This window comes from Ruegeria arenilitoris, from assembly GCF_013030265.1.
GTDB classification, from domain to species: Bacteria; Pseudomonadota; Alphaproteobacteria; order Rhodobacterales; family Rhodobacteraceae; genus Ruegeria; species Ruegeria arenilitoris_E.
In genome coordinates this window covers 288,358-346,028 of record NZ_WPZQ01000005.1, presented here as the reverse complement: position 1 = coordinate 346,028, position 57,671 = coordinate 288,358, and the positions used below count along the sequence as shown (strand labels likewise).

Below are 57,671 nucleotides of genomic sequence, written 5' to 3'. Positions count from 1 at the left end.
GCTTGATTGTGTATGGGAAGACAATATCCGGCTTGAACTCTTTGAACACCTGCACCAACGCACGCAATGTACGTAGGTCCCTCACAGGATTCATACCCGCGCGGGCCAGCGGAAACTGAACGAATTTGACCCCGATCTCCTTCAATGCGCGTTCCGTGGGTTCATGCCGCTCCGGGCCGCATGCGATCACTTCTGCCCGTTCGGACAAATCCCTCAGCAAATCATATCGGAAATTCAACAGCGACGACGTGAGGTTGGAGACAACCGCTATCTTTGGCCTCGTTTGGTTCGAAGATATCTCGTGAGATTTCAGTGTCTGCAACAAGACGAACTCCCATTGATGCCCCGCGCTCTGCGATCCGCAGGTTTATCCAGAAATCTGGTTGATTGGCGGTCACAATGCATGATGAATCTGCCTGATCGTGTTGTCTTCGATGACTTCATCCCACACCGCCAGAATGTTGTCCGGGGCAAGCCAGCTCAGGTTTTGTGCAAAGGACTGCCGCATCCTGTTCAGCGTTTCCGGTTCTTCACAAAGCCGGATCACCGCCGCTGCCAATGCATCGACATCTTCAGGTGGCACCAACAGCCCGTTGTCATCGTGCCGGATCAGCTCACGCGGACCGTAGGGGCAATCGAAGGAAACAACCGGCAACCCGGTGACGGTTGCTTCGGCAACAACGTTGGGAAAACCCTCAAATCGCGATGGGAACACCAGCAAGTCCGCACCTGCCATCCAGGCACCCGGCGATGAACTCGCACCCGGCAATGAAACCGCGTCCCCAAGGCCAAGCTGGTCGCGCAAGTCTTCCAGCGCTGTTCTTTCAGGCCCTTCGCCATAAATTGTAAGCTTGGCCGCGGGATTGGCCCGGAGTATCTGAGGCATCGCCTGCAGCAAAAGATCAAATCCCTTTTGACGATCCAGGCGACCAACGGCGACAAGCTGGCTATTTCCCTTTCCTAGCCGGTCTCGGATGCCCTCCAGCGGGGCACACGGGTTCGGAACAACTTGCGCTTTGCGCTGTAGGGATCGGGGCAAATCCTGACTGGCACGCTCGGTCTGCATCACGATGGTTCTGGCCCGATGCGCCAGAAGATTTTGCGCGTGGCGCCATATTGGATGGGCATTCTGGGCCTTGGGATTATTCCGTTCTGAAATGATGATGGGAACCCGCCACCCCAGTACTGCAGCCAACGCCAACACGTTGATCTTGGTAAGAAACGTAATCACGAGGTCCGGTTTCACTTCACGAATGACCTGACGAATATGTTGCAGCCGCGCCCACTGCCCACGGGCCTTGGGATCGTCACTGGCCACCATCAACGTCACATCGTCCGGAAAAGAAAAGTAAGATCCCCCTTCCGGCATCGTCAACCCGGCGACATAGACATCGTCGCCCATACCGGATCTGTGCGCGGCGAGAATGGAAACGATTTTTTCGGCACCACCCGCGCCGAAACCACCCTGAATAATCAGAATTTTCACTTCGCTCTCCTCGAGATCTTTTGACCCTTTTGGGATACGGGCGCTGAAGCGGCGCACAACGTGAACTGCCGGGGCTTTAACGGGTTCGGGCTGTTCATGCGTCTTTCGACAATGGCACCTTCTAATTCTTCCAACGCCGCACGGACGCGGTCATAGGGCAACCGGACCCGGGTCATTTTGTGATTTGCAGGGGTCAGGATCGATACGGCTGTCATGCGCTCTGCCCCGTCAAAACCTTTGACCTCATAACATTCCGGGACCATTCAACCGTGTCCCGCAGGCCTTCCTTCAGCGCCATCTCTGGCGCCCATGGATACCGGGATTTTATCAGCGAAAGATCGTTCACGAGCTTCATCACCTGACCGGGTGGCGAACCATATTCAATCAGTTCGGCAGGGGCCCCGGTCAGTTTGGCAAGACCCTCCACCACATCTCTGACCTTTGTCGCCATGCCAGTACCGATGTTTATAACCGGACCCGCAGCCGAAGGGTTATCTGCAAGCAACAAAAGGGCGCGGACCACATCGTTGACATGAATAAAGTCACGCACATCATCCGGTCGTTCGATTTGCACGGCTTGGCCACGCAGCAGATTGTCGACAAGGTAGGGAACAAGCTGAGTTCCGGTTTGACCCGGTCCGTATGTCAACGACAGTCGCGCTGTGACTGCAGTAAATGGCAAGCGTGACCGCAGCATTTCAAGATACTTTGTGCCTGCCAGCATCGACGCCCCGTAGCTGTCGCGCGGTTGTTCACGTTGAGCCTCAACAAAGGGCACAGGGTTATCGCCATACTCCGCATTTGTGCCCAGACGGATGAATGATCGCGGGGGGGATTTGCAAGCTGTGGCAGCTTTCAAAACACCTAACAAAGTAAGCAGGTTTTCCTGCACACTTTCAAAAGAACCCTCTAGTGCTGCATTTGCCTGCACCTTGATCTGCGCGGCTGCATGGAACACCACCTGGGGCTGACAGGTCTCAAAAATCGACTGCACATAGGCTACATCCGTCAACTCTGCGCGCACCACTTCTACAGACGAACTCACGTTCGAAAACTTCTCGAGCGAGGAGGAAGGACGTACCAATGCAGTGACGTCATCACCACGCGTCAGGCATGTTCTGACTAGGTGAGAACCAATAAAACCCGTTGCTCCGGTGATCAGAACACGCGTCATCGTTCAACTCCAGCATCCCACCTATAAAGGTCCGGGGCCATGACGCTTACTCTCAGCCATGTGCAACGTGATGCTATGTAATAAAGCGCAGCGAGCTTCTTCTGCATCTCGCGCAGATGGACCCCCATCTGGGTCGAAGTTCTTAGAACTACTAAAACGGAGTCGATCACTTCCCGATTGCCTACCGTTTGCCCATAATACACTAACAAAAACCGTCTCCTAAAACACACGAACTACTGGGCCGCGACTGTGCAGTCACTGAAATCTGCTGGTGACGTGAAATCTTCAAAAATACTAATCTGCTCAGCAGTCATTTGCATCATATCCGCCGAGGCGGCATAGGCCTTGTGCCAGTCTACGGTCATTTCAATACCCGTTTGCAAATCCAGACGCGGATGCCAGCCTAACCGGCTTTGTGCCTTGGTACTGTCCAGACGTAATGTTCGCGCCTCGTGCGGTGCATCACCATATTTGTCAGGGAAACTGAACTCGGGCGCGCCTGCCCCCCAGGCGCGCCGGACTATATCCGCCAATTCCCTAACATCCACCGTGCCTGAAACATCAGGTCCGAAATTCCAGGCGCCGGCAAACTCCGCACCGTCACTCAAAATCTTATCGGCGACCTGCAGATAACCCGATAGCGGCTCCAAAACATGCTGCCACGGGCGAATGCCTTCAGGATTGCGAACCACAACTGGCAGGTTTCGCTCCCAGGCGCAGATGATGTCAGGCACAAGGCGATCTTCGCTCCAATCCCCGCCACCAAAGACGTTACCTGCACGAACAGTCGCCAATTGCGGGCCTTCCGGATCGGCAAAGAACGAATGGGCGTAAGACTGAGCTACAAGCTCGGTTGCGCCCTTGGACGCACTGTAAGGATCCTTGCCCCCCAACGGGTCGTTCTCACGGAACCCCCAAGCCCCTTCGCGGTTGTCATAGCACTTGTCGCTGGTCACCACGACCACCGCCCTCAAGGACGGCATTCTGCGAGCTGCTTCCAGAACGTGAACTGTGCCCTGCACATTTGTCGCGAATGTCTCAACCGGATCACGATAAGATTTTCTCACCAGCGGTTGCGCGGCCATGTGAAAGATCACTTCGGCATCCACATCCTGCAACGTCATATTCAGCGCCGTAGCATCCCGGATATCGGCGAAACGGCTATCTGTAATCTGTTCGATACCGCATGCTGCATAGAATGACGGACCGGGCTCAGGCGGCAAAGCCAGACCGGTCACATGCGCACCCAGCCGGGTAAGCCAGGCAGACATCCAACCGCCTTTGAAGCCGCTATGCCCTGTCACGAGGACACGGCGACCGGAAAAGCGGCCGCCGAATATCTGATCGGAATGATCAGTCATGAATGCCTCAGATTGCTATGGCCGGGTACTCGGCGGATGGTTTTGTATTGAACTGCAGCCATGGCGGGGTCTCGCCCTCACACAGAGCGTCGAGCGCGTTGCGATCCCGAATGGTATCCATCGGACGCCAGAAACCATCGTGGCGATAGGCCATCAACTCACCATCCCGGGCCATTTGGCTTAGCGGTGATTGCTCGAGTGGCTCCATATCGTCGACCATGTAGTCCATCACACCCGGTTCAAACACAAAGAACCCGCCATTGATCCAGGTTTCGCGACTGCGCACTTTTTCTGTGAACGCATCCACGCGATCGCCTTTTAGCTCAATGCTCCCGAAACGTGCCGGAGGCTGAACCGCAGTAACGGTCGCGAGCTTGCCGTGGGATTTGTGGAAATCGATCAGGGCGTTGATATCGATGTTCCCCAGACCATCTGCGTAAGTGCACATAAAGGTCTCGTCCGGGTCCAACCATTCCTTGAGGCGGCGAATGCGCCCGCTGGTCATCGTGTGGGTCCCGGTGTCGACAACAGACACATTCCAGCCACCCGGTGCAGACGGCACAAGCTTGAGCTCACCTGTGTCTAGCGAAACAGAAATATTGTTCGCAATCAGGTGATAGTTGGCAAAAAACTGCTTTAACATCAGAGATTTATAACCGGCGGCAACAACAAAATCGCGGTGCCCGAAGTGGCTGTAGATATCCATGACACGCGCGATGATGGGGCGGCCTCCGACCTCGACCATGGGTTTCGGAATCGAGACCGTTTCCTCGGCCAGTCGAGACCCAAGTCCCCCTGCAAAAAGTACCGTTTTCATTTGTGCCACTCCCTCAAAAAACCTTTTACTAAAATCTGCACATCTGCGCCGGTGGAGCGCATATTGGTCGTACGGTAACGAGCGGGCTCAGTTGATTGGGCATGGTCGATCTACCTCACCTGCTGTTTTCAAGTATATCACACCCTGATCGTAACGGTTATCTAACCCTGAATTTCGCCCCAGGCTGCGCGCGTTTGTTTCCGCATCGCGCAACAATGACTCTTCCAGCGCTGAATCATATCCGGGCAGGAAAGCGGCGAGAAGATTGGAATCAATCAGGGCCTTCAATTCAACCGCGCCGTTCATCTTGTTCTGTTTCGCCAGATCTGGATCGGTAAACACCTGTAAACCGGGTGCCAGATAGGGCGCACCCAGAAGTCGGGCGAAATGATCTGCATGAGAACGGGTAGTAGCGATACCGCCAATATGGTTTGACCCAGGCATTTTTAGCTCGCTCCGAAGAGCTTTGGTTACTCGTAGCTTTTCCGGCCCTCGGAAGGGCCGGAACTTGCAACAACTTATACAATAATTTTAGCGACCGGCGGTGATCGTTTCCAATGCATCCGGTCGTGCAAAGCCACCGACCAGGCTTTCGCTTGGTACAGGTTTGATGTTCGGTTTACCCGGACGCGCGGTCAGTTCTTTTGCATCGATTGGCCGCAGGCCGTTAGCACCGTAACCCGGCACCAACTCTTTCAGCAGCTTCTTAACACCCAAATCGTTCCCATCATGTGCGGCCTGTTCCAGTTTCAGGATCATGGCGCGCAGACGGGCTGCCGAGACACCCTCGGGGATTGCCGAGGCTACACCAGGAATTCCGCTTTCGCGATGATCTTCGGTGACGTCGAACAGTTCTTCGAACAGTTTTTCGCCCTGACGAATACCAATGAACTTGATGTCTACATCTTCGTAAGGAACCAGACCCGCAAGGCGGATCATGCGCTCGGCCAGATCGACAATCTTGACCGGGCGACCCATGTCCAGAACAAAGATCTCACCATGGCTGTTCTCGAGGGTCAGGCCTTTGGCTGCGGCAACCAGAGTCAACTGGACCGCCTCACGAATGGTCATGAAGTACCGTTCCATTTTGGGATCGGTAACCGTCAGTGGACCACCTTCGGAGATCTGACGTTGGAACAGCGGGATCAGCGACCCGGACGACCCAAGAACGTTGCCAAAACGGACTGAAAAGAAACGCGTTTCTTCGTCAGTCTCATTCGTGACACGGTCTTGCGCCTGCACATAGAATTCAGCGACCCGCTTGGTCGCGCCCATTACACTGGTGCTGTTGACGGCCTTATCGGTCGAAACCTGAACCATCGCGATGGCACCCACGTTACGCGCTGCATCCGCGACGTTGCGGGTTCCTATCACGTTGGTCAAAACGCCTTCGCATGGGTTTAGTTCAACCATCGGAACATGCTTCAGTGCTGCGGCATTGAATACCAGCTCGGGGCGATGGCGTTCAAAGATCGCATTCACCCGTCCCGCATTCCGAATATCAGCCACGTAAATACGGCGGGCTACATCAGGGAAGTTCTGACCCAAGTCCATATCGATCGAATAGGCGTTGTATTCGGTGTTTTCGATCATCACCAACTCAGCCGGTTCGAATGATGCGATCTGACGGGTAAGTTCGCTGCCGATGGATCCACCCGCACCGGTGATGAGCACACGACGCCCCTGGAACATCTCGCGCAGCATCGAGCGCTCAACCGCCTTTTGCGGGCGATCCAGAATGTCTTCCGGATTGACTGTACGGATGCCGTTGTTTTCGGTGCCCAACTCTTCCAGTCCGGTAAGACGGGACACGGTAATGCTGTTAGCTTCTGCCCAGCGGGTCAGCTTGCGAATACCATCACTTTCAAAATGGGTTACCGGTTCAGTCAACAACAGGCGCTGCGGCAGCTCATCATAGTACTTCAGCCGTTCGATCGCCGCGTCCGCATCCAGCAAAGATCCGATGATCTTTACATCGTGGAAATACAGGCCTTGCGTATTGCGCGCATCATCGATGATGCCGACCGGCTGATACTTGGATTCCGTATTGCGCAGCGAGCGGACAAACAAGTCGCAGCTTGCACCTGTACCCACGAGGATCACAGGAATCTTGCCATCGCCATCGGTCGATTGCGATTGCGTCATACGGGTCAGTTCGGTGCTGCGGGCAAGCACGCGCAGTGTTCCGAATGCAGGCACTACAAGCAGGAACTGAATGAAGTAAACCGCCAGAGGAATTTGCGCGGTAGCCTGAACGGCAGACCCCAGCAACGCCAGTGCACCAACGGAAAGGGCCGAAGCGCGAACGATCAGGGTCACGTCACGCAGAGATGTTGAACGTGTGTGACGCTTGTAGATGCCGGACATGGGCAAAATCGCCAATGCAATAAGACATGACATCAGCACCAGCGGCACCAAAACCGATCCAAACTGCGCAGGCAAAGCACCGCCATTGGCCAGAACAACCGCCATCACAACCGAAATTGCGGATGCCGCAACATCACCAATCACAAGCCGGCGATTGGCGCTCAGTTCAGCGAGTTTCTGCTTCAGCTTCGGCCGAACGCCCGCGAACAATTGTTCGGGTTCAACCAAGTTGTCTTTTTCAAGTCCACTTTTGAGCTTAACCAATTCTTGCTCGTACATACTCAGAACTCCGGCGTAAAATTGCCCCAAACCACTCGACTCAATTGAATCGGCCCAAAACCACAGGCCCAATCCTCAAAGCCACACTACTGCACCGACGCAAACCACGCGCCGGCTGCTGATTGTTATCGTCTAAAAGTCCCCCTACGGTTCAGGCACGTTACAATCTGCACCCAGAACCAAGACCCCCTTCTCACTCGTACACACCAAAATACAAAAACAACGCAGCCAAACATGCGGCCTTGTCAATTTACTATGCGTCAACGCTATCACACCAATATGGGGATAAAAAACTATTTTTCATGCTGACGACACCGTTCAGACAAAGAAATGCCTTTTTTCCGAGCCGGTACGCCAGTTTTTCATCAAGAAGCAAGCTTTCCTTCGCGCCCGTATTTTGACTGATTCCAGCAACCTGCGCCGTTAAACACCCCCTTTGTTTCTTTATGCGCAACAGAACATGCCGCCAAAGGCCCCAAGAAATCAGACGATTCGTTGCGCTTTTTCGGCTGTGCAGCCACCCAAGGTTTGCAAGTTCCAGGATCTGTGGCCGTACAACGAGGCCATGTTTTCGTCAAAAATTAGTCTATCTCACTGACACGAACATCCTTCAGATCGGGGCATTCAACTTTTCTTGCAACGGTGTCGGGAACTGATCGATGGACCCATGTAGTTGCTCATTTTGCAGCACTCATGATGATGGGATCCACCGAACGGGCCAAATACAAGGACAGAGCGCAACTCGTAACTAAGAGTGCTCACTGTATTGATTTGAAGCCCGGGACTACACGAACCCGGCGGTTAGTTGGATGTCACGATAATCGATCTGATCACTTCGACCGTATCGCCGGGCATCAGTCGATCAGCCGCCTGGAAGCGTTGCACCTGCCCGTCTTCACCACGGGTCACGGCAAACTCAATCACCGTTTCACTGGCAACGTCGTCATCACTCAGAAACCCGGCTGCGGCCAATTCCCCATGCAGGCTGGACGCTGTCGCCAATCGGGTTTTTAACGAAGCCAGCTCACTCTCGACCCTGTTCAGTTGAACAAGTGCATCAGAACGGGCATTGTCATCCAGTTCCAATTCGTCCCGTTCAGCCCGGTTCAGTTCCTGCCGCGCGGTCATCAGCGCGATTTCTTGATCCAACCGCTTGGTTTCCAGATCGTTCAGCATATTCGTCATACTTGTGACGCGGTTCGAAACCGTCAGCCCTTTTTCCTTCAGCGCTGTCAGGTTCTCAAGCTCACGGCTGATGTTCTCAATCTGCGCATTGCGCAACTCAAGCTGGATGGTCAGGCTTGAAATCTGTTCCTTCAGCATGCTCTGCAGATCCCGAATGCGATCACCCAATCCTTCGCGGGCATTTAAGGTTGCAGCCAGAATTTCACCTTCCAATCCTTCGGGGGATTCTGGTGCGCCTTCTTCACTTTCGTTCTGCTCAAGACTGGCCAGATCGGCCAGCAGTCTTTTCTTTTCATCCTCCAGTTCCTCAATCTGGGTCGACAAGAGCCGTATCTCGCCCCCCATTCTGAGAATCTGATAGTCGTTGTTTGACGTGAACTGGATTGGCGGACGAATGGGACCACCCGCCAGAGCAAGCAATTGCTGTGCCGTCATTCCAGCCTGATAGTCGTACGCACCCGGAGAGTTCACATCACCCAAAACGTAAACCGGCAGATGACCCACAACTTCAAGCGCGATCTTTGGCGGCTCGACCATACCGATTTGGCGACGCAGCTTTAACTCGAGCGTCTCAGCCAGTTCCGCGGCGGTCTGACCTTCGGCCGCAACCTCTCCGACTAAGGGAATCATCAGTGTTCCGTCGCGCGCAACCGTATATTCGCCCGACAACCCATCCCAACGAAGATATGAGGAAGAGTTCAGATCCCAGCGCATGGCGCGTAGTGAAATTTTATCCTGATGATGCAGACGATAACTCTCTGCCGCCACAACGGTGGCAGATAACACGAGCAGAAGCCCCGCATACAATATCCTGAAACAGCTCAACAAACCCTGTCTCCCAAACTCACTACAACAAACATCACGGCCCGGATTCTAGAATAACGAAGCCGATAAACTCAAATCAAATCCAAGACACCGCCCAAGGCATTACACGCAATCGGGCGGCAACTGCTAAACGTATACACACATTCACCCGATGGGCGAACTACCTAAAGGATAGTGGTTGCCAGTGTTTCTGACAAGCAAGCGCTCAAAGTCGGTTGGTGCAGAAGCTCTGGTCAATCAATGTAACTGACGTCCGAACTATCACCTCTGAATGAACCCCAGAATGATCTGCGCCTGATCAATCTACATGACGCCACAAAAGTCGGGGGCATCATGCGGAACAATAATTGCTGTGGTTCTTTTTGGATGGATCACACGACCCGCTCACTCATTATCGCATCTGGCAGAACAATCAGAGATTCACGCAAGAATCGTTGCTGAATTCCACCCGAAATTTTCCGCAAGTTAACGTTTGCAAAACCCTTTTTGCCCGAATCTAGATTTGCGCCGCAGAATTCTTGCAAATCAAAATGAACTGGCACAAATTGAACTCATATTCTCCACCTGATCGCGAGGTATGGCCTCTGGGTGGGCGAAGTTTTTTCGACGAGCGACGCAAACGTTCGTAGTTGTTGTGTTTATAGTGAGTCGCGGGGTTCCGCGATTTGGGTTGGATTAAGTTGTGAACAGGTTTCTTGAAATCCTGATATGCCTGACACTGGGCGTGCTGACATTGCCCTTTTTTCTGATTGGCTGCGTCATCGTATTTTTCTCGGTGGGTACACCACTGATGTTCTCTCAGATCAGATCAGGCCAGAACGGCCATGATTTTCAGCTGTTCAAGCTGCGCAGCATGAAAGAGACCCGCGATCCCGAAGGGAAGCTCCTGCCAGACTCAGCGCGACAAACCCGGGCGACTGCTATCATCAGGCGCTTGCGGATCGATGAACTGCCCCAACTGGTTTTGGTACTTCAGAACAAGATGGCGTTGGTTGGGCCCCGCCCATTACTGCCGGCAACGATCAAAGATTTCGGGTCTGCAGGACAATACCGCTGTTCTGTACGGCCGGGACTGACAGGATGGGCGCAGGTTAGTGGTAACACCAATCTCAGCGACACCGAGAAACTTCAGCTTGATCTTTGGTATGTCGCCCACCGCTCACTGGGTCTGGATTTGCGCATTCTGGGTGAAACGCTCGGGGTCGCAGTGCGTGGAGAGCGTCGTCGCACCGACCGGATCGCGACGGCAAACGAATGGTTAAAGGACCATAAATTCAAGAATTTCAATCTGCAGGAGATACCCGCGTGAAGATCGTATTTGTAGGTGCAGTTGAATCTTCCCTCGGGGCTCTGGTTTCGATCTGTGCCGCAGGTCACGTTCCGAGTCTTGTGGTGACGATCCCTCCACACCTGGGCTCGCGGCACTCTGACTATGTCGATCTGTCCCCGGTTGCGCGCAAATACAATGTGCCGGTGCTGTTTACCGAGAAGACGAACTCAACCGAAACCATAGACCAGATTGCCAGCTTTGAACCTGACCTGATCCTGGTCATAGGTTGGTCTCAGATTTGCGGCCCTGAATTCCGTGCAATACCGCGTCTGGGATGTATCGGATTTCATCCTTCGGCTCTTCCGCGGCTGCGCGGGCGCGGGGTCATTCCATGGTCCATCCTGATGCAGGAAAGCAGCGTGGGGTCTTCGCTCTTCTGGCTGGGCGAAGGGGCTGATGATGGGCCTATTGCGGCGCAGGCACGATATGCAGTCGACCCTGAAACCGTGACTGCGCGTGAACTTTATGACCGCGCCTTGCGGGCAGTGTCTGGCCTGTTGCCACCGCTCCTCACGCAGATCGCCGACGGAGATATACCAGCAGAACCTCAAACGACAGCAGGTGTCAGCCTCTGTGCCAGGCGCCGGCCCGAGGATGGGTTGATCGATTGGTCACGCTCCGCCAAGGAAATTCACAGGCTGATCCGCGCCTCGGGGCCACCCTACCCCGGCGCATATTCATTTGGGTCTGACGGTCAGCGCATCGTGATGACAGCCGCAAAATACACCGAACCCGACGGATATTACATCGGCCTGCCCGGCCAGATTCAGGCTATCGACGATCAGGCCTTCACCGTGGCCTGCGGCGACGGCCGCTGTCTTGATATTCTGGAGTGGTCCGGAGCCGAAAAGCCGCCCGCATTGCATTCAAAATTAAGGAACACCTGATGATCGCCACTGACTTGTTCAACGCAGGTAAAGGACCGGTCCTTGTTGTCGCCCCTCATCCAGATGATGAGGTCCTTGGCGTCGGTGGTACCATTGCGCGCCTTGCGGATGCCGGGCGCGAGGTCCACGTTGTGGTGGTGACGCGAGGAGGGCCACCCAAGTTTCCGCTCGAACAGGTCCAGCGCATCGCAGCCGAGGCCAAACAGGCCCATGATCTGCTGGGTGTCAAACAGACCCATTGGCTGGAGTTTCCAGCCGCCGAATTGCCGGAACTGCCGCACTCGGCCCTGAATGCCAGCCTCGGAAAATTGGTGAGCGAGCTGGGCCCTGAGCTGATCTTTGCTCCGCATCCTGGCGACATCCACATGGACCATCAGCTTAGCTTTCTGTCGACACTGGTGGCCAGTCGGCCGCATCAAACAGATTATCCCGCCACAATCGCGGCCTACGAGACGTTGTCTGAAACAAACTGGAACGCGCCCTATTTGACGCCGCCCTTCGTTCCGAACGTCTTTGTCGATATATCCGAAACCATCAACCGCAAGCTTGACGCCTTTGCGCTGTTTGCAAGTCAGGTCAAACCCGCCCCGCATGAACGATCCGTCGAAAGCCTGCGCGCCCTTGCGACGTTGCGTGGAGCGACCGTGCACCGTCCCGCTGCCGAAGGTTTTGTTCTGGTCCGGTCGGTCATTTAGCAGGAGAAACGCGATGCAGAAATGGCCCGTATACGATCAGGAACAAATCGAAGCCGTTGCGCAGGTGCTCGCCTCCGGCAAGGTCAACGCTTGGACAGGCCCTGATGTTCGCGCATTCGAGGATGAATATTGCGCCTATACCGGGGCCAATCATGCAATCGCCATCGCCAATGGTACATTGACGCTGGACGCAGCTTTGCACGGTTTGAATCTGCAGCCGGGTGATGAGGTCATAGTCACTCCGCGGAGTTTCATCGCCTCAGCGAGTTCGGTCATGCTGTATGGCGCCGTTCCGATCTTTGCCGATGTCGATCCTGACACGCAGAACATCACGCCGGAAACCATCGCTCCGCTGATCACAAAACGAACAAAGGGGATCATTCCTGTCCATCTGGCCGGTTGGCCATGCGACATGCGGGGCATCATGGATCTGGCGCGAGCTCATGATCTCTGGGTCATCGAAGATTGTGCTCAGGCGCATGGGGCGATGATTGGCGAGACGCATGTTGGTACGATTGGTACCATCGGCTCATTCTCTTTTTGTCAGGACAAGATCATCACCACCGGCGGTGAGGGTGGATTGCTTGTGACCAATGATCACGACCTGTGGTCGAGGATCTGGAGCTACAAGGATCACGGCAAGGGCTATGACACCGTCTTCAATACCCCTGCCCCACCGGGATTTCGCTGGCTGCATGATTCCGGGCCAGGAACCAATCTGCGCCTGAACGGCATGGCAGCCGCCCTTGGACGCATCCAGTTACAGCGTTTGAACGACTGGCGGGCACATCGAACGGCAAACGCCCATTTGCTGCACGATGCGATGAGCACATGCCCCGCGTTTCGTGTGCCGATGCCATCAAAAGACATCACACATGCCTATTACCGGTTCTACGCCTTCGTCAGGCCCGAAGCATTGGCGACCGGGTGGGACCGTGACCGGATCATCGCCGAGATCACAGCAGCAGGTTTCCCTGCATTCTCAGGTAGTTGTTCCGAGATATATCTTGAACAGACCTTCCAAAAACACGGCATCGGACCAGAAAAGCCGCTGCCAGTTGCGCGCGAGCTTGGCGAAACCAGCCTCGCCTTTCTTGTCGACCCGGCACGATCCCAGGAGGAGGTTTCACGCATGTGCGAAGTGATCGTGGATGTGGGCAACCGTGCCCTCGCCCCGCAAATGGCAGGACAATAGAGGCGTCGATGAAACCAGTCTTAATATATCCTGCGGCGACAATTCGATACCATCTGTATCGGATGGTGGAGGTGCTGGAATGATCCTGCATGTCACCACGGATTTCTCGGGTCAGGGCGGTGCGCAGGCGATGCTTGCACGTTTGCTCTCGAAATCCCGGGAAAAAGCGGTTGTTATAGCATTGACCGAAGTGTCGGATCGCTGTCGAAACATGGCAAACAATGACCGGGTTGAATATGTCTCGCTTCGCGCGCAATCACCACTCGCGCTGCCCCGTGCGATCTGGAAAATCCGGCAGTTGATTCAGAAACATAAGCCCGATGTCGTTTTGTGCTGGATGTATCACGCAATGGTCGTGGGTCTGATAGCGGACAAATTGAGTTCCGCGCACCCTCCGGTCGTCTGGACAATCCGTCAGGCACTGGATGACCCCGATGCTTTCACCCGCAGCACACGAATTGCGGTAAACCTGTCCAAAACACTGTCCCGTTTCACAGACGGTATCATCTACAACTCGACCCGGGCGCTGGAACAGCACGAGAAGTACGGGTTCGCAGATACGCATTCCTCGGTCATTCCGAACGGGTTTATTCTGCCCAAATCGGCTCAGGACCGCTCCGGTCCTGTTCGAACATTGGGTGTTGCTGCACGCTTTCACCCGCAAAAGGACTTTGGCACGTTCTTTCGTGCCTTCGCTGACGCCCGTCGCAAGGTTCCCGATCTGAAGGCAAGACTTGCCGGTGATGGGGTCACATCAGACAATCCCGAGATTCGTGAGATGCTCTCTACCAACGGTCTGCCATCGGACAGTGTGGCGTTGTGTGGCGATCTGAGCGACATGACGGATTTCTACAACAGCATCGATGCTCTGGTTCTGTCCTCCAGAACTGAAGGGTTTCCGAACGTTATCGCCGAAGCCATGAGCTTTGGCCGCCCGGTCGTTACGACGGATGTCGGGGATTCGGCGCTGATCGTTGGCGACAATGGCTACGTCGTTCCGATGCGCGACCCAGATGCAATGGCTGATGCGATGGTACAGACCGCGAACTGGCCGGCGGAAACCTATCAGTCGAAAAGCAGGGAAGCGCAGGATCGCATCGCACGCAGATACTCACTGACGGCTATTGCGGATGCCTATGACTGCGCGCTGGCCAAGGCGATCTCAAGACGCGGGCACCCGGTTGTCCTGAAAGCCGAGTAAGGAAAGCGGATATGTGTGGCATTGCTGGATATCTTGCGTTTCAAGGCTTTGAGCCGGACAGCGCCAGACGCACGCTCAAAGCCATGTGCGACAGCATTCAGCATCGCGGACCGGATGCCGAAGGCCTGTTTGTTGATGGGGGTTCTGGTGTTGCTTTGGGCCACCGTCGGCTTTCGATCGTGGATTTGTCGGAAACTGGCGCCCAGCCCATGGATTCACCAAGTGGCCGCTTTACGATCGTCTATAACGGCGAGATTTACGGGTTTCTTGAGCTGCGCCAGCAGTTGATTGATCTCGGGGTATCTCTGCGGGGAACTTCGGATACCGAAGTTTTGCTCGCCGCGATGGATTTGTGGGGGGTGCATAAGGCACTAGAGCTTTCGCACGGCATGTTCGCCTTTGCTGTTTATGATCGCAAAGAGAACCGCGTGGTTTTTGCCCGTGACCGGCTTGGGAAAAAGCCGCTCTACATTGGCCTTAAATCTGGCAAGCTACTGTTCGGATCCGAACTGAAAGCGTTGCGCGCGCATCCCGAGTTCGGCGCACCTGCCGCCTGCCCGCGCGCACAGGCGCAATATGTCCGCTATGGCTTTGTTCCTGCGCCTCTGTCGATTTATCGCGATGTCATCAAGTTGCCTGCCGGAACCTTGGTCGAGGTGCAATTGGATGCGCCACCAACCTCAGCAGACGCTTTGTCCGAGCGTATCGAGAGTTTTTGGGATATTCGCCAATGTGCTGCCGAAGGTCTGGCAGAGCCCTACGAAGACGAAAACCATGCGTTAAAGGCAATCGAGGCCGAGCTTGGCCGTGCAGTGCAAGACCGCATGGTCGCCGATGTCCCGGTCGGTACGTTCCTGTCGGGGGGCATAGATTCCACACTGATCACTGCAATCATGCAGGAGCAAGCCCCGTCCAAGGTCACAAGCTTCACCGTCCGCTTTGAAGACAAGGATCTTAACGAAGCGGATCACGCCGCGGCGATAGCCTCATATCTGGGCACCAATCACCACGAGGTGACAGCCACTCCCCGCATGGCGTTTGATCTGCTCGACAGTTTGCCAGCGGTCTATGATGAACCTTTTGCCGATCCATCAGCGATCCCGACCTTACTGGTTTCGCAGCTTGCGCAGCGGCAACTCAAGGTCGTTCTGTCGGGCGACGGTGGCGACGAGTCATTTGGCGGTTACGAACGCTATGCCCGTATGTTGGCGATGCAGAAGCTGGCGCAAAAACTGCCCCGACCCGCCGCAGCGGCCATTGCCTCGGCACCGGGAGGCGTCAGCAAGGCGATTATGTCCGTGCTGCGCCCCGCCCTGCCCGGCTCCATGCGAGAGCAGATGACACCTGACCGCCTGTCAAAGGTGGCTGACATCGTTCGTCATCCGAATCTGCGCAGCAGATACAACTCGATGTTCAGTCTTTGGGAACCTTCTGCCGCTCTGCGTGCCCAAGTGAATGACACGGGCGTATACCAGGCCCGAGATCTTCCGAATGGGCTAAGCGATACAGACACCATGATGATGCTGGATTCCGGTATCTACCTGCCCGAAGGTATCCTGGTCAAAGTTGATCGGGCCTCCATGTCTGTTGGCCTTGAGGTGCGGGCACCGCTGTTGGATGACCGCGTTGTCGCCGCCGCCTGGCGGTCGCCGAACACACTTCGATTCAATGGCAAGGTGGGTAAAGTCGCGTTGCGCCAACTTGTCGACAAACGCATTCCCAAGAGCCTCTACGACAGGCCCAAACAGGGATTTGGCGTTCCTATGAACGAATGGCTGCGCGGACCGTTGAAAGAAGTTGCCCAAGGCGTTTTTTCAGGTGACAGCGCGGTTTGCGAGATCTTCGATCCGGCGCTTCTGCAACGGCGCTGGCGTGAACATCTTGATGGTAGCCGGAACTGGGGGCCGCATCTCTGGTTCGTTCTGGCTTACAGTTTCTGGCACCGGAGATGGATGCAATGATCCGACCTAAATCATCCGAAGTGCGACGTCTGCCTACTACCGCATGTGCCGGACATCCGGTCAAACCAACATTCGTTGTCACAAAGAAGCTGGACCCCTGCGGTTTCGACAACGTAGCCCGTAATTTGTTTGCGTGGTGACGCAAAGGTCAGAGGTAAGTTCAAAGTGCTCAAGAATTTCCTTTTAATCGCTATCAGTTGCCTGATCACATTGGCCTGTGTCGAGGTTCTTCTGCGCGTATTCGATCCTTTGAACCTGGAACCTCATTCGAGTCCAAAGATTGCAAATGTCACACTACAACATCAGGGCGTCCATTTCTGCGGGGGAGGCCCCGACCGGCTGCGTCGGCATGACACTGTCTATTCACGCGAAAACCCGCTGCAATCGTATTTCGAGTTTCGCAACGATATCGTTTCGTATCACAAATATAATGAGCATGGCTTCCGGGGAACGACCGAGCCAGAGGGCGACAAAGGGCGCATACTGGTTCTGGGCGACTCCTTCATTCGTGGCACATTGTCCGATGAAACAGAAACCATACCAGCACTCCTGACGCGCTGGTCTGAGGACGCGCATTACATCAACCTGGGCACGGGCGGCCATGGCACTTTGCAACATGATTTGACCTATCGTGAATTTAAGGATGTGTTCCCGCACGACACCGTGCTGATGTTCGTCTTCAACAGCAATGATCTGACCGACAACGTCACGTTCAGAAAATGGCAGGAAAACCCGACACCCTTCGGTCAGAAACAGACTGTCAGCCAGCAACTCAAGACCAAGATCGCGACTTTCCATGTCGGAAAGCTGGTCATACGTTTGAAATCCCTGCTGACCAACCGCGACCTCTATCCGTCTAAACCAACCGAGGATGAGACAACCCTGTTCCTGGAATCTCTGCACACGCTCAATCAGGCCGTGACCGACAAGGGCGCCCGACTGGTTGTGGTTTCCCTGCCCAGCGTCTCGGAGTTCGTGGATGAAGGCTATGTAACATTCCGCTCCGATCCAGTTGGCTACAGCGATGCGGTTCGAGCCCTGATTGAGCAATCTGCTGGCGACGAAGGCTTCATCTGGCTTGACCTGAAACCCGGACTGGAAGCCATGGCAGATCAGCTGCAGGTTCCGACCGTTGACCTGTTCGGCAGCCCGGATCATCACTTGCAGGAAGTCGGGAACTATGCGGTCGCCTCAGCGGTTGCAAAATTTCTCGAGGAAAATGGCATCGGTGCGTTTGAGATCGAAGACAGCTTTGTCAATCGCATGCAACACGCGCCCGATGCGGTGAGTTGCCCCTGAGCCTTGTCAGGCTGCAGGAGGCATGACTTGCTGTTCCAGTGTCATCGCCAACCCGGTTGGCAGTGATATCAGTGGCCCGTAGCCAAACGCATTCGCTGCTGCAGAATGGTCCAGAGCAAAGCGCGTGAAGGGTGGTTCATGATCCGGATGGATCGACAAATCCACCGGACCCGCTGGTCCAAAAGCCGCGATCACCTGACCAAGTTCAGCAAGTCGAACGGGCCCGGACCCTGCGATGTTGAAAACCCCTGTTGCGCCCGTTTCAGCTGCCATCAATGCCGCCCGGCTCAGGTCGTGGGCATGAACGAAATCTATCCTGTTCTCGGGGCCGCTGACCTCGATCCCGTGCCCGGCTCTTGCCGACTGCAACATCCGGATCAGAAACTTGTCTTCGGGCAGCCCAAATCCATAAAGCGATGACGGGCGCAAGATGGTGGCCTTCAATCCATCTGTTTCAGCACACTCCGCGATTACGCTTTCAGCCATCCGTTTGGAAGCGGCGTATGATCCACCAATCGGACCTGGGCCTATTGCAGCATCTTCGCGAATGACCCCTACGTGCGGGTCCCGGTAGACTGAACCGCTTGAGATAAATATCAGATGTACCTTCCGTCCTGCCGCCCATTGAGCCAGGTTCAGAACTGCCCTGACATTTATGTCGTAAAGGTCGCGCAAAGACGACGAGGCATCTGATTCAACACCGGTCGGTATTTTGGCCGCGCAATGGATGAAAATATCTGCCCCTTCGGTGATTGCGTCAAAGCGGGCGGTATCATTCCATTCGCTCAAATTCCATTTTTGACGGTCAATCGCAACAAACGGCACCCCGCGATCCGTAAGCAAAGCGCAGAGATGCCGACCCAGCAGACCTGTTGCACCTGTCAGTGCAACCTTCATGACCTGCGACCATAGAGGCTGAATTGCGTGCCGGGATCTGGGATCAACTCACCGGTATTTTCCAACTGGTTCAGCGCTGCAGTGGGCAACACCAGCTCGCTCCAATATCTCAAAACTGCGCTGTCCCAGGCAATCTCAGGCGAATAGGGTATCCCCTGATCGTGCTTGATGTAAAACTCGACCGGATTGAAACCGAGCTGAGAACAGAATGGTGTTGTGCCCGAGAAACGCGCGTTGATTTCAAAGACCTTTGGAACACCATCGTGATCCAGTCGCAGTTGAAAGTTGCAGGCCCCTTCAACGCCCAGCTTTTCGGCAATCGCTGTCACATAGGCCTCGACCTCGGCATTTTGTTCGGGAAATGCGCGATAGGTATCGCCGGACCGCAATATGCGCCGCAGCGCCAGAACGGGTGAAAGCTTGCCGTTGACCCCAACGATGGTGCAGGTGAATTCTCGGGTATCGTCACCGATCAGTTCCTGCACGATGATTTGTGAATGATCCCCGGGATAGGCGGCAAGCTCTTCTCGGCTGTTTGCGCGCTCAACACCAATGGATCGAAACCCGACAGCGGGTTTCGCGATGACTGGAAAAGGCAGATCGTCGATTTTCAACGCGTCGACCAATGACCAGGTCCTTGGATAAGGCAACCCGTTTTCTTTGAGAAACGCCGAAGTCAGCGCCTTGTCATCAGCGATCTGAACCGCATTCAACGGATTGACCACAACCCGCGTCCCAAACCGTTGCGCGATCTCCTCGCGTTTTTCCGCACACAAAGCCAGTTCGATATCAGTGCCCGGGATGTAGTAGTCGACGCTTTCTGCTTCGAAGATGCGCGCCAGAGATTCCAGGTATCGCGGCGACCGGCAACCCTCGACCAGAAATACCTTGTCGCAGGCGTAAAGGCCTGCAGATTGCGCCGCCATATCAGCGCCAAGGATGCGGATCGGAAGGTCTGTAATAAGCCGCAGTGATTTGATGATCCCCTGACCGACACCACCGCCTGCGCCTGTAACCAATACCGTGATCAATTCACTTCTCCATAAACGAAACAAGTTTGTCTTTGGTGGCCTTACTCAGGTCCGTCGCAGCAATCTCACGACAGAACTTTGCCCGATCAAAGTCGATGTTTGGAAGGCTCACTTTCACCTCAGACCCATCAAGCTGGATTGTGAGATAAGTAAAACCCGTTCCTCTTGGTTGTCCGACTGTACCCGGGTTCAGCAAGAGAACTTCGCCCGCGGCCGGCTTCAGCCAGACATCGGTTTCAACATTCTCGGCCCGGCCATCTGCATCGACAATCACAGCAAAGGAACGATGAGAATGACCAAAGACCCCAATACTGAACCCATTGTCGCGTAAGTTCTGCGCAGCAGGAGCCCACTGCTCAGGTTTCGACACATAAGACCAGTCGCCATATTCATACGGGTTGGCATGGGAAAACAGGATCGGGCCAAATTCATATCGTGTGCACCACGGATAGCGTTCCCATAGCGGCGGCAGATCAGCGACCTTGGCATGTGTCCAATGGACAGATTCCAGCACGAAATCCGAGATATTATCGTAAAATGCTGAATTGCCGCGATCCAGGTCGAAATAGAACTGATCGTGATTGCCACAGATAAAAACACAATTCTGTTCGGATTTCAGTTGATCGACAGCGTCCAGAACCTCTCGTGGCTGAACCCCATAGGTCAACAAATCTCCAAGCACGACCACAAGTTCAGGGTTGATCGTCTTCACCTGCGCAATCGCTGCAACCAGTGCATCTGCGTTCCCGTGAATGTCGGACAGAACGGCGATCGTCTGAATACTCATGAACTTCTTCTGCCTGCACTCTTGCGGTTGGATTCTTGTGGTCGTTCCATCGGCACTCAACCTGTTTGGATCGTACAAGGAAATCTGACCGGCACAAACTGATCCTGTCCCTGCGAAAGTCAGTGAAACCCAGAAATCAATTAAGCAATCCGCGCTGACGCAAGGATCTCACAATGGTTTCGGCGGCTACGGTCGCGCCTTTTTCATTAAAATGGGCATCTGCGGCATACATCAAGCGGGGTTCATCAGCGGCTTCGAACACCTCAGTCAGATCGATCATCTGAAGATCAGCCTGGGTCGCTGCGTCCCGAACCATGTTGCGCAAGGGATCGTGTACAAAATCCTGTGGCAACATGCCCACAAAGCGACTGATCGTAGGAATGTAGACGACCACCAGTTCTCCATCCCATTGCTCTACCATCTCAGCCGCCCGTTTCAGGACCTGACCATAAACCGGGTTCGGTTCAGCGGCTTTGGGATAGTGAAGTCCCATCACTTCGGTCGTTTTTTGCAGGGCGAAGAAGTTCCGGAATACGCGCTGCTTTCGAAGATAGTCCCGCCAGGACAAGGTGGTTCCATCCCACCATTGATCCATGTGCTGTCTGGCTGCCTCGATCTGCGGGCCAGAGCGCGCGATGACCCCAAAATCCGTTCCAGGTTCTAGCGCAGGCGCTAGCCAGGGCATCTCTTCTTCGCGCTGCAGGTTCTTCCAGTCATTGCCTGCGAAGAAGGCCATGACCGTCACATCCGGCTTGAAATAAGGCCCATACCGGCCAAGCACCGCCAACTCGAACAATGGCCCGGCGCCCCGGTGGCCTGTATTCATCAATTGCGGGATATCTTTGCGTAATTGACTCGCCAGATCGTGCCCATCTTCAAGGCAGAATCCTTCGGCAAACGAGTCACCCAGCAACATGACATCGATATCTCCGTCGTGCACAGTATCGGGGTTTCGGAACCCGTACCGGTCAGGCTGATAAGAAACCGGCTGGCCATTCAGTGAACACAGAAAGATGTCACCCTCGGTCAAAGGTGAGAGCATGGCGGTATCAAGCGTTTGGATGCCTTTTTCATTGTTCAAACGTTTGATTGTATAGGCTGGCGGTATATTTTGCCGGAATTGCCCGGTCTCGGTCGTCTCACTTACGACGCCGAACATACCAAGACGCGCGGGCAGAGACTTGACTGTCAGATAGGCCTCAAACGCGAACAATGTCGCAAACAGCGAGCTTGCGCATATGCCGACAACAAGCCTGGTATCGCCTTTGACCCGCAGGGCAACAAACAAAAGGCACAAAGCCATAAATCCCGGGACCAACACATAACGGGTAATACGCGCAATGCCCGACGCATACTCGGCAGAGTTCAAAACTGCATAGATGACAATCGCAATCAGATAGAGTGCCGGGAGCAGGCACAAAACAGCAGCGAAGCGCCCACCTTTCTCACCGTTTCCCATTTAGCCCCAACCCTTCGGTTTCATGCGAATTGTCCCCACTTAAGCTCGACCATCCATTGATCACTGCTATCGCGATCTCGAATCGTCGGCACGAAGTCCGATACCAATTGGGGCTGGTTGCGCACCGCAGACTTGCCTGTCGAAGCACGAGGATACGACCCCCTTCACCAGAAATGAGGGGAAGCAAAGAATTACAGAGGTGCTTTGCTAGACCCGCTACTCGGGCATAAAAGGAAGGGCCATCTAAGACAGGCTGGAAAACAGCGTATCTCATAAGGCGCGAATCCGATTCCAAACGCAAATTGGAACAATGTATGCTCATAGGCTAAAACACAAAATCACTAATACCAAACACAGATCGTGTTAACACAACGATCCATTATTGCAATTGAGCTTAGGGAACCCTCGCGGGGAAGTCAGGGGGAATTTAACTCTGCGATCCCCACACGACCAATTTGTTTGCGGTAAATTGCACTCTGGTCGTTGAGTATATCGTGTCTATGCATGCGGAGTGCATGAAAATTAGGGGGTCGGCTGTTCGAGCCGACCCCCCAAGTTTTAGCCGATAATCGCGTTCAGCGTCGCGCTGGGGCGCATCACGGCTGCAGCCTTTGCCGGATCGGTGTGATAGTAGCCACCAAGATCCGCAGCCGCACCCTGAGCAGCAGCCAGTTCGGACAGAATCTGCTCTTCTTTATCAGCCAGCTCTTTTGCAACCGGCGCAAACTCAGCAGCCAGTTCGGCATCCTCGGTTTGCGCAGCCAAAGCCTCGGCCCAATAGCGCGCGAACCAATAGTGGCTGTCGCGGTTGTCAGGCTGACCAACCTTACGGCTTGGCGACTTGTTGTTGTCCAGAATGCCTTGCGTCGCGGCTTCGGCTGCTGCACCCAGAACGCCCGCCTTGGCGTTGCCCTTGCTGTCAGCGAGGAAGTTCAGCGATTCACCCAGCGCACAGAACTCGCCCATCGAGTCCCAACGCAGGTGGTTCTCTTCCACCAACTGCTGCACGTGCTTGGGCGCCGAACCACCCGCGCCGGTTTCGAACAACCCACCACCGTTCATCAGTTTGACGATGGACAGCATCTTGGCCGAGGTGCCGAGTTCAAGGATCGGGAACAGATCGGTCAGGTAATCACGCAGCACGTTACCGGTAATGGCGATGCTGTCCTTACCTGCGGTGATCGTCTCCAGTGACTGACGGGTTGCTTCACGCGGGGCCATGATCAGGAATTTGTCGGCAACGCCAGCCGCCTCAAGGGCCGGTTTGACGTATTTGATCAGTTCAGCGTCATGGGCGCGGTTTGCGTCCAGCCAAAAGATTGCTTCGGAACCGGTCAAGCGCTGACGGTCCATCGCCAGCTGAATCCAGTTCTCAATCGGAGCTTTCTTAACAGTGCAAGCACGCCAGATGTCACCCTTTTCAACCTCGTGCGAATGCAACGTCTCACCATTGGCCAGAACGATACGGATCGTGCCATCGGCGGGTGCCTGGAAGGTTGTCGGGTGCGAGCCGTATTCTTCCGCCTTCTGCGCCATCAGGCCCACGTTGGCCACGGCACCGGCGGTGGCCGGGTTCAACGCGCCGTTGGCTTTGAAGAAGTTGATGGTCTCGTCATAGACGGGAGCATAGCAGCGGTCAGGAATCACACAGTTGGTGTCTCCCTTGGCGCCGGTCTCGTCCCAGCCTTTGCCACCTGCGCGGATCACCGCGGGCATCGAGGCGTCGATGATCACGTCCGACGGAACATGCAGGTTGGTGATGCCCTTGTCGCTATCGACCATGTACATGGACGGACGGCCCGCCTTGATCGCGTCGATCGCGGCCATGATGTCGGCATTGTCTTTCACGCGATCCAATAGATCACCCAGACCCGAGTTCGGGTTCACACCCAATGCGTCCAGTTCCGCGCCAAACTTCTCAAACACTGGCGCCAGCCAAGCTTTGACCGCATAGCCGAAGATGATCGGGTCCGAGACCTTCATCATCGTCGCTTTCATGTGCAGCGAGAACATGGTGCCGTCTTTTTTGGTGTCTTCAATGGCGTCCGCCAGGAACGAAGACAGCGCTTTGACCGACATGAAGGTCGCGTCGGCAACAGTGCCTTCGGCCAGCGGCCATGCGTCTTTCAGAACGGTCACGCTGCCGTCTTTGCCGACGAATTCGATTTTGGCATCGCCCGCCTGAGCAGCCGTGATGGTGGCCGATTTCTCATTGGCATAGAAATCGTTACCGGACATCGACGAAACCTTGGTTTTGCTGTCCGACACCCACTCACCCATCGAATGCGGGTTCTTCTGAGCGTAGTTCTTGACCGCACGGGCCGCGCGACGATCCGAGTTGCCCTCACGCAGAACCGGGTTCACTGCCGAGCCTTTAATGGCGTCATAGCGTGCGCGGATCGCCTTTTCCTCGTCAGTCGAAGGCTCTTCGGGGTAGTTCGGAATATTGTAGCCCTGCGATTGCAGCTCTTCGATGGCTGCAACCAGCTGCGGGACCGACGCCGAGATGTTCGGCAGCTTGATCACATTGGCATCCGGCGTCTTCACCAGCTCACCCAGAGCAGCCAGATCATCGGTGATGCGCTGATCTTCGGTCAGGTTTTCCGGGAAGGTCGCCAGAATGCGCCCGGCCAGCGAAATATCCTTGGTGCCGACACTCACGCCAGCGGCCGAAGCGAACTTGCGAATGATGGGCAGGAACGATGCGCTGGCCAGCTCCGGCGCTTCGTCTACAATGGTATACAATATATCGAAGTTCGATTTTTCTGCCATATTCCCTTACCTTTTTTAAGCCTTTCAGGGGCGTGCGATCCGAGAGTTGTGCCACAAGGAGCGTGGCGCGGGAGGAGCGGCTCAATCATACCGCTCCGTCGGTGACTCTGATTTGACAGGGCCTCCCTTAAATCAGGATCGACCCGGGATCAATCGCAGTATGGCGCGCATATTGACACGGTTGGTAGTTTAGAGGTCCAATCTGCCTTTCAAACGGCTTGGAGCCACTATTCAGCCATCCCGCCGTGGAAGCCATGAAAGCTTGAGATCATCATGATCAAAATATTGATCGATGAGTTGGTCGATCCTTGAATTTCGATCCGAAGATTTATCGATACTTGGAGTCAATCCGGAATTTTCCAAGGCGTTGATCATACCTTGCTCAGCATCTTGATTAGTTTCCTCGAAATAACTGCGGAACGCTTCGCGAGCCAAATCTCGCCTTCCAAATGTCTCGTACAAGAATGGGCGGTAAGCTAACACATATTCTTGTTCCCAGCTTGGGTTCGAGAACGTGCGTCGAATCCGATTTAGCCAAGATAGCTCTGCGGTTGCTTTGTCGGCGCGCCATTTGATATATTGATCCGCATACAGGATACCCTCTTGCTCATCTCCGACAGTAAGATGAACTGCCACAGGAGACAGTAGCTCGAAATAGACATCAGGCTGCAGCTCCGCTCTTGTCTTTGCAGCTTTCAATGCAGATTCAGCATCGCCCGAATAAAGTATGTGCAGCATAAACAACTGATCATACACCCATGCTTGCTCTGGCCATCGCACAGCTGCTTTGGATACGAGACCAAAAGCCAACTCATGGTTTCCGCTGTCGGTGTGATATGAGGCTATCTTCTCCGCTACCTCACTAATATTCGGATAGTCAGCATGTAAGCGCTCGTAAATTGCGAGAGCGGCCTCGCGCTCTCCGGTACCTTCGAGAAACTTCGCCTTTTCCCAAGTTACGTAACCCTTCTCAGGAAATGCCTGTGATACACGATCATAGTCAGCCAACGCGGCATCGTGATCCCCGCTCGCGCTCTTTATCTGCGCCCGCATGACCCAAGTCTGGTAGTTCTCTGGTTGCAGCTCCATTGCATGGTTCACATCAGCAAGCGCGCGTTCATAGTGACCGTTGTAGCTATGAGCCCAGGCCCGTCTGGTCAGAAAGAGATGCCGGTATACAGGCGCAGTATCGTCCTGTCCGATCAACGTCGTACACGCAGCAATGCGTTCGGACCGGGTTGCCTTGCTATTGATACATGTTGCCGCCAGATCATCAGGCTTCGGGCTCCCACCAAACCAAATAATTCCAGCGGCGAGAAAGGTGGTCAAAGCAGCAAGTCGTATGCGCATTCAAGCTCCAGTGCACAGTGTTTACTCGCCTTTAGATGGTATTTTTCATAAAAATTGCAAGCGTACTTGCTTGATAACCATTTGAAAAATAGCTTCTCTTCGTATCACCCTTAATGTGCAAACAATTAATACCGGGGCGGTGCCAACCCCGCCTGAAACCAGCTGACCAGCGAAACGATAGAATAGACGGGCAAGCCCGTTGCTGCCTGAATGTCGGCTGCATATGGACACATATTGGTGCATTCCAGAACCAACGCCCCAAGCTCGGGATGCGCCTCTTTCATGGCCATCGCTGCCTCAACATTATCGACCCGCGCCTTTTCAACATCCAATGTCAATTCGTTGTCGAGGATGGCTCGGGTAAACTCCTGCCCGCCTTCAGTCGTGCCGATAGGCGTGCCATCAGGAACCCGCGCCCGGGTCAGGTGGTCCTGCGTCAGGGTCGATGCCGAAATGGTCAAAACACCCGCACGCTTGCCTGCTGGCAGGAAGCGGTTCACCATCTCAACCTGCATCAGGGAAGAAGTTACAACCGGAACCGGAACCGCCCTGGCCAATTCATCCTGAAACAAAGACAGAAACCCGCAATTGGTGGTGATGCCATCCACCCCGTCACGCACAAGATCACGGGCAGCATCTATAAAAGCGTCCAGCATACCCTCGGCCTTGCGCCGAACCACCAGATCGGGCGAGGCATCGCGGACGATGCGATAATGCACCGGAAAGGGCCAGGTCAGGGCGTTACCCATGTCGCCGGGGATGCGCGGGAAACGGGCGTCCAACATCAGGATGCCGACCGAAGCGCCGTAAACAGATTTTCCGCCCTTAGCGATCATACCTTATCCCTCGCCTATGATACGTGCCGAAATGTCGTCCGAGCCTTCCATGTAGATGTTGGAAATCCCGTGACGCACAGCATCCTGAACCTGATCCATCCGCTTGACGATATGGCGACCCAATGTCGCCGCCGCTGCATCGGCATCGCGGTTCATCAACGCTTGCATGACTTGTTTGTGTTCCTCTTTCGACCGTTGAACCCGGTCGAGGCTCATGGAAATCCAGCGGATGTAGCGAATACGTTCATTGATCCGGCGCAGAGTCTCCAACAGTTCGGCATTCCCCGAAAGTTTGGCGATCCCAAGATGAAATGCTTCGTCCCTGCTGACAGCTTCTTCGACAGTTAGGCCGGTGATATCGATCCCGGTTTCATAAAGCTCATTGCTCAAGGAGCGGAGTTCTTCGTCAGACGCTTTTGCACAGGCTGATCGGACCGCTGCGACTTCGATGATCTGCCGCAGCTCGAAAAGATCGTAAACGCTTTGTGCATGCAGAGGCCGGCAAAAGAACCCCTGCCCCGGTCGAAAATCGAACATCCGCTCAGCGACCAGTCTGTTCAGCGCCTCGCGCAAGGGTGTGCGGCTGACATCCAGCTCTTTGGACAGCGCAACTTCGTTAAGCCGATCACCGGGCCGCAGGCGAAACGATACGGCCATCGCCTTTACCTGCTCATAGATATCATCAACGCGTGGCCCAGCCATGAAACCGCCTTTTCCTGCTTTTTGCACAGGTGCCACAGGCGAGACTTGAAATCAATATACAAAACTGTATACAGCTCTGCATGCAGATTCTGCGAGGAAGGAAACGCAAGCTATGACCGGAACCAATTATCTGACCGGCGCCGAGGCGATGGTGCGAATGCTCGAGGCCCACGGCGTCAAACACATGTTCGGCTTGTGCGGAGATACGACCTTGCCATTCTATGATGCGCTGTCACGCATGGATCACGGCATTCAGCACATCCTGACCCGCGATGAACGGCATGCTGCATATATGGCTGACGGCTATGCCCGTGTGACAGGAAAGCCCGGCGTATGCGAAGGGCCATCAGGCGGTGGCGCAACTTACATTCTGCCCGGTGTGATCGAGGCAAATGAAAGCTCGGTCCCGATCCTTGCCATTACGTCAGACGTGGCCACTACCAGCCGCGGCAAGTACCCTTTGACCGAACTGGATCAGCCCGCACTTTTCAAACCACTGGCCAAGTGGAACGCTTCACTTGATGACGCCACCCGACTGCCAGCAATGGTTCGGGCGGCATTCCGCGCCATGACAACCGGGACACCTGGTGCGACCCATCTGGCCTTGCCGTTCGATACGCAGAAAGGTCAGGTCGACGAGGCAGAAATCTGGGCGGACGCGCGCCACCGCAGCTATCCGGCTGAACGTGCTGGCCCGGATATGGCTGCAATCGAGGCGGCGGCCGAAATTCTTGCAAACGCAAAGTCAGCTGTCGCGATTTGCGGTGGCGGACCTGTTCTGTCTGGCGCCAGTGATGCGCTTCACGAAGTCGCCTCGTTGCTGGATATGCCAGTGGCAACAACAGTATCCGGTCAGGGCTCAATCGCTGAAACCGATCCTCTGGCGCTAGGAGTGGTCGGCTCAAACGGTGGCATACCTGCGACCCGCGCCGTGGTGGATCAGGCTGACGTGGTCGTATTCATTGGCTGCCGCGCCGGGTCGGTGACAACCGAACGCTGGCGCAGCCCGGGCCGCGACACCACCATTATCCACATCGATAGTGATCCCATGGTGATTGGTGCCAACTATCAGACTGAAGTGGCCATTTGCGCCGATGCACGGTTGGCACTCGAAGCCTTGGCACGATCCCTGAAAGATCGGCGCGATCTTACAAGCCAAGGCGGGACCGCTAAAGCCAAAGCAGCCTGGGAGGCAAAACTGGCCGCATATGCAGCTCTGGCAAACAGCACGGACACTCCCATCCGACCCGAAGCCGTAATGGCGGCGATGATGGATATACTGGATGATGACGCAATTGTCGTTGCGGATCCCGGCACGCCTTGTCCTTACTTCAGCGCCCATTATCGCTGGGCTAAACCGGGCCGCCACTTTATCACCAATCGGGCACATGGTGCGCTGGGGTATTCGCTGGGTGCCGCGATGGGTGCGCATGTCGGTCGACCGTCGGTAAAGACTTTGGCCGTGATGGGCGACGGATCATTTGGATTCACCTGCGGTGAATTCGAAACCATGGTACGTCACAAAATGCCGATTACGTCGATCGTCTTTTCGAACTCGGTATTCGGCTGGATCAAGGCAGGCCAGAATGCGGGATTTGGACAGCGTTACTACAATGTCGATTTCAATCGGACGGATCATGCGGCGGTCGCCTCGGCCTTTGGCGTCAAATCATGGACGGTAAAGGATCCGGCCGATCTGCGTCGAGTTCTGAAAGAAGCAATCGAACACGACGGACCGACCCTTGTCGACATCCATTCCCAGCAGCTTCACGAAGCCGCCGCCCCGGTATCCGAGTGGGTCGCGTAAGAAGCAATCGCGGGCGTCAGCTGTGCCAGAAACTCTTGCGCGATGGCTGACAGCGGACGCCCCTTTGCGGTGATGATCGCAAGATCCAGCATCACAGTAGGTCTGAACGGGCGGGTCTGATACCCGCCCTCTTCATCAAACATGACGGTGAACGGGTCGATGACCGCCACCCCCATACCCTGCTTTACAAAGCTCAACAGGTTCTCAGACAGGTGCGTGTGGATTTTGGTGCGCCATGTACGCCCCGCTGCCTGAAAGATATCGCGTGTCCGGCGATGGGTCTGATGCTCAGGCCCCATAACAATGAAGGACTCATTCTCCAGCAGTTCTGGCGTCAGCACATCGTACTGCGCAAGGTGACTGCCCTCGGGAAAGGTGGCCAGCGTTTCGAAATGGAACTCTTGGTAGTTCAAAGTGTCGTGCAGGATCGGCATTTCGACAATGCCGATCTCGAACAGGCCTGAGATAACCCACTCCTGAATCTTCGACGAATACTGAGACTGAAAACTGACCGACAGGTTTGGCCGCGATTCAGCAAAGCGCGCGATCTCACGCGGCATGAACCCGAATGACAACAGATGCGGCGCAGCCACCTGTAACTGCCCCGGATGCTTGTTCTGCAAATCCGTCACGGCCTGTGCGACATGATCGAGCCCACGAACCACGGTATCGACCTCACGGAACAGCAATTCAGCCTCTGGCGTCGGCAGCAAACGTCCCTTGTTACGCTCAAACAATGGAAGGCGGGCTTCACGCTCAAGCTGCGCAAGCAGATTGCTGATACCCGGCTGAGAAATGCCAAGAACCGAAGCCGCTCCAGTTACAGTGCCGGTCTCCATGATGGCGTGAAAGGCCTGCAACTGCCGGAAGCGAAGAGACACTTTGCCCACCTCATCATTTTTTCTGATACTCTTGCTATAACATAGTATTTGAAATGATATACTAGGCAATGCACGGTTCTTCCCGACCGCCGGAGGAAGAATGAGCAATCTGAATCAAAAAATCACAGGGTTTGACGTGTGGCATCTTGCGTTGCCAGTCACATCCAGACGCGATCACGGGATCGGCTCGGTCGAGGGAACGTGCGAAGTCGTCATTCTGCGGCTAACTTCCGAAGACGGGAGTGAAGGATTTGGTGAGGCCTCTCCGTGGTCGGTCTTTACCGGAACGCCCGAAGCCACATATGCAGCGTTGAACCGGTATATCCGACCACTCGTGATCGGCGAGAAGGTCGGTGACCGGGCGGCGATCATGGCTCGGGCCGCATATGCGGTCGCGCATTGCACCGAGGCGAAGGCCGCGCTGGAAAGTGCCCTGCTCGACCTGTCAGGCCGGATAACCGGCTTACCGGTCTGGTCACTGTTGGGGGGCAAATGTCGCGATACGATACCGCTCAGCTGCTCAATCGCAAACCCGGAGTTCTCGCAGGATATCGACTTGCTGGCGCGGCTTCGGGACGACGGCGTCCGGATCGTCAAGCTGAAGACCGGGTTCAAAGATCATGCCTTCGACATCATGCGCCTCGAATATCTGGCACAAAACTATCCGGAGTTTTCGGTCCGTGTGGATTACAATCAAGGACTGTCAATTGACGATGCTACAGCACAGGTGCGGGACGTCGCCCAATTCAATCCGGATTTCATCGAACAACCGGTCAGGGCACATCATTACGGCATGATGTCAAAGCTGCGGGGCATGATCGACATTCCCTTGCTGGCTGATGAGAGTGTGTTCGGACCCGAAGACATGGAACGCGCCGCCCGTGAAGGCATCTGTGACGGCGTTTCGGTGAAAATCATGAAATCAGGCGGCTTGACCCGTGGACAAACGGTTGCCCGCATCGCAGCAGCACACGGGCTGAGCGCCTATGGCGGCGACATGTTCGAAGCCGGGCTGGCCCATCTGGCTGGCACACATATGATTGCAGCCACTCCGGAAATCACCCTTGGCTGCGAATTCTACCAGGCCTCTTACTTTCTGGGAGAGGACATATTGGAGGAGCCCTTCCTCGTGGAAAACGGCAGGGTTGTCGTGCCAGACACGCCGGGACTTGGAGGGCGACCTGACCTGAACAAGCTTAACCATCATGCCGTTACCAGAGCTGTTGCAGCATGACTGACAAAAAGACCATAGCCATAATCGGTGCTGGGATTGTCGGCGTCTCGGCCGCTGTTTGGCTGCAGCGCGATGGCCATGACGTGATCCTGATCGACAAGGCAGGCCCGGGAGAAGGCACATCCCATGGCAACGGCGGTGTTCTGGCCTCCTGTTCGATCGTACCCGTGACGGTGCCGGGGCTACTGCAAAAAGCCCCTAAGATGCTGTTCAGCCCATCGCAGCCTTTATTCATGAAGTGGGGGTATTTTCCCAAACTTCTGCCGTGGCTGATGCGCTACCTGAGGCATGCCAATGCAGATGACGTCGAGCGGATCGCTGCTGCCCTGACCCCCATCGTTGGTGACAGCCTGAATGACCACAAAGCGCTTGCTGAGGGGACAGGTGCTGAGAAATGGCTCGAACCGTCCGACTATCTGTTTCTCTATGAAAACAGAGAACATTTTGACGGAGATGCGTTTGGCTGGAGCATCCGTCGCAAGCACGGGTTTCATTGGGAAGAACTGGAAGGTCAGGCCTTTCACGACTACGATCCGATCTTCAGCCAGGATATTGGCTTTGCCGCAAAGCTAGGGGATCACGGTCACATCAAAGACCCCGGTCGATACGTCAAGGATCTCGCGGCGCATGTGGAATCAAATGGCGGGCGCATCGTACGCGCCGCGGTCGATGATATCATCCGCAACAACGGCAAAGTGACAGGCGTACGTACCGAGGGTGAGACCATTGCCTGCGACACCGCAATCGTAACCGCAGGGGTCTGGTCAGGACCTCTTGCCAAACGTTTGGGTATCTCTGTTCCTCTGGAAAGCGAACGCGGCTATCATCTTGAACTGATAGAACCTTCGGCGATGCCGCGCAGCCCGGTCATGGTCGCATCCGGTAAGTTTGTTGCCACTCCGATGGAAGGCCGGATTAGACTGGCCGGAATTGTAGAGTTTGGCGGCCTTGATGCGGCGCCTTCGCGTGCGCCGTTTGAATTGATGCGAAAGAATGCCCGCGCTGCATTTCCGGGCGTGACATGGAAGGACGAAGTTGAATGGATGGGGCACAGACCTGCGCCAGCGGATTCGATCCCGATCATCGGTGACGTACCCGGGATCGAAGGCGCGTACATGGGTTTTGGGCACCATCACATCGGTCTGACAGGCGGACCAAAGACAGGGCGCCTGTTGGCGCAAATGATTGCGGGCAGAACCCCGAACGCGGATCTGAGCGCTTATGCTCCGGCGCGGTTCAAGACATAACGATGCCGGTGAAAAACACTGGCGCACCTAATTTCAACTGGGAGAAAAAGATGAAAAAACTAGCTGGTCTTCTAACTGCAACTGCATTGACAGCTGCGACCGCCATGCCGGCAATTGCCGAAAAATGGGATATGCCGATGGCGTATTCGGCATCCAATTTCCACTCGGCCACGGGCGCGGAATTTGCCAAATGCGTCACCACCGGCACCGGTGGCGAGATTGAGATCGTTACACATCCTTCCGGCTCGCTGTTCAAAGGCGCGGACATCAAACGCGCCATTCAGACTGGCCAGGCTCCGATTGGCGAACGCCTGTTGTCCGGGCACCAGAACGAAAATGCGCTGTTCGGTTTTGACTCCATCCCGTTTCTTGCGACCTCTTTCGATGACAGCGCCAAGCTTTGGGACGCCGCAAGACCCTCGATCGAAAATCTGCTGGCTGAGCAGAACCTGACCCTGCTTTACGCCGTTCCGTGGCCGCCGCAGGGCCTGTACTTCAAGAACGAAGTGAACTCGGTCGCCGATATGAAAGGCATCAAGTTCCGCTCGTACAACAATGCCACATCACGGCTGGCCGAGCTGACCGGAATGCTGCCGGTGACCATCGAAGCGGCTGAAATCAGCCAAGCCTTTGCCACCGGCGTCGCAGACTCGATGGTATCGTCCGGTTCGACCGGCTATGACCGGAAGGTCTGGGAAAGCCTGAACTACTTCTACGAAGTAGACGCCTGGTTGCCGCGCAACTACGTGATGGTCAATTCCGATGTCTGGTCTGGTGTCTCGGACGCCAACAAGAACGTCATCAAGGCCTGTGCCGAACTGGCGGAATACGCCGGCAACTGGCGCGCCAAGGAATACACCGGCTTCACGCTGCAGGGTCTGCGTGATGGCGGTATGACGGTTGGTCCGGCGTCCGAGCAGATGACGAACGAACTGAAAGAGATCGGCGTCACCATGACCAATGAATGGCTTGAGGCCGCTGGCGACGAGGGCAAAGCCATCGTCGACGCGTTTAATTCGTCTCAGTAAACAACCTGACCCGGGCGGCTGATCCTGCCGCCCGTTGTCCATTCAATCACAACCAAACGGGGACAGCATGGCGGTATTGAGAGGGCTTCGGTCCGTACTGGATTTCATTTATCTGGCGGCGGGTGTTCTGGCCGCGCTTAGCCTGATAGCCATTCTTGTGCTGATCGTCGTTCAGATGCTGGCCCGATGGACTGGAGAGGTGTTTCCGGGAGCACCGGACTATGCCGGCTATGCGATGGCAGCTGCTTCGTTCCTTGCCTTTGCCAATGCGCTGAACCGAGGCAGTCACATCCGCGTCTCGATCCTGTTGAATTCAGTGCCGGACGGGGTTCGACGCATTCTCGAGATTTGGTGCTTTGCCGTTGGCGCCGCTGTAATGTGGTATTTCTGCTGGTACGCCTATCGCTTTGTCTACTGGAGCTGGAAGTTCAACGACATCAGCCAGGGACAGGACAAAACCGCCCTCTGGATACCGCAATCAGCGATGCTGTTCGGCGCTGTCATTCTTGCCATCGCGCTGACCGATCATCTGATCCACGTGCTGTTCCGGGGTGATCACCGCATCACCCGCGACCTTGCCGACCAAAGCCACGGAGAGTGAGGACATGGAAAACGTATCAATCATCATCCTCTTTCTCTTTGTACTGTTCACCTTGCTGGGCACCGGTGTCTGGGTCGGCCTTGCCCTGATGGGCGTCGCATGGGTCGGGATGGAACTGTTCACGACCCGCCCTGTCGGCGATGTCATGATCACAACCATCTGGTCGGCTTCATCCTCGTGGACTCTGACGGCACTGCCCATGTTCATCTGGATGGGCGAAATCCTGTATCGAACCCGATTATCTGAGGACATGTTCAAAGGTCTTTCGCCTTGGATGGCCCCCCTGCCCGGCGGTCTGGTGCACACCAATATTGTCGGCTGTACGGTCTTCGCCGCTGTGTCCGGATCCTCGGCCGCTACACTGACCACGGTCGGCAAGATGTCGATCCCGGAACTGAGAAAGCGAAACTACCCCGAACGCATGATCATCGGCACTCTGACAGGCGCTGCAACGCTGGGCCTCATGATCCCACCGTCGCTTACGCTTATTGTTTACGGCGTCACCATCAATGAATCGATCACCAAGCTATTCTTTGCCGGTATCCTGCCCGGGCTGGTGCTGGCCGCGATGTTCATGGGTTACGTGGCGATCTATTCGAAATTCGGCAAAGACTGGAATCCCAACAACGAAGGCAAGCTGAGTTTTTCGGAGAAAATCAAGAACTCACGCTTCCTGCTGCCGGTGATCCTGCTGATCATGGTGGTAATCGGATCGATGTACCTGGGATATGCTACAGCGACCGAGGCTGCGGCCTTTGGTGTGATCGGAGGGCTGCTGCTGGCCGCAGGTCAAGGGTCACTGACTTGGAAGACATTCACTGAAAGCCTGATGGGTGCCACCAGAACCAGCGCGATGATTGCACTGATCCTTGCGGGCGCTGCGTTCTTGTCCCTATCCATGGGCTTCACCGGACTGCCGCGTGGACTGGCTGATCTGATTGCCGGGTGGGAACTGACGCGGTTCGAACTGCTGATGGTTCTGCTGGTCTTCTACATCATTCTGGGCTGTTTTCTTGATGGCATCTCCTCAGTGGTGCTGACGATGGCTGTGGTCGAACCAATGATCCGGGACGCAGGCATCGACCTGATCTGGTTCGGCATCTTCATCGTTGTCGTCGTCGAGATGGCGCAGATCACACCGCCAATCGGGTTCAACCTGTTCGTGATGCAGGGCATGACCAACCATGAGATGAGCTATATCGCACGCGCTGCCATCCCGATGTTCCTGATCATGGTTCTGATGGTGTTTGTCCTGATCTGGTTCCCAGAACTGGCCACCTGGCTGCCAGAGAACCTGCGTCAGAGGCCGGGAGGATAACCCGGCCTTGAACCCGCTCCATCATGCGGCCCGCCACGGACCTTACGTATTGGTCGCAGGTCTTTTGGCGGGTCTTGCATTGCCAGCACTTGCCGAACCGATGCGGGATTTTCTGCCGCCGCTTGTTGTGCTGCTGTTGTTCGTCACCGTGCTGCGAATGGAGCCTGCAGCCATTCTGGGTTCACTGACAGAACTGCCGAAAGTGATGTTGACGGTTTTAAGCATTCAGCTGCTTCTGCCGTTGGTTATCGTAACAGTGGGGATTGCGGGTGGCTGGATCGGCACTCCACTGTTTTTGTCGATGATCATCATGGCCGCGGCGCCGTCGATTTCTGGCAGTCCCAACATGTGCATGATGATGGGGCATCCGCCGGAACACGCCATGAGGTTGATGGTTGTGGGTACCGCCCTGTTGCCCCTGACGGTGGTGCCGATTTTCTGGCTGTTGCCCGAGCTGGGCGGGGTAAGCGCGGTATTATGGGCAGCGCTTCGGCTATTCCTGACGATTGCCCTAGCTACAATTGCTGCTGTGGCGGTGCGGCGGACCGTTTTGCGCAATCCATCCGAGAACACGCTTCTGAGTCTCGAAGGCGCCGCCTCGATCACGCTTGCGGTTTTTGTGATAGGTCTCATGCCATCCGTCAGCGCAGTCGCGTTGGCCGATCCGATGCGCGCTGCCTTCTGGATCGCATTTGCCTGCGCTGCCAATCTGGGGGCGCAGTTCATCACGTTTCAGTTGACCCGCAACAGGTTGTCGATGCCAAAGGCGACTGCCCTTTCGTTGATCGCGGGGAACCGGAACATCGCACTATTTTTTGTTTCACTTCCACCCGAGGTTACCGCCCCGATCATGGTCTTTATTGGAGCCTATCAAATACCGATGTATCTGACGCCGCTGATCATGCGACCGCTCTATCGCAGAGGTCAGACCTGACGAACTGCAACACCTTTTGCTCTCATTTAGATACCGGAGATTTGTCGTATTGCATGCAAAACACCGGTGATCTATCGATACGCTAATGCGTTGTGTTTTTGCGTTGATTTTCTCTTTTTTCGCGTGCGCGGCTTCCTATGTGATCGCGCAGGAAGCGGTCATTGATCCTCCTGAACTCAGTGAGTCCGGCAGGGCCTATCTGGATGCGATCCGATATCACGGCATTGACAGCAACGTCGTGTATTTTGATCCGACGCGACCAGCCCCACCGCTGGAAACAGATGCCAAGCCAAAGCCTGAGCGTTCAGAGGAAAACCGTTCCTGGACCTTTTCAGGAGGGTCTCAAACGACAACCGTCATAATCATGCTGTTGATTTTGGGGATCCTGGTGGCATTCGTCTACTTCACGGCAGGTGGAACATCCGTTTCATTCGGCAAAGGCGTAGAGAACACCCGGCGCAAATCGAGGCAGAAATCCAACGGTGATGGGCCTGACCCAGCGGACCAATCTGATCTGGACACAATCCTCAATATTCCCGACCGCCAGCTTGCGCTCATTGGATTGGCCCAACTTGCCCTGACGCGATGCCTGAACGAAAACGGCGTCCTGTTCAAACGCAGCTGGACACATCGTGAAGCCCTGCGAAAACTGCCGCAAACACTGTCTTACATACAAGACCTGCGGGCGCTGGTTCTGGACAGTGAACGTGTTCATTTCGGTGGCCGATCGATCAGCGAAAGTGACTTTGCAGCACATGTCGCGCGGGTTCGACCGATATTGCGGGAGACTCGCGCATGACTGACATCAGCCAAACCAGTCCCCCACCTCAGATCAGGCTGGATTGGATCATAATCGCTCTGGTGGTTCTGCTGTCTCTGGGTGTTTTCCTGTATCTCGCCGCACAACGCCAATATGTACTGCGCGAATCCACCAACGGTTTTGACGGGCTAAAAATCTGGTTGAACAGCGAGTCTCAACCGACCCAAAGTTTCACCGGTGGCTGGCCATTGGATCGCAGCACCATCGGTTTGTTGGTCCAGCCGATATTCGACACGCATCCCGATACAGATCGAAAGGCTGCTCGAACCAAAGAAGAATTGCTGCTGCAGACGGACGAATTTGATCAGCAGATCGATATCATTCAGGAGAAAGCCGGTTCCGTTCAAAGCCTGATCATTCTGCCCAAGTGGCGCAGCGGCATGCGGCTTACAGGGTATGGTCATCCTTTCCTGCTGGCGCCACGCGGTGATGTTCAAACGGTTCTGCATCAGATCGTCGGCCCGAATGTGGGGCAGGTGTTCTACATGCGCACCCCTTTCTCGGACTTCGATTATGACGGGGATAGGGAAGTGCTCGCCGCCCGAGTTTACGCAGGACAGGCATTCGAAGGGGTCGGATGCGAGCCAGTTATCGGCAGACCGGGCGCGATGCTACTTGGCCTTTGCCCATTACCTGGCGACGGAGACCGGGATCAGGTCTATGTTCTGTCCGATCCGGATGTTCTAAACAATCACGGTTTGCGCCTCGGCGACAATGCTTTGATCGCCGCGCAACTGCTGCCGCAAATCGCAGGGGAAAACCGGATTGTCATCGATTACAGCGACAGAAACTGGCTGACCGAGCCGGAGCAGATCGTCCAAAGGGAAAGAACCTGGGAGGATCTGGCGCGTTTGTTCGAGTATCCGTTCCGGATTTTGTGGATCGGTGCAGCATTGCTTCTGGCGCTTGCCATATGGCGCGGCGGCATTCGCAACGGGCCGGTTATCAATCAGGGTCCATCGCTTGGCACTGGGAAGCGTGCAGCCAACCGGGCGCGGGCGCGATTGATGCGGCTGACCGGGCAGGACGGCGCATTGCTGTCAGATTTCGTCGATACCCGGATACGTGCACAAGCGGCCGAGGTATTTGGGCCGGGGCATGTGGTCAATGGCGGCGTCGAAGCCGCCTACCTGCGATACATGCAAGCGCGCCAGCCTGCGCTGGCCGCTGAACTGACTGACTTGCTGGGAACAATCCGGGGATTACCTGCGCATCTGAATGCCAGCGACGCCATCACTTATGTAGACAAATTTGAATCGATACTGGAGCGATTTGCCGATGACGCTTGATGAATTGTTTGCCCATGCCGAGGCTCTGCGCACGGAGATCGGCAAAGTCGTTCAGGGACAGGAAGAGGCCATCGACCTGCTGCTGACTGCCCTGTTTTCACGCGGCCATGTGCTGTTGGAAGGGCCGCCGGGAACAGCCAAAACCCTGCTGGCGCGCAGCTTTGCAGGTGCCCTCAACCTCGCGTTCGGACGTATTCAGTTCACGCCTGACCTGATGCCGGGCGATGTTTTGGGAACTTCGATCTACAATTTTCAAACCAGCGAATTCGTTCTGACCAAAGGGCCCGTCTTCAGTCAGATACTTCTGGCGGACGAGATCAACCGAGCGCCCCCAAAGACACAAGCAGCGCTGTTGCAGGCCATGAACGAGCGGATGGTGACCATAGACGGTACTGACCACGATCTGGGATCGGAATTCATGGTGGTCGCCACACAGAACCCGATTGAACAGCAGGGAACCTACCCACTGCCCGAGGCGCAGCTTGACCGCTTTCTGTTCAAGATAAACCTGACTTTCCCGCCCGAAGATGTCGAACTTGCCATTCTGCGCCAGCACGCTGCTGAACCACTGGATTTCCTGACAGCAACACAGGCGGTTGCACCGTTACTGGACGGCGAAACCACCGCCGCTGCGCGTCGCCTGATCGATGGCATCGTTCTGGATGACGATATTCTGGCCTATATCCTTAGGCTGGTGCGCGCGACGCGAGAGAGTTCGGACATCGCCTTTGGTGCATCGACCCGGGCTGCAGATGCTATCGCCGGGGCCGCCCGTGCGACTGCCGCCCTGAACGGGCGCGACTTCGCCATTCCGGATGACGTCAAAAACCTGATTATTTACGCTTTGCAACACAGGATCGTTCTCAGCCCCTCTGCTGAAATCGAAGGGCGCAGCGCCCGGCAGGTTCTTGAGAACATCCTCAACCAAATCGAGGCACCCCGCTGATCCGACCATCGCAAAAATTGCTGGTTGCGGCCTATGTGGCCCTTTGCCTGTCGCTTGCAGCGATCGTACTGGGTGACGCAACCCGAAACGTGGCCGTCATGCCCTGGATTTTGCTGGGTGTGATCGCTGCGGTGGATCTGCTGTTGTCTTGGCCCCGCCGCCGATCAATCTCAGTGGAACCGGTGGGGGAGGTTTTTGTTGGCGAACCTTTCGGCATAGCGCTGGAGGTTTCACCTTCCACGGCGGGCCTGCGCGGACATCTTGATTGGCCCGAAGGCCTGAAGGGTCCGTCAGAATTTGATCTCGGGATCGGCAAAGCGACAATCAAAGGCGAGGCCGTGCGGCGTGGCACATGGGTTTTTCCAAACGTGTGGCTGTTCTGGTCCTCGCGCCTGACACTGTTCGAATTTGTGCCCAAGATCGGTTTCGGGCTTGAGGTCGCAGTCGTACCCAATATCCGCCGCGTCCAGTCAGGTGAAATATCCACGACCGTTCAATCCCGGCTGTTTGGAGTCAAGGAAAACCGCGCCATTGGTGAAGGGACAGAGTTCCATCAATTAAGGGATTTTGTACCGGGAATGGATGCCAGTTCAATCGACTGGAAACGGTCAGCGCGCCATCGTTCGCTAGTCGCGAAAGAGGTTCGCGCAGAACGCAACCATCATGTGATCATCGCGCTCGATAATGGATATCAAATGCGCGAAGAGATCGCCGGGCTACCAAAGATCGACCATGCGATTACCGCAGCTTTGGCGACGGCATGGGCCGCAGCAATCGGCGGCGATCTGGTTGGGTTATACGCCTATGACGCAGAACCTCGGCTGTTTTTACCACCAGAGCCAGGGCGCGCAGCCTTCACACGACTGCGCAGCCGCACCGCAGAGCTAAGCTATGAAAGCCGCGAAACAAACCATACGCTGGCCATGACCGAACTGAACAGGCGTACACCAAAACGCAGCTTGATCATCGTGTTTTCCGATTTTGTCGATACTACCTCGGCCGAGTTGATGGTCGAGAATGTTGGTGTTCTGGCAAAGCGGCATCTGATCGTGTTCGTTGCACTGCGCGACCCGATCTTGGAAGCTCAGGTAAAAAGCACTCCCTCAGACATGAACGATGTTGCCGAAACCGTGTCCACCGGACAGTTGCTGCATGAACGACGCGTAGTGCTCGAGCGTCTGCATCAGCTAGGGGTCACCATCATCGACACAGAGCCGGGTAATGTTTCAGCACGGCTGATTTCGACCTATCTGGAAATCAAAGCGCGGGAGATGATCTGATGTCAGACAGTGACCTGATCCGCTCTGCCCGTTTCCGGCAGGAACGCGAAGCCGACTGGATTAAGCTGTCGACGTTGGTCGACAAAGCCGAAAATCAGGGTATGCACCGCCTGAGCTTTCAGGAAGCGCGTGATCTGGCCGATCTTTATCGTCAGGCAACCACATCGCTGTCCATCGCGCGTGAGATTTCACTGGATCGCGGGCTATTGGACTATCTCGAGGCACTGACAAGCAGGGCATATCTGAGCGTTTATGCGCCACAGCAACGGCTCGGCGGGATCATCCGCAGATTTCTGACCAGCGGAGGGCCAAGGGCCATGCGTGCCTCGTGGCGGGTTTTGTTGCTTGGGTTCCTCTGCATGGCAGCAGGGGCAGTGGCTGGCTATTTCTTCTATTTCGACAATCCCGAATGGTTCTATGTCTTCATGCCCTCAGAACTGGCGGGGGGGCGCAGCCCTGACGCCAGCACCGACTACCTGCACGCGCAGCTCTATGGTGAGGAAGACGGATCGGGGCTTGGCGCATTTGCGACTTACCTCTTCTCGCATAACACCCGCATTGCCATTTTCGTATTTGGTCTGGGTGCCTTTCTGTGCGCACCATCCATCCTGCTGACATTCTATAACGGGCTGATCTTAGGTGTTTTCTTTGCACTTCATGTCGACCGAAACCTTGGTTGGGATCTGTTTGGCTGGCTCTCCATTCACGGCGTGACCGAGCTTTCGGCGATCTGCATAGCGTGCGCCGGTGGCCTGAAACTTGGGCTTGCTGTGCTGTTCCCCGGCAATCAGACCCGTGCTTCTGCATTGCGGGCTGCAGGCCACGATGCAGTCAAACTGGCCATGATCGCGGCCATGATGCTGGTCGTTGCTGCGTTACTCGAAGGGTTCGGGCGTCAGCTTGTTCAGGACCAGAGCACGCGCATTGCAATTGGCTGGGGTGTAGGTGCTTTGTGGTTGCTGTGGTTTGCACTGGGTGGAAGGGAGCGGTCATGACCATTCGCCCGATGGATCAGTTGCTGCCACCCGAAGGGGTGCCGCTGAATTTCAGGATCGCTGGCATCGGTGTGCGGACGGCGGCACAGATAAGCGATCTGCTGATCACAGGGGTTGGTGCTTTGGCGCTGTTTCTGCTGACGCTGGCCTTGGACATCGTGACGCCTGGAACCGCGATTGCCATCGCCTCGATGTTGTTCTTTTTCATCCGCATCCCCTACTACGCGATGTCTGAACTGATCTGGAATGGCCAGACCATCGGCAAGCGGCTCATGAAGATCAAGGTTGTTGCGTCGGATGGGCAGGCGCTGACCACGCAATCACTTGTCGTGCGCAACCTGATGAAAGAGGCCGAGATTTTTCTGCCGGGCACCCTTCTGCTGACACTGGATGCGAACCAGATGGTGCCCTCGATCATATCACTTTTATGGATCATGGCCGTATTGGCTGTTCCGCTGTTCAACAAACGGCGCAGACGGCTGGGCGACATCATTGCTGGAACATATGTAATCCACCTGCCCAAACCGGTTCTTCTTGAGGACATGTCAAAGGCAACCAGACAACCAGTGGCAGACGAGCAGAAGTTTCGTTTCCTGACCCATCATCTGGAACATTACGGCGCGTTCGAGCTGCAAACACTTGAAGGGTTCCTGCGCGCAAGCGACAGGCCCAAAGGTCCCGCAGCCTACAAGCGCCACAAGGAAACCCTTGCAGCAATCGTTGATCAGATCAGGCGTAAGATCGAATATGCCGATCCCGTCCGGGCACAGGATCAGCAAGCTTTTCTTGAGGCTTTTTACAAAGCGCAACGCGGATATCTTGAGCAGCGGCAGCTCTTTGGCGACAAACGCGCTGACAAATATCATGCCGCGCAGGATGATCAGGCCTGATAAAGCCTGTTGTAATTTTACACTGACGAGAGCGGGCTCTGCGCATTTCTTCTTGCGGATGAGTGTCGCTGCGAGGCTTTATCTCAATCAGATAGTCTAAGATATTGATGAGGTATTCAGTATGACAGATGCAGTTAACTCTGGGGCACATACCCCTTTTGGTGTCGGATCGGTTGTCGGCGACTCTTTTTCAATTCTGTTCAGCAAGCTCCCCGTGGTCGCGCTTCTGGGCTTCATTCCGGCGTTGTTCGATGTAATTTTGACCAACTCCATGAACTTGGACACCACCACAAGCCTTGAGCCGGGCGCCGAATTCGACACAGCCGGTTTCGTTGGCAGGTTCGGTGTGGCGTTTCTGTTTAGCCTCGTGATGATGTCGATCATTACGGCAACTCTGGTGCAGTTTTCTTATGACGCCAAACTTGGTCGGTCGGCTCAGATTGGTCGCTATTTTTCCACCGCGATCAGAAATCTACCTGCCATCATTGTGTTGTCGATTGTAGCTTCGATCCTGTATGCAATCGGCTTCATGCTGTTGATCATACCCGGTATCTGGCTTTACGCCGTTTTCTCGATGCTCGTACCTGTCATCGTAATCGAAGGCGCGGGATTTAGCGCCCTAGGGCGCAGTGCTGAACTGACCAAAGGTTACCGCTGGCCGATTATCGGGGCATTGTTCCTGATATTCCTCTGCCTGTTCCTGTTCGGCTTCGTGACCGCCTTTATCCTGGCAGCTATATCAGGTGGCTCTCTCTTTGGGCTTGGAGTGCTTCTTGAGACAATCATCAACGCCATCTCTTATGGTTTGGCGAGTATCGCGATAGCGATGATTTTCGCGCGCCTTAAAGAGATCAAAGAAGGTGTCAGCGTTTCCGATCTGGTGGACGTGTTCAAATAATCACGACGCACGGCGCGCAAAAATTAGACCAGCAGCCCTTTCGTAAGGCTGCTGGTTTTTTAATTCTACGGTCAGACGATTAGTGCATAGAGCCTGGCGCACTACCCATTCAGTCAACTTCTCCGATCCAATCCAGAAACAAACCCGTTCCTGGCTTTGATTGCCCCGCGGGCGTAATCGAACAGAAATAACCTCGCTTGGTGTTGCACTCATGTGCGCTGGCCAGTGCCAGTGCGCCGCTGTTCAGATACTCATCCAGTAAGGGTCGCCAGCCGATGCCAATGCCCAATCCGTTCTGGATGGCCCTCAGGTAAACCATGTAGCTGAGGTACGCATCATGGGCCGGTGGCTTTGAGATTTCGATCCCTGTTCCTTCAAAGAACCTTTTCCAGTCACCGTTATGATCCAGTTCGGACATGTGCAAAAGCTTGCGGTGCGCCAGCTCAGCATGGGTTAAACTCTGTCCGTTGTTCAACAGATCGGGATGGCAGACAGCTACCATCCGTTCAGCAAAAATTCGGCGACTGCTGGCGCCCGGAATACCCTGATCACCGAACAATATGACCACATCACACTTATTCGCGTTAAAATCAGGGTTCTGATCCCGGGTCACGATCTGGATCTTTGTAGACGGATGCAAGGCCTGAAACTCCGCCAGACGCGGTAGAAGATAAAGGCTGGTAAAGCCGATACTGGCACTGACCACGATGGTTTCATCACCCCGCCTGGCCCGTAAGGCATCCATCCCATTTCTGATCGCATCAAAGCCGCGCGACACCGCATCTGCCAGCAACACACCATCCTCTGTCAAAGTAAGGCGCGGCTTGGTCCGTAAGAAAAGCCTGACCCCAAGCTCTGCCTCCAATGCCGCGACATGGCGGCTGATTGCCGGCTGAAGCACATTCAACTCCTCGGCCGCCCGCGAAAAGCTGAGACGTCGCGCTGCTGCTTCGAACGCTTTAATCTGTTGAAGCGGAAGAGATTGATGCAACACATTCATTCCTTTCAGGAACTATTGTCATTCACCATTTCCGTCTTTTTCTCTCATTTCAAGCGCGCAAATCTATCTCAGCGACCGGTTAGGGAATGATCTATGGAAAAACGGATCCTGGCTTTGGGCGGTGACGGGATTGGCCCAGAGATTTTGGGATACGGCTTGCGCACGGCAGAGGTTCTGGCGCGACAAGCTGGTATCAAGCTCATAATCGAACAGGATTTGCTGCATGGTGCCTCTTGGGATGCTTTGGGCACTTTCTGTTCGGACGAGGTACTGCAAAAAGCCCGTCAATCCGATGCGGTTCTGGTTGGTGCTGTTGGCGGCCCTCAATGGGACAACATCCGCGTCCCGGGCGGTGCTGAGAAACAGGATGGCCTGATGTATCTGCGGCACCATCTGCAGACTTACCTTGGCCTGAGGCCTGCGCGCGGCTGGAAACCGTTGATGCGCCAAACACCATTTCGATCCGGCCTCGCGGATACAGCAGATGTCCTGATCCTGCGCGAAATGTGTGGCGGGGCGATGTTTGCGCACGAACGTGGCCAACGGATCAGGAATGGTGTGCGACAGGGATATGACCTGACCGCCTATGATGAGGATGAAGTATCGCGTTTCGCGCGTGGAGGGTTCGAACTTGCGCGCGAACGGCGTGGACGGCTGGTTAGCTGCGACAAATCCAATGTGATGGAAAGCTACAAACTCTGGCGCACAGTGGTGACAGAGGTCGCGCAGGATTATCCAGACGTGGCTTTTGAGCACATGTTTGCGGACAATTGCGCTTATCAGCTGATGCAGCGCCCGGGAGATTTTGATGTGGTTCTGTGCTGCAACCAAATGGGCGATGTACTTAGTGATCTGACGGCCGTTTATGCCGGGTCGCTGGGAATGCTACCGTCGGCGTCACTGTCAGCCAATCCCGCCAGCGGTCCGGTTTTCGGCATGTATGAAAGCACCGCTGGGTCGGCCCCCGACATTGCCAGGCGCGGCATCGCCAATCCAGTCGGTACAATCCTTTCGGTCGGCATGATGTTCAAATACAGTTTCGGTCTGCCTGAGTTTGCATCTCTGTTAGAAAACGCTGTCGAAGAAACACTGTATGACGGCATTTTGACGCCGGATTTGGTTGGTGAAGCAAATGGTTCTGAAATGACCGATGCAATCCTTGCACGGGTCACCGGATGAACCCTGCCTACGACTATATAATTGCCGGTGGCGGCTCGGCGGGATGCGTACTGGCGGCCCGGCTCTCAGAAAACCCGGATGTATCGGTCTGTTTGATCGAGGCAGGTGGCCATGGGCGCGACCTTTTCATCCGGATGCCAGCCGGAAACGGATTTGTATTTGGCAATCCACGGCTGGATTGGGGTTACACTTCGGTCCCGCAAGCCGGCCTGAATGGGCGCAGCATCTACTATGCCCGTGGCAAGGCATTGGGTGGATCTTCCATCGTTAACGGTATGATCTATATGCGTGGCGTGGCAGCCGATTATGATAACTGGCGGCAACTGGGGTTGGAGGGGTGGTCTTATGCGGATGTCCTGCCCTACTTCCGCCGCGCCGAAGGGTCACGCGATCGTCAGGATGAATGGCACGGCACCAATGGACCGCTCAAAACGGAACCAGCGCGTAACTTCGGTGAAGTCGAACGCGCCTTTATCTCAGCCGCCAAGGCAGCAGGACACACAGAGCTTGATGACTTCAACGGATCTGAAAGAACAGGCGTCGCGCGAAACGACAGCACCGTATCAAACGGCATCCGACAATCTTCGGCGATTGCGTACCTGCAGAACCGACACTCAAATCTGACGGTCCGTACAAATGCCCAGATCGGGCGGATCATATTCGAAGGCAAACGCGCAATCGGGGTTGAAACCACCAACGGTGAGGTCGTCCGCGCAGATCAAGAAGTCATCGTATGTCAGGGTGCTTTTGGTTCGCCGCAGTTGCTGATGCTTTCAGGTATCGGACCAGCGGATCATCTGCGCGATCACGGAATTGATGTCGTCTCGGATTTGCCTTCGGTTGGAGCTCACCTGGCTGATCACCCGGATGTTTCGATGCAATACGGATCAGAGCGGATCGATCTGAGCCACGCAAAACACCAGCGGCTGGACAAGGCCGCAATCTTGATGGGCAAGTGGCTGCTGAATGGCTCTGGCCCCGGCGGTGGCGCATTTTTTTCAACCGTGCTCTTCCACGCTTTCGAGGACCCAGCCCTGCCTGAGCTAGAGGTGTTTATGACGCCCATGGTGGTCGAGGAGAACCTAGGAAACGGCGCGGATGAGAATGTGCCACTGCTTCAGCGCCTGGGTCGCAAGCTATTAGTCCGCGGCCGCAAGATGGCCCGGCCGGGCATTCAGATCGACATCAATCTTGAACGGCCTCAATCAACCGGAACCGTTCGGTTGGCCAATTCCGATCCACGCACGCATCCGTTGATTGATCCGAATTATCTGGCCCACACAAAAGATCTGGATGATTTGAGAAAAGGCGTTGCCGTCACGCGTGAGGTGATGTCTCAGCCCGACATCGCCCGATACCACACGGGCGAAATCGGGGTTTGGAAAGATGCGCATACGGAGGCTGAAGTCACCGAAGCGATCCGTCAAAGCGCCTATACAGGGCATCATCCCTGCTGCACAGCTCGAATGGGAGATGTGCTGGACAACGGACTGCGTGTTCACGGCGTCGACGGGCTGCGCGTTTGCGACGCCTCTGCGATGCCCACTCAAATCACTGGAAACCTCTACGCAACCGTTGTCATGATGGCTGAAAAGGCTGCTGACATGATCCTTGGACGCACAGCTTTACCACCTGAATACCCCGGAAAGAGACCCGAATGACCGAGAAACGTATCTTTCAGTACTTCGCCAACAATCAATGGCATGACCCGGCCGAAGGGGAATACATCGACAGCGAAAACCCCGCGACCGGAGAGGTTTGGGCCCGTATACCCGATTGCCGTGAAGCCGATGTAAACCGGGCGGTGGCCGTAGCAAAATCCGCCTTTTACGACGGACCATGGGGCCGCATGCAACCTGCCGAGCGTGGGCGGGCTTTGCGTCGGATTGGCGATGTCATCTCAAAAAACGCTGACCGTCTGGGTGCGATCGAGACACAGGATAACGGCAAGCTTCCATCGATGATCACGCCGGGACTGAAACCGGGGCAATGGCAAGTGGACAGCTGGCATTATTACGCGGGTATGTGCGACAAGTTCGAAGGTCGCGTCATCCCTGCCGAAGCACCGAACATCCACAATTACATGACGTGGGAGCCGTTCGGCGTTGTGGCGCAGGTTTTGCCGTGGAACTCACCGCTTGGAACACTGATCTGGAAACTAGCGCCCTGTCTGGCTGCGGGAAACACCGTGGTTCTGAAACCTTCTGAGCATTCCAGCTGCTCGACGCTGGAACTGATGGATGTTCTGCTTGAGGCAGACCTACCTCCGGGTGTCCTGAACGTCGTCACCGGCTATGGGCCGACGACGGCAGCTCCGATGATCGAACACCCCGATGTCCGAATGGTCAGCTTTACGGGCGGCACCGCAGGTGGAAAGGCGGCAGCGGTTGCCGCCGCGCAACAGGTAAAGCCCGTGGTGATGGAGCTTGGTGGGAAATCCCCTCAGATCGTCTTCCCTGACGCGGACATCGAACTTGCCGTCAACGGAGTTGCAGCCGGGATTTTTCCACCGGGCGGTCAAAGCTGCATCTCGGGCTCTCGACTATTGGTTCATGCAGACGTCATCGATGAATTCACCAACAGGCTGGTCGACGTGGTTCGCAAAGCCCGCGTCGGTGACCCTCTGGATCCGGCAACACAGATCGGTCCAATGGCGAACCGGCCACATTACGAGGCCGTATTGAACCGGATCGCAGCCGCCGAAGCAGCAGGGCACATCCTGCTGCTGGACGGGCGCTCAGCCTGTCGAGACGCCGGGTACTACATCGGCCCGACCATCTTTGCCGATGTTCCAAACAGCGCCGATCTTGCCCAGAACGAGGTATTTGGCCCCGTTGTAAGCACCGAAGCCTGGACGGATGAGGCAGACGCAATCCGCCTCGCTAACGATACCATCTACGGTCTAGCCGCCGGCATCTGGTCGCAGGATGTGGCCCGCGCGATGCGGGTTGCGAACCGCATCGAGGCAGGCACCGTTTACATCAACAATTACTTCAACGCCGCCACCCAATCACCTGTCGGTGGCATGAAACAATCTGGCTATGGCCGTGAAAACGGTTGGGAAGGGATGCGTTGCTTCATGCAGACGAAATCTGTCTGGCTATCGACCGACCCGCATCAACCCGATCCATTTGAATGAAGGACGGCCAACCGTGACTGCAATAAAGCGCCTCGCAAATTTCGCCACATCCGCAAAGCCGTGCGATGAGTTGCGGCTGATTATTGCACCCGCTGTCGCTGATTGCTTTGGATGTATCCTCGCCGGGGCCGACGCCGAAGTCACACAACGTGCAATTTGTGCCTTGAGCCGAACAGGCACCGGATCGGCGCCTGTTTATGGCAGCGATCAGAAACTGTCGGCGCCCCATGCAGCACTGGCCAACGCGGTTGCAGGTCACGCTTGGGATCTGGACGACTGGGAAGAGCCGGGAAACACGCACCCGACTGTCGTGCTGCTGCCTGCCCTTTTGGCAGCCGCCCATCTCAGCCCAACCAGCGGCAAAGAACTGAGCAACGCTTATGCCATCGGGGCCGAGATTATCATGCGGCTCGGCGAAGCTGTGTCGCTGGATCACTACGCCCGTGGGTTTCACAGCACAGCAACACTAGGAACCATAGGCGCGGCCAGCGCCGTATCCCGATTGCTGCAACTTTCACCCGAACAGACGTCGCATGCGCTGGCTCTGTCCGTGTCGCAGGCGACGGGCCTGACCCTTCAATTCGGCTCGAATGCCAAACCATTGCAAGCCGGATGGGCAGCACGAAACGGTCTTGAAGCCGCCTTGATGGCAGCAGAGGGAAATACGGCGCAGGCCCATGTTCTCGACCACCCTCGTGGTTTCGCGGGCCTTTTGGGCGATCACAGTGAAGCGCGGTTTGAAAAGGCTTTGGCCGATCTGGGCGCACCATGGGCCTTGCAGCAATATGGTCTGATCCTCAAACCCTGGCCCTCTTGCGGATATACGCATCGGTTGATGACGGCCGCATTGGAGCTGCGCCCGCACATCATCAATCGGTTGGAAAAGGTCACGGCGATATCCGCGACCCTGCCCGACTTTCACTTTGAAATCCTACCATTTCAGAACCCCGTCACCCGGAGCGAGGCTTTGTTTTCAGCGCCTGCCTGTGTCGGACAGGCACTTGTGGCAGGTGATCTGACGTTGAACGATAGTGAAGCTCGTTTTTGGGAAAGCCCCGAAGTTGCGCGGTTGATCCAGCTGACGACAGTGACGGCAGAACCCGCTCTAAATCCCGACCTGAACTACGACCCGGATCAGCCCGATTGTTTGCGGGTTGAACTTTCAGGGGGCGAAGTTCTTGAGACCCGCTGCGCCTATCCATTTGGTGCGCCCCAAAACCCGATGATGAACGAACAACTCGCCCACAAGTTCGCCGAAGTCACCGGTCGCGACAAAGACGGTTTCTCAAAGCTCATGAACTGGCCAGATGCGCCAGATGTTGAAAATTTTTTCAGCGAGATAGCCAAATGACAGCACGCAGACGCAGCGGCGGGCGCGCAGCCCGAAAAGAAGTGCGCAACGAAGGCGCAGGTTCGGGACCAAGCACTGCTATCTGGCCTGGTATCGAAGGCGGGCAATATGCCCCTCTGACAAACGACGAAATCAGGATGATCGATGAAACGGCGATGCGCGTCCTTGAAGAGATCGGCGTCAAAGGCGCGACCCGAACCTGTATAGATACTGTCTGTGCCGCCGGAGGCTCATTGACCGGAGATGGACGCCTGCTTTTTCCCGAGCACATGGTGCGGGAAGCGCTCAAGGGAGCAGGTCGAGATTTCAAACTGTTCGGGCAGAGCCCGCAGTTCGATCTGGACCCTTCAGGCGCACGCACTCATTTCGGCACATCAGGGGCGGCTGTGCACATTATCGACAGCCAGACCGGTGACATTCGTGATACCACGCTGCAGGACCTCTATGACATGGCGCGACTGGCCCATGTTCTGCCAAACATCCACATGTTCCAGCGTACGGTTGTCGCACGGGATCTTTCTGATCCACGCGAGATGGATCTGAACACAGCCTATGCCTGCCTGAAAGGAACTGCAAAACCAACAGGAACCTCGTTCGGCTCGACCGAGGCGATGGAAGATGCCGTTCAGATCCTTGAGATGATAACCGGTGGGCCAGAAGCCCTGCGGGCAAGACCGCCAATCTGTGTATCGACCTGTTTCATCGTGCCGCCTCTGACCTTCGCCGAGGAGGCATTGGGCGTCATCGAATGTGCCGCCCGTCACGGTATCCCTCTCAAACTGGTGTCCGCCGGGCAGGCCGGGGCGACTAGCCCTGCCCCACTGGCCGGTGCCGTCGCACAGCAAACCGCCGAAGTCCTGGCGGGCATCGTTTATGTCAACCTGCTGAACCCAGGTCATCCCGCCACATTCGGTGCCTTGCCCTTTGTCAGCGACCTGCGCACCGGCGCAATGTCCGGGGGCAGCGCGGAACAGGGTCTGCTGATGGCCGCCTGTGCGCAGATGGCCCGGTTCTACGGCATTCCCTGCGCCGTCAGCGCAGGCATGACGGACAGCAAGTTGCCTGATTTTCAGGCCGGGTTTGAGAAAGGGTACACCGAATTGCTCGCCTCCCTTGCCGGCGCCAATCTGATTTATGAGGCGGCGGGCATGTACGGCTCATTACTGGGTTGCTCACTCGAAAGTTTCATTCTGGACAATGATCTGATCGGTTCGGTCATGCGCGCAACACGTGGGTTTGAGGTCTCAAAAGAGACATTGTCGCTTGAGGCGATACGCGAGGTTTGTGTGGATGGGCCGGGTCATTTTCTAGGGCATGGTCAAACCCTGAACAGGATGGAAAGTGACTACTTTTATCCCGCGCTGGCCGACCGGCGCACACCGCAGGAATGGGCAGCGGCCCCCGACAAGGATCTTCTTGAGCGGGCCCGCAGCAAAACCCGTGAACTGCTTTCGATGCCTGCGCCCTCTCACATATCGGACAAGCTGGATCAGGAGATCCGAAGCCGCTTTCCCATTCGCAAGCTCACTGGAAATTCTGACCGTTAATCGGGTATCAGCGCAAAAAAGGCAGAGTGCTTTGTTCACAAAAAGGGGCAGGGAAACTGTCCCCTGCCCCGTACTGCTCTGCCTGTTTTTTGGTTGTATCAAAGCGCCGCTTTGAACAATTGCGTCAGATTTTCCTCGGTCAGTTCGATTGGGTTGCCACCGCAGGATGGGTCAATGATCGCGCCCTTAACCAATTCAGGGATTGATGCTTCGGTCACACCCAGTTCCGACAGTTTGCGCGGGATGCCCAATGAATCATTGAATTCCTGTACGAAGGCACGGAACCCCTCGAAACCGCCCTCGATACCCAGATAAGCTGCCGCCGCATTGAACCGGTCTGCAATAGCCGACGCATTGAAATCCAGAACCGCTGGCATACAAACCGCGTTGGTCGTGCCGTGATGGGTGTTGAACACCGCACCAATAGGATGGCTCATGGCGTGGATTGCACCCAGACCCTTTTGGAACGCGGTTGCACCCATCGCCGCTGCACTCATCATCTGGGCACGCGCCTCGATATCGGTACCGTCTGCATAGGCTCGTGGCAGGTATTCCTTGACCAAACGCATGCCTTCCAGCGCAATACCCTGGCTCATCGGATGGTAGTGCGGGCTGGAATAGGCTTCGACACAATGCGCAAAGGCATCAAGGCCGGTTCCCGCTGTGATGAACTTGGGCATGCCCACTGTCAGCTCAGGATCACAGATCACGACTGTTGGCAGAACTTTGGGATGGAAGATAATCTTCTTCGCATGCGTCTCGGAGTTGGTGATGACGCTGGCGCGTCCGACCTCGGACCCCGTACCGGCAGTTGTCGGAACGGCGATGATCGGCGCGATGACGTCAGCGTTAGCGCGGGTCCACCAGTCTCCGATGTCCTCGAAATCCCAGACGGGCCGCGTCTGACCGGCCATAAAGGCCACCATCTTGCCCAAGTCCAGACCTGAGCCACCACCAAACGCGATCACGCCGTCATGGCCTCCCGCGTTATAGGCGGCAACGCCAGCTTCCAGGTTCTTTTCATTCGGGTTGGGATCGACATCGCTGAACAGGCCGCGGCCAAGACCGGCCGCCTCCATGATATCCAGCGTCGCTGTGGTAATCGGCAGATCGGCAAGCCCTTTGTCCGTGACCAGCAGAGGCTTTTTCATGCCTGCAGCCGCACAGGCTTCGGGCAGTTCCTTGATGCGCCCGGCACCAAATTTGATTGCGGTCGGATACGACCAGTTTCCAACAAGGCTCATGTCAGAGTTTCCTTCAAGATAGAGGCCTGCCTCGCCGAGGGGGAAGCGAGGCAGGCATGTCGTCCTTAGCCCGCTACCTTTTTGAGGTGATAGGATTTGGGACGTGTCAGGTTGTGATAGCCGATGACGGACAAGCCGCCGCCGCGCCCGGTATTCTTGCAACCGGTCCAGCAGAGACCGGGGTCCAGATAGTCCGCGCGGTTCATGAACACAGTGCCGGTTTCGATGGCGTCACCTACCCGTGCCGCGCGATCCACATCGCGGGTCCACAGGCTGGCGGTCAGGCCAAACTCGCTGTCGTTCATCAACGCGATGGCCTCGTCATCCGACGACACTTTCATGATGCCGACCACCGGACCAAAGCTCTCATCCCGCATCACGCGCATGTCATGAGTGACACTGGTCAGGATCTGTGGCGTCAGATAAGCGCCCCCGTCATCCTCGGCGAAGGTGTCGATATGGGCTACCGCCCCGGCTTCGACAGCCTCGGCGATCTGCGCTCGGACCTCATTAGCGAACCGGACATTAGCCATCGGACCAATTGTCGTCTCAGCATCCAGCGGATTACCCAGCTTATAACCCTTTACGACCTCAACTGCCTTGGCAACGAAGTCGTCATAGAGGCTTTCATGCACGTAAATCCGCTCGATCCCGCAACAGCACTGGCCCGAGTTGAACATTGCTCCGTCGATCAGAGTATCAACGGCTGCATCCAGATCGGCATCTTCCATGACATAGCCGGGATCTTTACCTCCCAGCTCGGTGCCAACACCGGTAAACGTACCCGCCGCTGCACGCTCCATCGCCTGACCGCCACCGACCGAGCCGGTGAAGTTCACGAAATCAAACGCGTTGCCCGCGATCAGGTCATTGGTCACGTCATGGCTCAGGAACACATTTTGGAACACGTCCTCAGGCACACCTGCGGAATGGAAGGCCTGTGCCATACGCTCACCCACCAGCAGTGTCTGTGTGGCATGTTTCAGGATCACAGTGTTTCCTGCAATCAGTGCGGGCGCGACCGTATTGATTGCGGTCATGTAGGGGTAATTCCACGGCGCAACCACAAAAACCACGCCATGTGGGATGCGCTTGATGTAGCGCTTGAACGTCTCGTCCTCGCCCACGGCGATGTCAGTAAGAGACGCCCCGGCGATCTCGGCCATATGGCTGGCGCGCTCATTAAAGCCACCAAACTCACCGCCATAACGCACCGGGCGTCCCATCATATGCGCCAGTTCGGGCACGATCTCATCGTTCATGGCGCCAACAGCCGCCACGCCCGCCATCACAAGATCAATCCGCTCCTGCAACGGACGCGCAGCCCATTCAGCCTGTGTTGCCCTTGCGCGGCCTGCGGCTTCAAACGCAGCCTCACGCGACAGAACTTCACGTTCCGCATAAACCGATCCATCAATCGGCGAGATGCATTTTAGTGTCTGGCTCATGCCATCAACTCCACATAGAGGGCGTCTGCGCCCTGCTTCTTCTTTCAGTAACTCTGATAAACATGTGAGGTCGGCCTCACATCCCGTCTGTTACGCCCGTTCAAACCCACGAGCGACTTCCCAATCCGTCACCACGCGCTCGAATTCCTCGATCTCAACCTCGGCCGCTCGGGTATAATGATCGACCACCTCATCGCCCATGGACGCACGTAACATGGCCGAGCCATGCAACGCATCCCGCGCTGCTCGCAGGTTACCCGGGATCATGCCGGTTTCGCCTTGGTACACATCGCCCTTGGTGGGCGGCTGCAACTCCAGACCCTCTTCGATACCTGAAATCCCGGCCGCCAGCATTCCGGCCATTGCCAGATACGGGTTCATGTCCGAGCCCGGGATCCGGCATTCAACTCGAACCGCCTTGGTCCCATCCCCGCACAGACGGAACCCGGCAGTCCGGTTGTCGACTGACCAGATGATCCGTGTCGGTGCAAAGGTGCCCTTCATGAAGCGTTTGTAGCTGTTGATGTAAGGGGCCATGAAATAGGTATAATCACCGGCATATTTCAGCAGACCTGCCATATAGCTTTTCATCAGCGCCGACATGCCCAACTCATCCGATGCGTCGTAGAAGGCAGGTTTGCCATCAGCCCAGAGCGACTGGTGCACGTGCGAGGAACTACCGACCTTGTCATGATGCCATTTCGGCAGGAACGTCGCGGCGTGGCCATGCTGCCAGGCAATCTCTTTCACTGCGTTCTTGGCGATCGAGTGATACTCGGCCGTGTCCATCGCCTGTGCGTATTTGATGTTCAGCTCTTCCTGCCCGGTCTCGGCCTCACCCTTTGTGTTCTCGACCGGTATGCCCGCATTCCACAGATTGTTGCGGATCGGGCGCATCACATGCTCTTCCTTGGTGGTCTGCAGGATATGATAGTCTTCGTTATAGCCCGAGATCGGCTCCAGATCGCGGAAGCCTTCTTTGCGGATCTGGTCAAAGCTCTTCTCGAACAGGAAGAATTCCAGCTCGGTAGCAGTCATCGCGTCATAGCCCATGGCTTTCAGACGGTTGACCTGCTTTTTGAGGATGGCCCGAGGTGAATGCGGCACCTCATCATGCGTGTGGTGATCCAGCACGTCGCACATCACCATCACCGTACCTTCCAGCCACGGCACAGGGCGCAAAGTATCCAGATCGGGTTTCATGACATAGTCGCCATAGCCCCGCTCCCAACTGGTCGAGGCGTATCCGTCGGGCGTGCCCATCTCAAGATCGGTGGCCAGCAGATAGTTGCAGCAATGGGTCTCTTCCCACGCGCCTGCCACAAAATGCCCTGCATGAAACCGCTTGCCCATCAACCGGCCCTGCATGTCCACCATGCAAACCAGAACCGTATCTACGGCCCCTTCTGAAACCTGGGTCTTGAGATGTTCGAACGTGAGCATGTGCCACCTTTATGCTGACCGGTCTCAGAGATCACCGGCTATTCAATCCGTTTGACCCGCCCCACAAAAGGGGCGGGTCGTTTTGGCAAAGTCTTAGCCGTAGCGATAAGGCCGGCCAGCTTTTTGCATGGTTGCGTTGTACTGTTTGAAGATTTCGACAACCTTCGCCTTTACAGGGCTTTCGGCTGCGATTTCATCCCAGAACTTGACGGCAGCCTCTTCGACCTGCGCCCATTCTTCATCCGGGATCGTGGTCAGTTTCAGCTTGTCGCCATTGACGCGCAGGGACGCTTCGCCACCCCAATACCACCACTGACGGTAGTAATGTGATTGGTCACAGCAGACCTTGAACAGGGTCTTCAGATCTTCGGGCAGTTCGTTCCAGCGATCCATGTTGGCAAAGAAGTGACCCGCCCATGCGCCCGACACGTTGTTGGTCAGGAAGTAGTTGGTCACGTCCGCCCAGCCGACTGTGTAGTCTTCGGTGATGCCGGACCATGCGATGCCGTCCAGCTCGCCGGTCTGTACCGCAACTTCAATGTCTTCCCATGGCAGGGTGACAGGAACAACGCCGAACTGCGACAGGAAGCGACCCGCTGTCGGGAAAGTAAAGATGCGCTTGCCCTTCAGGTCCGCCAGACTGTTGATCGGGTCTTTGGTCGCAAAGTGGCACGGATCCCATGCACCGGCAGAGATGTGCTTTACGCCGACCTTCGAGTATTCCTCGTCCCAGATCTCATTCAGACCGTACTGGTTGAAGAGAACCGGTACATCCAGCGAATAGCGCGATGCAAACGGGAAGTAGCCGCCAAACACGGTCACTTCGGTTGGGGACGCCATCGAGTCATCATCCGACTGCACCGCATCGATCGTGCCGCGCTGCATGGCGCGGAACAGCTCGCCCGTCGGAACCAGCTGATCTGCATAGAACAGCTCGATCTGCATCCGGTCACCAGCGATGTCGTTGAACATCTTGATTGCAGGGTCGATCACATGCTCAGCCAGTGCCGGGCCCGCATAGGTCTGCATCCGCCATCTGATCGTCGATTGCGCCAGCGCCGGTGTTGCCAAAGCAGCAGCAGGTGCCGCTGCGGCCCCTTTTAGAAATGTACGTCTGTTCGTCATTCTCTCTCTCCGTTGGTCAGTTTCAAATTTGCGAAAGGATATCCCCTCACCCTTGTCCCGGTTGGTCCGGGATCATTTGTTGTAAATGTAATCCGGCAGCCACAGCGCGATCTGCGGAAAGGTCATGATGA

Annotated in this window: 49 protein-coding genes (2 of these 49 only partly in view); 26 read left to right on the top strand and 23 right to left on the bottom strand. The window is 55.7% G+C overall.

What is annotated here, in order from left to right; genetic code table 11:
• The 8 genes from GOX61_RS11160 to GOX61_RS11125 all read right to left on the bottom strand — a co-directional run.
• Positions 1-325: the beginning of a glycosyltransferase family 4 protein gene (locus GOX61_RS11160; protein ID WP_217353838.1), read on the bottom strand. Its footprint begins 863 nt before the window's first position; the window shows 325 of its 1,188 coding nt (coding positions 1-325); it begins with the start codon at positions 323-325; its stop codon lies beyond the left edge, outside the window.
• A gap of 69 nt (positions 326-394) precedes the next feature.
• Positions 395-1,486 carry a glycosyltransferase family 4 protein gene (locus tag GOX61_RS11155; protein WP_170333720.1) on the bottom strand — a complete coding sequence of 364 codons (1,092 nt, stop codon included), beginning with the start codon at positions 1,484-1,486 and terminating at the stop codon, positions 395-397.
• 211 nt (positions 1,487-1,697) lie between these two features.
• On the bottom strand, positions 1,698-2,660 hold the full coding sequence (locus GOX61_RS11150; RefSeq protein ID WP_170333717.1) for an NAD-dependent epimerase/dehydratase family protein: 963 nt from the start codon (positions 2,658-2,660) through the stop codon (positions 1,698-1,700).
• 233 nt (positions 2,661-2,893) lie between these two features.
• Entirely contained in the window at positions 2,894-4,021 is a 1,128-nt protein-coding gene (gene rfbG, locus GOX61_RS11145; protein ID WP_170333716.1) for a CDP-glucose 4,6-dehydratase, read from the bottom strand.
• Positions 4,022-4,028: 7 nt separating this feature from the next.
• Complete coding sequence (gene rfbF, locus GOX61_RS11140) at positions 4,029-4,838, bottom strand: glucose-1-phosphate cytidylyltransferase (RefSeq protein ID WP_155145625.1); 810 nt, start codon at positions 4,836-4,838, stop codon at positions 4,029-4,031.
• 87 nt (positions 4,839-4,925) lie between these two features.
• A complete protein-coding gene (locus GOX61_RS11135) occupies positions 4,926-5,282 on the bottom strand; it encodes a hypothetical protein (RefSeq protein WP_170333713.1) in 357 nt (118 codons plus the stop codon).
• A gap of 87 nt (positions 5,283-5,369) precedes the next feature.
• Positions 5,370-7,484 (bottom strand): polysaccharide biosynthesis protein, encoded by a 2,115-nt coding sequence (locus GOX61_RS11130; protein WP_170333712.1) that lies wholly within the window; start codon positions 7,482-7,484, stop codon positions 5,370-5,372.
• 801 nt (positions 7,485-8,285) lie between these two features.
• Positions 8,286-9,455, bottom strand: coding sequence for a polysaccharide biosynthesis/export family protein (locus GOX61_RS11125; RefSeq protein ID WP_170333710.1), 1,170 nt, complete (start codon positions 9,453-9,455; stop codon positions 8,286-8,288).
• Between the two features lie 721 nt (positions 9,456-10,176).
• On the opposite strand from GOX61_RS11125, the gene GOX61_RS11120 reads away from it, so the two are divergent.
• The 7 genes from GOX61_RS11120 to GOX61_RS11090 all read left to right on the top strand — a co-directional run bounded on the left by GOX61_RS11120 (position 10,177) and on the right by GOX61_RS11090 (position 18,062).
• On the top strand, positions 10,177-10,803 hold the full coding sequence (locus GOX61_RS11120) for a sugar transferase (RefSeq protein ID WP_170333708.1): 627 nt from the start codon (positions 10,177-10,179) through the stop codon (positions 10,801-10,803).
• Positions 10,800-11,711 carry a methionyl-tRNA formyltransferase gene (locus GOX61_RS11115; protein ID WP_170333706.1) on the top strand — a complete coding sequence of 304 codons (912 nt, stop codon included), beginning with the start codon at positions 10,800-10,802 and terminating at the stop codon, positions 11,709-11,711. The genes GOX61_RS11120 and GOX61_RS11115 overlap by 4 nt, the downstream gene beginning before the upstream one ends.
• Positions 11,711-12,406: a PIG-L deacetylase family protein gene (locus GOX61_RS11110; protein WP_170333704.1), complete on the top strand. Its 696-nt coding sequence runs from the start codon at positions 11,711-11,713 to the stop codon at positions 12,404-12,406. Before GOX61_RS11115 ends, GOX61_RS11110 begins: the two co-directional genes overlap by 1 nt.
• A gap of 13 nt (positions 12,407-12,419) precedes the next feature.
• Positions 12,420-13,601 (top strand): DegT/DnrJ/EryC1/StrS aminotransferase family protein, encoded by a 1,182-nt coding sequence (locus tag GOX61_RS11105; RefSeq protein WP_170333702.1) that lies wholly within the window; start codon positions 12,420-12,422, stop codon positions 13,599-13,601.
• Positions 13,602-13,680: 79 nt separating this feature from the next.
• Entirely contained in the window at positions 13,681-14,802 is a 1,122-nt protein-coding gene (locus GOX61_RS11100) for a glycosyltransferase (RefSeq protein WP_170333700.1), read from the top strand.
• 11 nt (positions 14,803-14,813) lie between these two features.
• Positions 14,814-16,763 carry an asparagine synthase (glutamine-hydrolyzing) gene (asnB, locus tag GOX61_RS11095; RefSeq protein ID WP_170333699.1) on the top strand — a complete coding sequence of 650 codons (1,950 nt, stop codon included), beginning with the start codon at positions 14,814-14,816 and terminating at the stop codon, positions 16,761-16,763.
• Positions 16,764-16,928: 165 nt separating this feature from the next.
• Complete coding sequence (locus GOX61_RS11090) at positions 16,929-18,062, top strand: SGNH/GDSL hydrolase family protein (RefSeq protein ID WP_170333697.1); 1,134 nt, start codon at positions 16,929-16,931, stop codon at positions 18,060-18,062.
• A 6-nt stretch (positions 18,063-18,068) separates the two neighbouring features.
• On the opposite strand, the gene GOX61_RS11085 is transcribed toward GOX61_RS11090, so the two are convergent.
• The 8 genes from GOX61_RS11085 to GOX61_RS11050 all read right to left on the bottom strand — a co-directional run bounded on the left by GOX61_RS11085 (position 18,069) and on the right by GOX61_RS11050 (position 27,896).
• Complete coding sequence (locus GOX61_RS11085) at positions 18,069-18,959, bottom strand: NAD-dependent epimerase/dehydratase family protein (protein ID WP_170333696.1); 891 nt, start codon at positions 18,957-18,959, stop codon at positions 18,069-18,071.
• On the bottom strand, positions 18,956-19,990 hold the full coding sequence (locus GOX61_RS11080) for an ATP-grasp domain-containing protein (RefSeq protein ID WP_170333695.1): 1,035 nt from the start codon (positions 19,988-19,990) through the stop codon (positions 18,956-18,958). Before GOX61_RS11080 ends, GOX61_RS11085 begins: the two co-directional genes overlap by 4 nt.
• A 1-nt stretch (position 19,991) precedes the next feature.
• Positions 19,992-20,777 carry a metallophosphoesterase family protein gene (locus GOX61_RS11075; protein ID WP_170333693.1) on the bottom strand — a complete coding sequence of 262 codons (786 nt, stop codon included), beginning with the start codon at positions 20,775-20,777 and terminating at the stop codon, positions 19,992-19,994.
• Between the two features lie 136 nt (positions 20,778-20,913).
• Complete coding sequence (locus tag GOX61_RS11070; protein ID WP_170333691.1) at positions 20,914-22,236, bottom strand: GDSL-type esterase/lipase family protein; 1,323 nt, start codon at positions 22,234-22,236, stop codon at positions 20,914-20,916.
• A 558-nt stretch (positions 22,237-22,794) separates the two neighbouring features.
• Positions 22,795-25,008: an NADP-dependent isocitrate dehydrogenase gene (locus GOX61_RS11065; protein ID WP_170333689.1), complete on the bottom strand. Its 2,214-nt coding sequence runs from the start codon at positions 25,006-25,008 to the stop codon at positions 22,795-22,797.
• Between the two features lie 231 nt (positions 25,009-25,239).
• Complete coding sequence (locus GOX61_RS11060) at positions 25,240-26,358, bottom strand: tetratricopeptide repeat protein (RefSeq protein ID WP_170333687.1); 1,119 nt, start codon at positions 26,356-26,358, stop codon at positions 25,240-25,242.
• Positions 26,359-26,483: 125 nt separating this feature from the next.
• Positions 26,484-27,194 (bottom strand): aspartate/glutamate racemase family protein, encoded by a 711-nt coding sequence (locus GOX61_RS11055; protein WP_170333684.1) that lies wholly within the window; start codon positions 27,192-27,194, stop codon positions 26,484-26,486.
• Between the two features lie 3 nt (positions 27,195-27,197).
• On the bottom strand, positions 27,198-27,896 hold the full coding sequence (locus GOX61_RS11050) for a GntR family transcriptional regulator (RefSeq protein WP_170333682.1): 699 nt from the start codon (positions 27,894-27,896) through the stop codon (positions 27,198-27,200).
• 112 nt (positions 27,897-28,008) lie between these two features.
• On the opposite strand from GOX61_RS11050, the gene GOX61_RS11045 reads away from it, so the two are divergent.
• Entirely contained in the window at positions 28,009-29,703 is a 1,695-nt protein-coding gene (locus tag GOX61_RS11045) for a thiamine pyrophosphate-binding protein (RefSeq protein ID WP_170333680.1), read from the top strand.
• On the opposite strand, the gene GOX61_RS11040 is transcribed toward GOX61_RS11045, so the two are convergent.
• A complete protein-coding gene (locus GOX61_RS11040; RefSeq protein WP_170333678.1) occupies positions 29,664-30,584 on the bottom strand; it encodes a LysR family transcriptional regulator in 921 nt (306 codons plus the stop codon). The genes GOX61_RS11045 and GOX61_RS11040 overlap by 40 nt on opposite strands.
• Before the next feature lie 100 nt (positions 30,585-30,684).
• On the opposite strand from GOX61_RS11040, the gene GOX61_RS11035 reads away from it, so the two are divergent.
• The 13 genes from GOX61_RS11035 (at position 30,685) to GOX61_RS10975 (ending at position 44,064) form a co-directional block, all read left to right on the top strand.
• Positions 30,685-31,818 carry an enolase C-terminal domain-like protein gene (locus tag GOX61_RS11035; protein WP_170333677.1) on the top strand — a complete coding sequence of 378 codons (1,134 nt, stop codon included), beginning with the start codon at positions 30,685-30,687 and terminating at the stop codon, positions 31,816-31,818.
• Positions 31,815-33,065 carry an NAD(P)/FAD-dependent oxidoreductase gene (locus GOX61_RS11030; protein WP_170333675.1) on the top strand — a complete coding sequence of 417 codons (1,251 nt, stop codon included), beginning with the start codon at positions 31,815-31,817 and terminating at the stop codon, positions 33,063-33,065. Before GOX61_RS11035 ends, GOX61_RS11030 begins: the two co-directional genes overlap by 4 nt.
• A 50-nt stretch (positions 33,066-33,115) precedes the next feature.
• Positions 33,116-34,093: a TRAP transporter substrate-binding protein gene (locus tag GOX61_RS11025; protein WP_155145669.1), complete on the top strand. Its 978-nt coding sequence runs from the start codon at positions 33,116-33,118 to the stop codon at positions 34,091-34,093.
• Positions 34,094-34,160: 67 nt separating this feature from the next.
• Positions 34,161-34,694 carry a TRAP transporter small permease gene (locus tag GOX61_RS11020; RefSeq protein ID WP_155145671.1) on the top strand — a complete coding sequence of 178 codons (534 nt, stop codon included), beginning with the start codon at positions 34,161-34,163 and terminating at the stop codon, positions 34,692-34,694.
• A gap of 4 nt (positions 34,695-34,698) precedes the next feature.
• Entirely contained in the window at positions 34,699-36,012 is a 1,314-nt protein-coding gene (locus tag GOX61_RS11015; protein ID WP_170333672.1) for a TRAP transporter large permease, read from the top strand.
• 7 nt (positions 36,013-36,019) lie between these two features.
• Positions 36,020-36,946 (top strand): hypothetical protein, encoded by a 927-nt coding sequence (locus GOX61_RS11010; protein ID WP_170333670.1) that lies wholly within the window; start codon positions 36,020-36,022, stop codon positions 36,944-36,946.
• Positions 36,947-37,031: 85 nt separating this feature from the next.
• Positions 37,032-37,745 carry a DUF4129 domain-containing protein gene (locus GOX61_RS11005; protein WP_170333669.1) on the top strand — a complete coding sequence of 238 codons (714 nt, stop codon included), beginning with the start codon at positions 37,032-37,034 and terminating at the stop codon, positions 37,743-37,745.
• A complete protein-coding gene (locus GOX61_RS11000; RefSeq protein ID WP_170333667.1) occupies positions 37,742-39,055 on the top strand; it encodes a hypothetical protein in 1,314 nt (437 codons plus the stop codon). The genes GOX61_RS11005 and GOX61_RS11000 overlap by 4 nt, the downstream gene beginning before the upstream one ends.
• Positions 39,045-40,001: an AAA family ATPase gene (locus GOX61_RS10995; RefSeq protein ID WP_170333665.1), complete on the top strand. Its 957-nt coding sequence runs from the start codon at positions 39,045-39,047 to the stop codon at positions 39,999-40,001. Before GOX61_RS11000 ends, GOX61_RS10995 begins: the two co-directional genes overlap by 11 nt.
• 17 nt (positions 40,002-40,018) lie before the next feature.
• A complete protein-coding gene (locus GOX61_RS10990) occupies positions 40,019-41,281 on the top strand; it encodes a DUF58 domain-containing protein (protein ID WP_254436830.1) in 1,263 nt (420 codons plus the stop codon).
• Positions 41,281-42,276, top strand: coding sequence for a stage II sporulation protein M (locus tag GOX61_RS10985; RefSeq protein ID WP_170333663.1), 996 nt, complete (start codon positions 41,281-41,283; stop codon positions 42,274-42,276). Before GOX61_RS10990 ends, GOX61_RS10985 begins: the two co-directional genes overlap by 1 nt.
• Positions 42,273-43,166: an RDD family protein gene (locus GOX61_RS10980; RefSeq protein WP_170333661.1), complete on the top strand. Its 894-nt coding sequence runs from the start codon at positions 42,273-42,275 to the stop codon at positions 43,164-43,166. Before GOX61_RS10985 ends, GOX61_RS10980 begins: the two co-directional genes overlap by 4 nt.
• A 121-nt stretch (positions 43,167-43,287) precedes the next feature.
• Positions 43,288-44,064 (top strand): hypothetical protein, encoded by a 777-nt coding sequence (locus tag GOX61_RS10975; protein ID WP_155145689.1) that lies wholly within the window; start codon positions 43,288-43,290, stop codon positions 44,062-44,064.
• Between the two features lie 109 nt (positions 44,065-44,173).
• Here GOX61_RS10975 and GOX61_RS10970 read toward each other — a convergent pair whose 3' ends face one another.
• Positions 44,174-45,055, bottom strand: coding sequence for a LysR substrate-binding domain-containing protein (locus GOX61_RS10970; protein ID WP_170333659.1), 882 nt, complete (start codon positions 45,053-45,055; stop codon positions 44,174-44,176).
• Between the two features lie 102 nt (positions 45,056-45,157).
• Here GOX61_RS10970 and leuB point away from each other — a divergent pair, with 102 nt between their 5' ends.
• From leuB to GOX61_RS10945, 5 genes are read left to right on the top strand one after another with little or no spacing between them, the layout of a single operon-like run.
• Positions 45,158-46,243, top strand: coding sequence for a 3-isopropylmalate dehydrogenase (gene leuB, locus GOX61_RS10965; protein WP_170333657.1), 1,086 nt, complete (start codon positions 45,158-45,160; stop codon positions 46,241-46,243).
• Entirely contained in the window at positions 46,240-47,904 is a 1,665-nt protein-coding gene (locus GOX61_RS10960; protein WP_170333656.1) for a GMC family oxidoreductase, read from the top strand. The genes leuB and GOX61_RS10960 overlap by 4 nt, the downstream gene beginning before the upstream one ends.
• A complete protein-coding gene (locus GOX61_RS10955; RefSeq protein ID WP_170333654.1) occupies positions 47,901-49,382 on the top strand; it encodes an aldehyde dehydrogenase in 1,482 nt (493 codons plus the stop codon). The genes GOX61_RS10960 and GOX61_RS10955 overlap by 4 nt, the downstream gene beginning before the upstream one ends.
• A 13-nt stretch (positions 49,383-49,395) precedes the next feature.
• Complete coding sequence (locus tag GOX61_RS10950) at positions 49,396-50,733, top strand: MmgE/PrpD family protein (protein ID WP_170333652.1); 1,338 nt, start codon at positions 49,396-49,398, stop codon at positions 50,731-50,733.
• Positions 50,730-52,280: a trimethylamine methyltransferase family protein gene (locus GOX61_RS10945; RefSeq protein WP_170333650.1), complete on the top strand. Its 1,551-nt coding sequence runs from the start codon at positions 50,730-50,732 to the stop codon at positions 52,278-52,280. Before GOX61_RS10950 ends, GOX61_RS10945 begins: the two co-directional genes overlap by 4 nt.
• A 98-nt stretch (positions 52,281-52,378) precedes the next feature.
• On the opposite strand, the gene GOX61_RS10940 is transcribed toward GOX61_RS10945, so the two are convergent.
• The 5 genes from GOX61_RS10940 to GOX61_RS10920 form a co-directional block, all read right to left on the bottom strand.
• Complete coding sequence (locus GOX61_RS10940; RefSeq protein ID WP_170333647.1) at positions 52,379-53,524, bottom strand: iron-containing alcohol dehydrogenase; 1,146 nt, start codon at positions 53,522-53,524, stop codon at positions 52,379-52,381.
• 65 nt (positions 53,525-53,589) lie between these two features.
• Positions 53,590-54,972 carry an aldehyde dehydrogenase family protein gene (locus tag GOX61_RS10935; RefSeq protein WP_170333645.1) on the bottom strand — a complete coding sequence of 461 codons (1,383 nt, stop codon included), beginning with the start codon at positions 54,970-54,972 and terminating at the stop codon, positions 53,590-53,592.
• 90 nt (positions 54,973-55,062) lie between these two features.
• Positions 55,063-56,415, bottom strand: coding sequence for a glutamine synthetase family protein (locus GOX61_RS10930; protein ID WP_170333643.1), 1,353 nt, complete (start codon positions 56,413-56,415; stop codon positions 55,063-55,065).
• A 93-nt stretch (positions 56,416-56,508) separates the two neighbouring features.
• Complete coding sequence (locus GOX61_RS10925; protein WP_155145707.1) at positions 56,509-57,540, bottom strand: TRAP transporter substrate-binding protein; 1,032 nt, start codon at positions 57,538-57,540, stop codon at positions 56,509-56,511.
• Positions 57,541-57,612: 72 nt separating this feature from the next.
• On the bottom strand, positions 57,613-57,671 hold the 3' portion of the coding sequence (locus GOX61_RS10920; RefSeq protein ID WP_155145709.1) for a TRAP transporter large permease. Its footprint extends 1,267 nt past the window's final position; only the last 59 of its 1,326 coding nucleotides appear in the window; the start codon falls outside the window, past its right edge; its stop codon occupies positions 57,613-57,615.

Excerpts from the sequence above, each read along its gene's own strand:
- GOX61_RS11150 (WP_170333717.1), bottom strand. The coding sequence starts at position 2,660 with ATGACGCGTGTTCTGATCACCGGAGCAACGGGTTTTATTGGTTCTCAC.
- rfbG (WP_170333716.1), bottom strand. The coding sequence starts at position 4,021 with ATGACTGATCATTCCGATCAGATATTCGGCGGCCGCTTTTCCGGTCGC.
- rfbF (WP_155145625.1), bottom strand. The coding sequence starts at position 4,838 with ATGAAAACGGTACTTTTTGCAGGGGGACTTGGGTCTCGACTGGCCGAG.
- GOX61_RS11135 (WP_170333713.1), bottom strand. The coding sequence starts at position 5,282 with ATGCCTGGGTCAAACCATATTGGCGGTATCGCTACTACCCGTTCTCAT.
- GOX61_RS11130 (WP_170333712.1), bottom strand. The coding sequence starts at position 7,484 with ATGTACGAGCAAGAATTGGTTAAGCTCAAAAGTGGACTTGAAAAAGAC.
- GOX61_RS11110 (WP_170333704.1), top strand. The coding sequence starts at position 11,711 with ATGATCGCCACTGACTTGTTCAACGCAGGTAAAGGACCGGTCCTTGTT.
- GOX61_RS11105 (WP_170333702.1), top strand. The coding sequence starts at position 12,420 with ATGCAGAAATGGCCCGTATACGATCAGGAACAAATCGAAGCCGTTGCG.
- GOX61_RS11100 (WP_170333700.1), top strand. The coding sequence starts at position 13,681 with ATGATCCTGCATGTCACCACGGATTTCTCGGGTCAGGGCGGTGCGCAG.
- asnB (WP_170333699.1), top strand. The coding sequence starts at position 14,814 with ATGTGTGGCATTGCTGGATATCTTGCGTTTCAAGGCTTTGAGCCGGAC.
- GOX61_RS11085 (WP_170333696.1), bottom strand. The coding sequence starts at position 18,959 with ATGAAGGTTGCACTGACAGGTGCAACAGGTCTGCTGGGTCGGCATCTC.
- GOX61_RS11075 (WP_170333693.1), bottom strand. The coding sequence starts at position 20,777 with ATGAGTATTCAGACGATCGCCGTTCTGTCCGACATTCACGGGAACGCA.
- GOX61_RS11070 (WP_170333691.1), bottom strand. The coding sequence starts at position 22,236 with ATGGGAAACGGTGAGAAAGGTGGGCGCTTCGCTGCTGTTTTGTGCCTG.
- GOX61_RS11065 (WP_170333689.1), bottom strand. The coding sequence starts at position 25,008 with ATGGCAGAAAAATCGAACTTCGATATATTGTATACCATTGTAGACGAA.
- GOX61_RS11060 (WP_170333687.1), bottom strand. The coding sequence starts at position 26,358 with ATGCGCATACGACTTGCTGCTTTGACCACCTTTCTCGCCGCTGGAATT.
- GOX61_RS11055 (WP_170333684.1), bottom strand. The coding sequence starts at position 27,194 with ATGATCGCTAAGGGCGGAAAATCTGTTTACGGCGCTTCGGTCGGCATC.
- GOX61_RS11050 (WP_170333682.1), bottom strand. The coding sequence starts at position 27,896 with ATGGCTGGGCCACGCGTTGATGATATCTATGAGCAGGTAAAGGCGATG.
- GOX61_RS11045 (WP_170333680.1), top strand. The coding sequence starts at position 28,009 with ATGACCGGAACCAATTATCTGACCGGCGCCGAGGCGATGGTGCGAATG.
- GOX61_RS11035 (WP_170333677.1), top strand. The coding sequence starts at position 30,685 with ATGAGCAATCTGAATCAAAAAATCACAGGGTTTGACGTGTGGCATCTT.
- GOX61_RS11030 (WP_170333675.1), top strand. The coding sequence starts at position 31,815 with ATGACTGACAAAAAGACCATAGCCATAATCGGTGCTGGGATTGTCGGC.
- GOX61_RS11025 (WP_155145669.1), top strand. The coding sequence starts at position 33,116 with ATGAAAAAACTAGCTGGTCTTCTAACTGCAACTGCATTGACAGCTGCG.
- GOX61_RS11020 (WP_155145671.1), top strand. The coding sequence starts at position 34,161 with ATGGCGGTATTGAGAGGGCTTCGGTCCGTACTGGATTTCATTTATCTG.
- GOX61_RS11015 (WP_170333672.1), top strand. The coding sequence starts at position 34,699 with ATGGAAAACGTATCAATCATCATCCTCTTTCTCTTTGTACTGTTCACC.
- GOX61_RS11005 (WP_170333669.1), top strand. The coding sequence starts at position 37,032 with ATGCGTTGTGTTTTTGCGTTGATTTTCTCTTTTTTCGCGTGCGCGGCT.
- GOX61_RS11000 (WP_170333667.1), top strand. The coding sequence starts at position 37,742 with ATGACTGACATCAGCCAAACCAGTCCCCCACCTCAGATCAGGCTGGAT.
- GOX61_RS10995 (WP_170333665.1), top strand. The coding sequence starts at position 39,045 with ATGACGCTTGATGAATTGTTTGCCCATGCCGAGGCTCTGCGCACGGAG.
- GOX61_RS10985 (WP_170333663.1), top strand. The coding sequence starts at position 41,281 with ATGTCAGACAGTGACCTGATCCGCTCTGCCCGTTTCCGGCAGGAACGC.
- GOX61_RS10980 (WP_170333661.1), top strand. The coding sequence starts at position 42,273 with ATGACCATTCGCCCGATGGATCAGTTGCTGCCACCCGAAGGGGTGCCG.
- GOX61_RS10975 (WP_155145689.1), top strand. The coding sequence starts at position 43,288 with ATGACAGATGCAGTTAACTCTGGGGCACATACCCCTTTTGGTGTCGGA.
- leuB (WP_170333657.1), top strand. The coding sequence starts at position 45,158 with ATGGAAAAACGGATCCTGGCTTTGGGCGGTGACGGGATTGGCCCAGAG.
- GOX61_RS10960 (WP_170333656.1), top strand. The coding sequence starts at position 46,240 with ATGAACCCTGCCTACGACTATATAATTGCCGGTGGCGGCTCGGCGGGA.
- GOX61_RS10955 (WP_170333654.1), top strand. The coding sequence starts at position 47,901 with ATGACCGAGAAACGTATCTTTCAGTACTTCGCCAACAATCAATGGCAT.
- GOX61_RS10945 (WP_170333650.1), top strand. The coding sequence starts at position 50,730 with ATGACAGCACGCAGACGCAGCGGCGGGCGCGCAGCCCGAAAAGAAGTG.
- GOX61_RS10940 (WP_170333647.1), bottom strand. The coding sequence starts at position 53,524 with ATGAGCCTTGTTGGAAACTGGTCGTATCCGACCGCAATCAAATTTGGT.
- GOX61_RS10935 (WP_170333645.1), bottom strand. The coding sequence starts at position 54,972 with ATGAGCCAGACACTAAAATGCATCTCGCCGATTGATGGATCGGTTTAT.
- GOX61_RS10930 (WP_170333643.1), bottom strand. The coding sequence starts at position 56,415 with ATGCTCACGTTCGAACATCTCAAGACCCAGGTTTCAGAAGGGGCCGTA.
- GOX61_RS10925 (WP_155145707.1), bottom strand. The coding sequence starts at position 57,540 with ATGACGAACAGACGTACATTTCTAAAAGGGGCCGCAGCGGCACCTGCT.